This window comes from Pseudomonas sp. EA_35y_Pfl2_R111 (genome assembly GCF_963970955.1).
In the GTDB taxonomy this organism is placed as follows: domain Bacteria; phylum Pseudomonadota; class Gammaproteobacteria; order Pseudomonadales; family Pseudomonadaceae; genus Aquipseudomonas.
This window is the reverse complement of sequence record NZ_CAXAOM010000005.1, coordinates 1-55843: the sequence shown is the minus strand read 5'-3', so window position 1 is coordinate 55843 and position 55843 is coordinate 1. Positions and strand designations below refer to the sequence as shown.

General features: G+C 59.6%; 53 protein-coding genes, 4 tRNA genes and 2 riboswitches (1 of these 59 cut by a window edge). Of the genes, 36 read left to right on the top strand and 21 right to left on the bottom strand.

Going from position 1 to position 55843, the window contains the following annotated elements; genetic code table 11:
• From alaS to AACY25_RS17870, 5 genes are all read left to right on the top strand, one after another.
• Window positions 1-16 carry the end of an alanine--tRNA ligase gene (alaS, locus tag AACY25_RS17890; RefSeq protein WP_339526386.1) on the top strand. 2609 nt of this gene lie to the left of the window's left edge, so 16 of the gene's 2625 nt are visible here — the last part of the coding sequence; the start codon falls outside the window, past its left edge; it ends in the stop codon at window positions 14-16.
• Between the two features lie 113 nt (window positions 17-129).
• Window positions 130-1368, top strand: a complete 1239-nt coding sequence (locus AACY25_RS17885; RefSeq protein ID WP_304868001.1) for an aspartate kinase — start codon at window positions 130-132, stop codon at window positions 1366-1368.
• A 189-nt stretch (window positions 1369-1557) separates the two neighbouring features.
• Window positions 1558-1743 (top strand): carbon storage regulator CsrA, encoded by a 186-nt coding sequence (gene csrA, locus AACY25_RS17880; RefSeq protein WP_025165378.1) that lies wholly within the window; start codon window positions 1558-1560, stop codon window positions 1741-1743.
• 62 nt (window positions 1744-1805) lie between these two features.
• A tRNA-Ser gene (locus tag AACY25_RS17875) sits at window positions 1806-1896 on the top strand.
• 53 nt (window positions 1897-1949) lie between these two features.
• A tRNA-Arg gene (locus AACY25_RS17870) sits at window positions 1950-2026 on the top strand.
• A gap of 102 nt (window positions 2027-2128) precedes the next feature.
• On the opposite strand, the gene AACY25_RS17865 is transcribed toward AACY25_RS17870, so the two are convergent.
• The gene (locus tag AACY25_RS17865) at window positions 2129-2650 is read right to left on the bottom strand and encodes a DUF4124 domain-containing protein (RefSeq protein WP_339526382.1); all 522 of its coding nucleotides are present in this window, start codon (window positions 2648-2650) and stop codon (window positions 2129-2131) included.
• A 322-nt stretch (window positions 2651-2972) separates the two neighbouring features.
• Here AACY25_RS17865 and mgtE point away from each other — a divergent pair, with 322 nt between their 5' ends.
• The 4 genes from mgtE to AACY25_RS17845 all read left to right on the top strand — a co-directional run bounded on the left by mgtE (window position 2973) and on the right by AACY25_RS17845 (window position 7783).
• A complete protein-coding gene (gene mgtE / locus AACY25_RS17860) occupies window positions 2973-4415 on the top strand; it encodes a magnesium transporter (protein WP_339526380.1) in 1443 nt (480 codons plus the stop codon).
• A gap of 163 nt (window positions 4416-4578) precedes the next feature.
• Window positions 4579-4830, top strand: a complete 252-nt coding sequence (locus AACY25_RS17855) for an OadG family protein (RefSeq protein WP_339412303.1) — start codon at window positions 4579-4581, stop codon at window positions 4828-4830.
• Between the two features lie 25 nt (window positions 4831-4855).
• Window positions 4856-6634, top strand: coding sequence for a sodium-extruding oxaloacetate decarboxylase subunit alpha (oadA, locus tag AACY25_RS17850; protein ID WP_339526378.1), 1779 nt, complete (start codon window positions 4856-4858; stop codon window positions 6632-6634).
• Between the two features lie 12 nt (window positions 6635-6646).
• Window positions 6647-7783 carry a sodium ion-translocating decarboxylase subunit beta gene (locus AACY25_RS17845; protein ID WP_339526376.1) on the top strand — a complete coding sequence of 379 codons (1137 nt, stop codon included), beginning with the start codon at window positions 6647-6649 and terminating at the stop codon, window positions 7781-7783.
• A gap of 92 nt (window positions 7784-7875) precedes the next feature.
• Here AACY25_RS17845 and AACY25_RS17840 read toward each other — a convergent pair whose 3' ends face one another.
• Window positions 7876-8193, bottom strand: a complete 318-nt coding sequence (locus AACY25_RS17840) for an Arc family DNA-binding protein (RefSeq protein WP_090382962.1) — start codon at window positions 8191-8193, stop codon at window positions 7876-7878.
• A 391-nt stretch (window positions 8194-8584) separates the two neighbouring features.
• Between AACY25_RS17840 and phnC the strand changes: the two genes are divergently transcribed.
• The 14 genes from phnC (at window position 8585) to AACY25_RS17770 (ending at window position 20413) form a co-directional block, all read left to right on the top strand.
• Window positions 8585-9421 (top strand): phosphonate ABC transporter ATP-binding protein, encoded by an 837-nt coding sequence (gene phnC / locus AACY25_RS17835; RefSeq protein ID WP_339526370.1) that lies wholly within the window; start codon window positions 8585-8587, stop codon window positions 9419-9421.
• Window positions 9422-9477: 56 nt separating this feature from the next.
• Entirely contained in the window at window positions 9478-10482 is a 1005-nt protein-coding gene (phnD, locus tag AACY25_RS17830) for a phosphonate ABC transporter substrate-binding protein (protein WP_339526368.1), read from the top strand.
• Window positions 10483-10553: 71 nt separating this feature from the next.
• Window positions 10554-11348: a phosphonate ABC transporter, permease protein PhnE gene (gene phnE, locus AACY25_RS17825; RefSeq protein WP_269381934.1), complete on the top strand. Its 795-nt coding sequence runs from the start codon at window positions 10554-10556 to the stop codon at window positions 11346-11348.
• Window positions 11349-11384: 36 nt separating this feature from the next.
• Complete coding sequence (phnF, locus tag AACY25_RS17820; RefSeq protein WP_339526366.1) at window positions 11385-12089, top strand: phosphonate metabolism transcriptional regulator PhnF; 705 nt, start codon at window positions 11385-11387, stop codon at window positions 12087-12089.
• A gap of 40 nt (window positions 12090-12129) precedes the next feature.
• Window positions 12130-12579, top strand: a complete 450-nt coding sequence (phnG, locus tag AACY25_RS17815) for a phosphonate C-P lyase system protein PhnG (RefSeq protein ID WP_339526733.1) — start codon at window positions 12130-12132, stop codon at window positions 12577-12579.
• Window positions 12579-13190, top strand: coding sequence for a phosphonate C-P lyase system protein PhnH (phnH, locus tag AACY25_RS17810; RefSeq protein WP_339526364.1), 612 nt, complete (start codon window positions 12579-12581; stop codon window positions 13188-13190). The genes phnG and phnH overlap by 1 nt, the downstream gene beginning before the upstream one ends.
• Complete coding sequence (locus AACY25_RS17805; protein WP_339526362.1) at window positions 13190-14281, top strand: carbon-phosphorus lyase complex subunit PhnI; 1092 nt, start codon at window positions 13190-13192, stop codon at window positions 14279-14281. Before phnH ends, AACY25_RS17805 begins: the two co-directional genes overlap by 1 nt.
• On the top strand, window positions 14278-15156 hold the full coding sequence (locus tag AACY25_RS17800; protein WP_339526360.1) for an alpha-D-ribose 1-methylphosphonate 5-phosphate C-P-lyase PhnJ: 879 nt from the start codon (window positions 14278-14280) through the stop codon (window positions 15154-15156). Before AACY25_RS17805 ends, AACY25_RS17800 begins: the two co-directional genes overlap by 4 nt.
• The gene (phnK, locus tag AACY25_RS17795) at window positions 15153-15974 is read left to right on the top strand and encodes a phosphonate C-P lyase system protein PhnK (RefSeq protein WP_339526358.1); all 822 of its coding nucleotides are present in this window, start codon (window positions 15153-15155) and stop codon (window positions 15972-15974) included. The genes AACY25_RS17800 and phnK overlap by 4 nt, the downstream gene beginning before the upstream one ends.
• 52 nt (window positions 15975-16026) lie before the next feature.
• Window positions 16027-16740: a phosphonate C-P lyase system protein PhnL gene (gene phnL / locus AACY25_RS17790; RefSeq protein ID WP_339526356.1), complete on the top strand. Its 714-nt coding sequence runs from the start codon at window positions 16027-16029 to the stop codon at window positions 16738-16740.
• Window positions 16730-17875, top strand: coding sequence for an alpha-D-ribose 1-methylphosphonate 5-triphosphate diphosphatase (locus AACY25_RS17785; protein ID WP_339526355.1), 1146 nt, complete (start codon window positions 16730-16732; stop codon window positions 17873-17875). The genes phnL and AACY25_RS17785 overlap by 11 nt, the downstream gene beginning before the upstream one ends.
• Window positions 17875-18438: a phosphonate metabolism protein/1,5-bisphosphokinase (PRPP-forming) PhnN gene (gene phnN, locus AACY25_RS17780; protein ID WP_339526353.1), complete on the top strand. Its 564-nt coding sequence runs from the start codon at window positions 17875-17877 to the stop codon at window positions 18436-18438. The genes AACY25_RS17785 and phnN overlap by 1 nt, the downstream gene beginning before the upstream one ends.
• Window positions 18429-19193 carry a phosphonate metabolism protein PhnP gene (gene phnP / locus AACY25_RS17775; protein WP_339526352.1) on the top strand — a complete coding sequence of 255 codons (765 nt, stop codon included), beginning with the start codon at window positions 18429-18431 and terminating at the stop codon, window positions 19191-19193. The genes phnN and phnP overlap by 10 nt, the downstream gene beginning before the upstream one ends.
• Window positions 19190-20413 (top strand): MFS transporter, encoded by a 1224-nt coding sequence (locus AACY25_RS17770; protein ID WP_339526351.1) that lies wholly within the window; start codon window positions 19190-19192, stop codon window positions 20411-20413. The genes phnP and AACY25_RS17770 overlap by 4 nt, the downstream gene beginning before the upstream one ends.
• A 283-nt stretch (window positions 20414-20696) precedes the next feature.
• Here the strand turns inward: AACY25_RS17770 and AACY25_RS17765 are convergent, their stop codons facing one another.
• Complete coding sequence (locus AACY25_RS17765; protein ID WP_136665833.1) at window positions 20697-21164, bottom strand: Lrp/AsnC family transcriptional regulator; 468 nt, start codon at window positions 21162-21164, stop codon at window positions 20697-20699.
• 201 nt (window positions 21165-21365) lie between these two features.
• Between AACY25_RS17765 and AACY25_RS17760 the strand changes: the two genes are divergently transcribed.
• Complete coding sequence (locus tag AACY25_RS17760) at window positions 21366-24833, top strand: indolepyruvate ferredoxin oxidoreductase family protein (RefSeq protein WP_339526349.1); 3468 nt, start codon at window positions 21366-21368, stop codon at window positions 24831-24833.
• Between the two features lie 221 nt (window positions 24834-25054).
• Window positions 25055-26107 carry a Glu/Leu/Phe/Val dehydrogenase dimerization domain-containing protein gene (locus AACY25_RS17755; protein WP_339526347.1) on the top strand — a complete coding sequence of 351 codons (1053 nt, stop codon included), beginning with the start codon at window positions 25055-25057 and terminating at the stop codon, window positions 26105-26107.
• Window positions 26108-26424: 317 nt separating this feature from the next.
• Here the strand turns inward: AACY25_RS17755 and AACY25_RS17750 are convergent, their stop codons facing one another.
• On the bottom strand, window positions 26425-26904 hold the full coding sequence (locus AACY25_RS17750) for a GNAT family N-acetyltransferase (RefSeq protein ID WP_339526345.1): 480 nt from the start codon (window positions 26902-26904) through the stop codon (window positions 26425-26427).
• A gap of 134 nt (window positions 26905-27038) precedes the next feature.
• Here AACY25_RS17750 and AACY25_RS17745 point away from each other — a divergent pair.
• The 4 genes from AACY25_RS17745 to AACY25_RS17730 all read left to right on the top strand — a co-directional run bounded on the left by AACY25_RS17745 (window position 27039) and on the right by AACY25_RS17730 (window position 30434).
• Window positions 27039-27113: transfer RNA gene (locus AACY25_RS17745), tRNA-Arg, on the top strand.
• A 471-nt stretch (window positions 27114-27584) separates the two neighbouring features.
• Complete coding sequence (locus AACY25_RS17740; protein ID WP_339526344.1) at window positions 27585-28253, top strand: hypothetical protein; 669 nt, start codon at window positions 27585-27587, stop codon at window positions 28251-28253.
• A gap of 44 nt (window positions 28254-28297) precedes the next feature.
• Window positions 28298-29005 (top strand): hypothetical protein, encoded by a 708-nt coding sequence (locus tag AACY25_RS17735; protein ID WP_339526343.1) that lies wholly within the window; start codon window positions 28298-28300, stop codon window positions 29003-29005.
• Between the two features lie 424 nt (window positions 29006-29429).
• Entirely contained in the window at window positions 29430-30434 is a 1005-nt protein-coding gene (locus AACY25_RS17730) for a potassium channel family protein (protein ID WP_339526342.1), read from the top strand.
• 78 nt (window positions 30435-30512) lie between these two features.
• Here the strand turns inward: AACY25_RS17730 and AACY25_RS17725 are convergent, their stop codons facing one another.
• The 7 genes from AACY25_RS17725 to AACY25_RS17695 form a co-directional block, all read right to left on the bottom strand.
• Window positions 30513-31061 (bottom strand): hypothetical protein, encoded by a 549-nt coding sequence (locus AACY25_RS17725; protein ID WP_339526341.1) that lies wholly within the window; start codon window positions 31059-31061, stop codon window positions 30513-30515.
• An 87-nt stretch (window positions 31062-31148) separates the two neighbouring features.
• Window positions 31149-31222: transfer RNA gene (locus AACY25_RS17720), tRNA-Gly, on the bottom strand.
• 94 nt (window positions 31223-31316) lie between these two features.
• Window positions 31317-32201 (bottom strand): alpha/beta fold hydrolase, encoded by an 885-nt coding sequence (locus tag AACY25_RS17715; RefSeq protein WP_339526340.1) that lies wholly within the window; start codon window positions 32199-32201, stop codon window positions 31317-31319.
• 401 nt (window positions 32202-32602) lie between these two features.
• Window positions 32603-33295: a pseudouridine synthase gene (locus AACY25_RS17710; RefSeq protein WP_339526339.1), complete on the bottom strand. Its 693-nt coding sequence runs from the start codon at window positions 33293-33295 to the stop codon at window positions 32603-32605.
• A gap of 2 nt (window positions 33296-33297) precedes the next feature.
• The gene (locus AACY25_RS17705) at window positions 33298-33513 is read right to left on the bottom strand and encodes a cysteine-rich CWC family protein (RefSeq protein ID WP_339526338.1); all 216 of its coding nucleotides are present in this window, start codon (window positions 33511-33513) and stop codon (window positions 33298-33300) included.
• Window positions 33510-34982, bottom strand: a complete 1473-nt coding sequence (locus AACY25_RS17700; RefSeq protein ID WP_339526336.1) for a sensor domain-containing diguanylate cyclase — start codon at window positions 34980-34982, stop codon at window positions 33510-33512. Before AACY25_RS17700 ends, AACY25_RS17705 begins: the two co-directional genes overlap by 4 nt.
• Before the next feature lie 124 nt (window positions 34983-35106).
• A complete protein-coding gene (locus tag AACY25_RS17695) occupies window positions 35107-35265 on the bottom strand; it encodes a hypothetical protein (protein WP_339526334.1) in 159 nt (52 codons plus the stop codon).
• An 86-nt stretch (window positions 35266-35351) separates the two neighbouring features.
• Here AACY25_RS17695 and AACY25_RS17690 point away from each other — a divergent pair, with 86 nt between their 5' ends.
• Window positions 35352-36014 (top strand): class I SAM-dependent methyltransferase, encoded by a 663-nt coding sequence (locus tag AACY25_RS17690; protein WP_339526332.1) that lies wholly within the window; start codon window positions 35352-35354, stop codon window positions 36012-36014.
• Window positions 36015-36018: 4 nt separating this feature from the next.
• Here the strand turns inward: AACY25_RS17690 and uca are convergent, their stop codons facing one another.
• From uca to AACY25_RS17655, 7 genes are all read right to left on the bottom strand, one after another.
• Window positions 36019-39696, bottom strand: coding sequence for an urea carboxylase (gene uca / locus AACY25_RS17685; protein WP_339526330.1), 3678 nt, complete (start codon window positions 39694-39696; stop codon window positions 36019-36021).
• A gap of 183 nt (window positions 39697-39879) precedes the next feature.
• Window positions 39880-40515, bottom strand: a complete 636-nt coding sequence (locus tag AACY25_RS17680; RefSeq protein ID WP_170048079.1) for an urea amidolyase associated protein UAAP2 — start codon at window positions 40513-40515, stop codon at window positions 39880-39882.
• Window positions 40516-40526: 11 nt separating this feature from the next.
• A complete protein-coding gene (locus AACY25_RS17675) occupies window positions 40527-41255 on the bottom strand; it encodes an urea amidolyase associated protein UAAP1 (protein WP_339526328.1) in 729 nt (242 codons plus the stop codon).
• A gap of 9 nt (window positions 41256-41264) precedes the next feature.
• The gene (locus AACY25_RS17670; protein WP_339526326.1) at window positions 41265-42059 is read right to left on the bottom strand and encodes an ABC transporter ATP-binding protein; all 795 of its coding nucleotides are present in this window, start codon (window positions 42057-42059) and stop codon (window positions 41265-41267) included.
• Window positions 42056-42871: an ABC transporter permease gene (locus AACY25_RS17665; RefSeq protein WP_339526325.1), complete on the bottom strand. Its 816-nt coding sequence runs from the start codon at window positions 42869-42871 to the stop codon at window positions 42056-42058. Before AACY25_RS17665 ends, AACY25_RS17670 begins: the two co-directional genes overlap by 4 nt.
• A 99-nt stretch (window positions 42872-42970) precedes the next feature.
• A complete protein-coding gene (locus AACY25_RS17660) occupies window positions 42971-44038 on the bottom strand; it encodes a putative urea ABC transporter substrate-binding protein (RefSeq protein WP_339526324.1) in 1068 nt (355 codons plus the stop codon).
• 66 nt (window positions 44039-44104) lie between these two features.
• A riboswitch (guanidine-I (ykkC/yxkD leader) is annotated at window positions 44105-44213 on the bottom strand.
• Between the two features lie 178 nt (window positions 44214-44391).
• Window positions 44392-45468, bottom strand: coding sequence for a putative urea ABC transporter substrate-binding protein (locus tag AACY25_RS17655; RefSeq protein WP_339526323.1), 1077 nt, complete (start codon window positions 45466-45468; stop codon window positions 44392-44394).
• Window positions 45469-45523: 55 nt separating this feature from the next.
• Window positions 45524-45644: riboswitch (guanidine-I (ykkC/yxkD leader) on the bottom strand.
• 327 nt (window positions 45645-45971) lie between these two features.
• Between AACY25_RS17655 and AACY25_RS17650 the strand changes: the two genes are divergently transcribed.
• The 3 genes from AACY25_RS17650 (at window position 45972) to AACY25_RS17640 (ending at window position 46839) form a co-directional block, all read left to right on the top strand.
• Window positions 45972-46142 carry a hypothetical protein gene (locus AACY25_RS17650; protein WP_339526321.1) on the top strand — a complete coding sequence of 57 codons (171 nt, stop codon included), beginning with the start codon at window positions 45972-45974 and terminating at the stop codon, window positions 46140-46142.
• Window positions 46142-46297 (top strand): hypothetical protein, encoded by a 156-nt coding sequence (locus AACY25_RS17645; protein WP_339526319.1) that lies wholly within the window; start codon window positions 46142-46144, stop codon window positions 46295-46297. Before AACY25_RS17650 ends, AACY25_RS17645 begins: the two co-directional genes overlap by 1 nt.
• 77 nt (window positions 46298-46374) lie before the next feature.
• Window positions 46375-46839 (top strand): hypothetical protein, encoded by a 465-nt coding sequence (locus AACY25_RS17640; RefSeq protein ID WP_339526317.1) that lies wholly within the window; start codon window positions 46375-46377, stop codon window positions 46837-46839.
• 18 nt (window positions 46840-46857) lie between these two features.
• On the opposite strand, the gene AACY25_RS17635 is transcribed toward AACY25_RS17640, so the two are convergent.
• Window positions 46858-47784: a LysR family transcriptional regulator gene (locus tag AACY25_RS17635; RefSeq protein ID WP_339526315.1), complete on the bottom strand. Its 927-nt coding sequence runs from the start codon at window positions 47782-47784 to the stop codon at window positions 46858-46860.
• Window positions 47785-47881: 97 nt separating this feature from the next.
• Here AACY25_RS17635 and AACY25_RS17630 point away from each other — a divergent pair, with 97 nt between their 5' ends.
• The 3 genes from AACY25_RS17630 (at window position 47882) to lapD (ending at window position 52259) form a co-directional block, all read left to right on the top strand.
• Window positions 47882-49669, top strand: coding sequence for an alkyl/aryl-sulfatase (locus AACY25_RS17630; protein WP_339526313.1), 1788 nt, complete (start codon window positions 47882-47884; stop codon window positions 49667-49669).
• Between the two features lie 101 nt (window positions 49670-49770).
• Window positions 49771-50022 carry a DUF1145 domain-containing protein gene (locus tag AACY25_RS17625; protein ID WP_339526311.1) on the top strand — a complete coding sequence of 84 codons (252 nt, stop codon included), beginning with the start codon at window positions 49771-49773 and terminating at the stop codon, window positions 50020-50022.
• Window positions 50023-50324: 302 nt separating this feature from the next.
• The gene (gene lapD, locus AACY25_RS17620) at window positions 50325-52259 is read left to right on the top strand and encodes a cyclic di-GMP receptor LapD (RefSeq protein ID WP_339526310.1); all 1935 of its coding nucleotides are present in this window, start codon (window positions 50325-50327) and stop codon (window positions 52257-52259) included.
• 63 nt (window positions 52260-52322) lie between these two features.
• On the opposite strand, the gene AACY25_RS17615 is transcribed toward lapD, so the two are convergent.
• Window positions 52323-52661, bottom strand: a complete 339-nt coding sequence (locus tag AACY25_RS17615) for a tryptophan synthase subunit beta (protein WP_136665860.1) — start codon at window positions 52659-52661, stop codon at window positions 52323-52325.
• A gap of 87 nt (window positions 52662-52748) precedes the next feature.
• The coding region (locus tag AACY25_RS17610; RefSeq protein ID WP_339526307.1) for a tandem-95 repeat protein at window positions 52749-55843 on the bottom strand (3095 nt) is incomplete at its 5' end.

Genomic DNA, 55843 nt, shown 5'->3' with positions numbered 1-55843 from the left:
TGAGCAAGGTCTGTAAGCACCTGGTTGCTTGAGTGCCAAGACCAAGGCCCGTATACGCCCGGCGGGCCTTGGCAGGGTATTGAGTTATCTGTTTAATGGGCGCCCTTCACGGGCTGAGGCGGCTTTGAAATGGCTTTGATCGTACAGAAATTTGGCGGCACCTCCGTAGGCACTGTTGAGCGTATTCAGCAGGTGGCCGCGAAGGTGAAGAAATTCCGCGAAAACGGCGATGACATTGTGGTTGTGGTTTCCGCCATGAGCGGTGAAACCAATCGCCTGATCGATCTGGCCAAACAGGTCAGTGATGGTCAGCCGGTACCGCGTGAACTCGACGTGATGGTCTCTACCGGCGAGCAGGTGACGATTGCCCTGCTGGCCATGGCGCTGATTAAGATTGGCGTGCCGGCGGTGTCCTATACCGGCAACCAGGTGCGCATCCTGACTGACAGCGCGCACAACAAAGCGCGCATCCTGCAGATCGATGACCAGAAACTGCGTGCCGACCTCAAGGCCGGTCGCGTGGTTGTGGTTGCGGGTTTCCAGGGTGTCGATGAGCACGGCAACATCACCACGCTCGGTCGCGGCGGCTCCGACACCACGGGTGTGGCGCTGGCTGCTGCGCTGAAGGCTGATGAGTGCCAGATCTACACCGACGTTGATGGTGTCTACACCACCGACCCGCGTGTGGTGCCACAGGCTCAGCGTCTGGAAAAAATCACCTTCGAAGAGATGCTGGAAATGGCCAGTCTCGGTTCCAAGGTGCTGCAGATTCGTTCGGTGGAATTCGCCGGCAAGTACAACGTCCCGCTGCGCGTGCTGCACAGCTTCCAAGAGGGGCCGGGCACCCTCATTACCCTTGATGAAGAGGAATCCATGGAACAGCCGATCATCTCCGGCATCGCTTTCAACCGCGACGAAGCCAAGCTGACCATCCGTGGCGTACCGGACATCCCGGGCGTGGCGTTCAAAATTCTCGGCCCTATTAGCGCTGCGAACATCGAAGTGGACATGATCGTGCAGAACGTTGCGCACGATAACACCACCGACTTCACCTTCACTGTGCACCGCAATGACTACACCGCAGCGCAGCAGGTGCTGGAAAATACCGCCCGCGAGCTGGGTGCGCGTGAAGTGATCGGCGACACCAAGATTGCCAAGGTGTCCATCGTTGGCGTTGGCATGCGTTCCCATGCCGGTGTGGCTAGCCGCATGTTTGAAGCGCTCGCCAAGGAAAACATCAATATCCAGATGATCTCCACCTCGGAGATCAAAGTCTCCGTGGTAATTGAGGAGAAATATCTGGAGTTGGCAGTGCGCGCCCTGCACACTGCTTTCGAACTGGATGCCCCGGCCCGTCAGGGCGACTGAGGCATTATCCGAAAGGCGCGGTTTATCCCGCGCCTTTTGTCTTTTTGGTTGGCATGAGCAGGAACTTTCTTTCTGCTCACACTGGTCAATACTTGGGTGAAGGCTCTGTTTGAGATGTTCGGGGCTGCCACCATTTTCTTTTTTTGCAGACTGCTGTTGTCCTGAACTGATATCCGTAAGGAGAAAGGAATGCTGATTCTGACTCGCCGGGTCGGAGAGACCCTGATGGTGGGTGACGAAGTCACTGTCACCGTGTTGGGCGTTAAAGGTAATCAGGTGCGCATTGGCGTTAACGCGCCGAAAGAGGTTGCGGTGCACCGCGAGGAAATTTACCAGCGCATCCAGAAAGAGAAAGGCGAAGAACCAAGCCACTAATTTTTATCGAAATTTTGGCTTTGCAAACGGGGAAAACATGGTTATCATGCGCCCCGTGTTGCGGAGAGGTGGCCGAGTGGCCGAAGGCGCTCCCCTGCTAAGGGAGTACATCTCAAAAGGGTGTCGGGGGTTCGAATCCCCCCTTCTCCGCCATTATTTAGTGCTGTAGATGTTGCTGTTGGATGTCTACAGTGCAAGCGTTACATGCACTCATAGCTCAGCTGGATAGAGTACTCGGCTACGAACCGAGCGGTCGGAGGTTCGAATCCTCCTGAGTGCACCAAACAAGAAGGGCCTGCAGCGATGCGGGCCCTTTTTTATGGCTGGTCATCCGGTGGTGGTTGCCTGTGGTTCATAACTGAATGGTGCTGAAAATGACGCCGGGTCATTTTTTATTCGCCGATTTTCGTTTGGCTTTAGCCTTGCCTTTGACGCAGCCAGCTTCATCGAAGCTGACGTTGCGCTTGTTGCCTTTCTTACCTTGGTAGACGTAACGCGTCTGGCCGTTCTGTTCGGTGATCTTGTCGGGCTTGCCAAGGCTGCTCTCGACATCACTGCGGCTCATGCCTAAGCGAATCTGTTGCTTGATGATGGCGGCGCGCCGTTCACTGCTGCTCAGATGGTTGCCGCAGCTATGCTGCTTTATGCCAACCACCGTCAGCTCCTGTTGGTCATTCTTCTTGCTCTCGCGGCTGGCCTTGCGCGGTTTGGCCAATGGCACCGGTTTACCGCTGCCCGGTGTAGGGTTGTAGGCCTGTTGCAGGCTTTGGTTGTGCGTGTCGGGGCAGCCCTGACGGGTGAAAGTAACGTGGCCTTTGGCGTCTTCGCAGCGAAATACCGTTGAGCCGATTGTGGGCAGTGGGCAAAGCAGAATGGCGCAGAAAGCTGCGCAGTGCAGTCCATGCATGGTGCGTCCTCCGTGACGGTCCATGTGTAAGGGTAGTCGATGGCTTTGTCTGCGCCAGGCGTGCCTTTGCCTGTGTCTGGCACGTCGCAGTTACAGATGTGCAGGCGCGCTTAAGTTTGTCGTGCAAGCGCTTGTTCTAGGATTGTTTTTGTCACATGCAAAGCGCCTGGGCGGTGGTATCATTCGCCGCGTCAGCCCCGCCGGGGCTTGTGGAAAACCACCATGGACTTACCCAGTAGTTACTCTGAATCTCGATTGTGCAATCACGTATTGACTGATTGACCCTCTGTGGCGTGCGCTGCCGCTGGGGGTGGAGCGCGCCATGACTGAAGTAGAAGCAAAAAAGCCGCAAGAAAGCCTGCAGAATCGCCTGGCCCAGGTGGTCGAGCTGTTGCATCGGCACAAGCTGGTCGAAGACCTGACCCATCGTCAGGAAGGCCAGCATCACGACCGGGTGGAAAGCCTGGTACACCGGCAGAACCTCGCCGAATTACAACGCAAGCTCGACGAGCTGCACTCCGCCGACGTTGCCCATATCCTCGAAGCATTGCCGCTCGAAGACCGCCTGACCATTTGGCAGTTGGTCAAGGTCGAGCGTGATGGCGACATTCTTCTCGAAGTGTCCGATGCGGTGCGGGAAACCCTGCTCGCGGACATGGATGATCACGAGATTCTCGCCGCTGCCAGGGATATGGACGCCGACGAGCTGGCCGATCTGGCCTCCGAACTGCCGCGCGATGTTGTGCACGAGCTCATGGAAACCCTCGATGCGCAGCAGCGTGAGCGCGTGCGTTCAGCGTTGTCTTATGAGGAAGATCAGGTCGGCGCGCTGATGGACTTCGAGATGGTCACCATCCGCGAAGATGTCAGCCTGGAAGTGGTGCTGCGCTACCTGCGCCGCCTCAAAGAGCTGCCGGGGCATACCGACAAACTATTCGTGGTTGATTACGACGGCGTCCTCAAGGGCGTGTTGCCGGTCAAGCGTCTGCTGGTTAATGACCCGGAGAAGCTGGTCAGCGAGGTCATGGCCACCGATCCAGTGAGCTTCCACCCCGATGAAGATGCCTATGACGCTGCCCAGGCCTTTGAGCGTTACGACCTGATCTCCACGCCGGTGGTGGACAAGAATGGCAAGCTGATCGGGCGTTTGACCATCGATGAGATGGTCGACCTGATCCGTGAGGAGAGCGAAAGCGAAGTCCTCAATATGGCCGGTTTGCGCGAGGAGGAAGACATCTTCGCCTCGGTGTGGAAGTCCCTGCGCAACCGCTGGGCTTGGCTGGCGGTCAACCTGGTTACCGCCTTTATGGCCTCTCGGGTGATCGGTTTGTTCGAAGGGTCGATCGAGAAACTGGTGGCATTGGCGGCGCTAATGCCGATTGTTGCGGGTATTGGTGGCAACTCCGGTAACCAGACCATCACCATGATCGTGCGCGCCATGGCGCTGGATCAGGTCAGTACCGGTAATACTTCGCGCTTGATTCGCAAAGAACTGGGCGTTGGCCTGGTCAACGGTATCGTGTGGGGTGGGGTAATCGGTGTGGTGGCTTACCTGCTTTACGACAGCTGGTCGTTGGGCGTGGTGATGACTGCGGCGATGACTCTGAACCTCTTGCTGGCGGCATTGATGGGGGTACTGATTCCCATGACGCTGGTACGCATGGGGCGTGATCCGGCAATGGGCGCCAGCGTGATGATCACAGCGGTGACTGACAGTGGTGGATTCTTTATTTTCCTGGGCTTGGCCAGTTTGTTCTTGCTCTAGGCTGATGACGCTTTTTCTACCGAAAATGTCCCATCGAGTGGGGTTGGGTTTGCTTCAAACGCTCGTTTCACGCTAAGGTTCGCCAGCTTTGCCCAGGATCGGCTCCTGGGCGCTCCTATCTAATAATTAACGCAGCTCAAACGTAGCTGGTAATGGAGCCAAGATGACCCCTAGTGAACTCCTGCTCGAGGGTGTCGAGCTCATGCTGTTCGGCCTGGGCTTCGTATTTCTCTTTCTAATTCTATTGGTGCTGATGATCCGCGTGATGTCGTGGGTTATCGAGCGCTTTGCCACAAAAGCGCCAATTCCCGTATCTGTGCCATCTGCAGTAAAAACGGCTTCCGACGAGCCGAGTGCTGATGTGCTAGCCGCCATCCAATCCGCTATTCACCAGCACCGCGCCCGCCGCGGGTGAGCCAGGTTCGACAGGGAGCATCTGTATGACTGCCGTAAAGAAAGCACTCGGAATTACTGATGTGGTGCTGCGTGACGCCCACCAGTCGATCTTGGCCACCCGTGTGCGCCTGGAAGACATGTTGCCAATCGCACCGAAACTTGATCAGGTCGGTTTCTGGTCTGTTGAGTCCTGGGGTGGCGCGACCTTTGATGCGTGCATTCGCTACCTGGGCGAAGACCCATGGCACCGCATCCGCGAGCTGAAAAAGGCTATGCCCAATACTCGTCAGCAGATGCTGCTGCGTGGACAAAACCTGCTGGGCTATCGCCATTACGCCGATGATGTGGTGGAAAAGTTCGTCGAGCGCGCCGCCTTCAATGGCGTTGATGTGTTCCGCGTATTCGACGCAATGAACGATCCGCGCAACCTGCAAACTGCATTGAAAGCTGTCAAGCAGCTGGGCAAGCATGCCCAGGGCACCATTTCCTACACCACCAGCCCGGTGCATACCCTGGAAATGTGGGTGGATTTGGCCAAGGAAATCGAGGATATGGGCGCCGACTCCATTGCCATCAAGGACATGGCTGGCATTCTCACCCCGTATACCGCTTTTGAGTTGGTCTCGCGACTCAAGGCCAGTCTGTCCATCCCGATTCATATGCAGTGCCATGCCACGGCAGGGCTGTCGTCTGTCGCCATTCTCAAGGCGGTCGAGGCCGGTATCGATAATGTCGACACGGCTATTTCTTCGCTGTCGATGACCTATGGGCATTCGCCAACCGAATCGGTGGTGGCCATGTTCCAAGGCACCGAGCGTGATACGGGGCTGAACCTCGAGTTGCTCGAAGAAATCGCCGCTTACTTCCGCGAAGTACGGAAGAAGTACGCGAAATTCGAGGGCAACCTCAAGGGTGTCGACTCGCGCATTCTAGTTGCTCAGGTGCCGGGCGGCATGCTGACCAATATGGAAGGCCAGTTGAAAGAGCAGGGCGCCCAGGACAAATTTGACGAAGTGTTGGCCGAAATCCCGCGTGTACGCGAAGACCTCGGCTTTATCCCGCTGGTAACCCCAACCTCGCAGATCGTTGGTACCCAGGCGGTGATCAACGTACTGACCGGTGAGCGCTACAAATCCATCACCAAGGAAACCGCCGGCATCTTGAAAGGTGAATACGGTTCGGCACCGGCACCTTTTAATAAAGAGCTGCAGGCGCGGGTGCTGGATGGCGCGGAAGCCGTTACCTGCCGTCCGGCCGACCTGCTTGACGCTGAGATGGACAAGCTGACTGCTGAGCTCAAGGGCATTGCCAATGAGAAAGGCATCAAGCTCGCCGCCGATGAAATCGACGACGTGCTGACCTACGCCCTGTTCCCGCAGATCGGTCTGAAGTTTCTGGAAAACCGCGGCAATCCAGCAGCCTTCGAGCCGGTGCCGACTGGTAAGGAAGCCCTTGTTCGCGAGGCTGGCAAGCCCGAGGTCTACACCGTTGAGGTAAACGGCAAGTCCTATGTGGTGCAAGTCAATGAAGGCGGTGATATCGAGGGACTCAAGGCTGTCGGTGGTGGTGCGGGTTCCACCGCGGCTGCGGTAGCAGCCCCGGTTGGCGCGGGCGAGCCGCAGAATGCCCCGCTGGCCGGCAATATCTTCAAGGTGTTGGTGCAGCCAGGCCAGGCCGTGGAAGAAGGACAGCTGGTGATCATCCTCGAAGCCATGAAGATGGAAACCGAAATTCGTGCGTTCAAGGCCGGCACCGTCGGTGCGGTCAACGTCAAGGTCGGTGATGCGGTGGCGGTGGGCGACAGCCTGCTGACCATCGGTTAAGGGAGCGCGGTAATGGAAAAGCTCCTCAAGCTTTGGCAAAGCACCGGCCTGTACCATGTCGAGGTTGGCCAGCTGTTTATGATCGCGGTGTGCATGCTGCTGATCTATCTGGCGATCAAGAAGGGCTTCGAGCCTTTGCTGCTGATTCCTATTGGTTTTGGCGGTCTGCTGGCCAATATTCCGGTGGCCAATATGGCGGAAGGCGCAGGCTTTCTGCATATGATCTACGAGGTTGGCCTGCCCACCAGTATCTTCCCGCTGCTGATCTTCCTCGGTGTGGGGGCCATGACTGACTTTGGGCCGATGCTGGCCAACCCCAAGACCTTGCTTCTGGGCGCGGCGGCTCAGTTCGGCATCTTCGGCACTCTGCTCGGCGCCCTGGCCATTACCGCGCTGGGTATTCCGGGGCTTGAGTTCACCCTCAAGGAGGCTGCATCCATTGCCATTATTGGCGGTGCAGATGGCCCTACCTCAATCTTTGTGACCTCCAAACTGGCGCCGCATCTGCTCGGCCCAATTGCGGTGGCGGCCTATGCCTATATGGCGCTGGTGCCGTTGATTCAGCCGCCGATCATGCGTGCGCTGACCACCAAGGAAGAGCGCGCCATCGTTATGCAGCAGCTGCGCCCTGTAGGCCAGACCGAGAAGATCATCTTTCCGATCGTGCTGTGTCTGCTTATCGGCATGCTGCTGCCTGATGCGGCTCCGCTGATTGGTATGTTTGCCCTTGGTAATTTGCTGCGTGAGGCCGGTGTGGTCGAGCGTCTGGCTGATACCTCGCGTAATGCCCTGATCAATATCGTCACCATCTTCCTTGGTCTGACCGTAGGTTCGAAGCTCTCGGCTGATTCCTTCCTGCAGCTGAAAACATTGGGCATTCTCAGTCTGGGCATGGTGGCGTTCTGTGCGGGTACCGCGGCAGGGGTGCTGATGGCCAAGCTGATGAACCTGTTCAGTAAGAATAAGGTCAATCCGCTGATCGGCTCGGCCGGCGTATCTGCGGTGCCGATGGCGGCGCGGGTATCGAACAAGGTCGGCCTGGAAGCCAACCCGCAGAACTTCCTGCTAATGCATGCCATGGGCCCGAACGTGGCCGGGGTGATTGGCTCGGCAGTAGCGGCTGGGGTGCTGCTTAACTTTGTCGGTTAATTAGCAACAGCCATAAAAAAGCCGCCGAGATGGCGGTTTTTTATGGTCAGCAAAAAAACCGGCCTAGGCCGGTTTTTTGATTGTGCGTGCCATCAAGCTTCTTCGGCGGCCATCTCAGCGTCGTGAGCAATCAGCGCCACCAGGGCGTTTTGCTGACGGCGCGACAGCTGGCGGAAGCGTTGTAACAGCTCACGCTCGTGCAAGGACAGGTCTGGACTGTCCAAGCGCATATTGAGGTCATCACCCAGAGCACTTTCTTGGAGCATGCTTTGCTCAAGACGAGCAATGATCTCCGAGTTCATGCTGCGGTGGTGGTTACGTGCGACATCCGCAATACGTTCGCGCATGCCATCGGGCAGACGAACTACGAATTTGTCAGCGGTGCGGCTGGAATAGAGTGCTGGTTTCATAGGGCGCGTACATTAAACCGGTTAGTTTAGGAAAGCGATACTGGCAATGGGCTATAGGATTGTCACCGGTTTGACCACCTATAGCACTAACCGTTCAGCCAGAAAGCCCCTTAAATGTAATGTGACTCTACAGTCGATTGGTCGGCAAATTGACGTCAATCGAGTGTCGAATTTTGCGTTGGATAAAGGCGTTATGCCAGCACCAGTTATCAGAAATGCGCCGTGCTGTGCAAAAACCTAGGAAATCTCCCTCTCCCATAGCAATAACTTCAAGCAATGGTCACGTAAGTGTCACGGCCCATTAATCGGTCTGACACAGGATTTGCCTACCTTGGTCTACACCAGCACGCGGCTTCGCGCTGCGGTGTAACCCTGAGAAAGGAGGCATTCCATGAGCGCAGTGATCCGGGTTGAGAGCCTGAACAAAACGTTCGGCCGCAAGCAGGCGCTGTTTGATCTGGCGCTGTCCGTCGAGCCCGGTGAAATGGTGGCATTGATCGGAGCCTCGGGTTCCGGCAAGTCGACCTTGCTGCGTCATGTTGCGGGCCTCGCCTGCTGCGATCGCAGTGATGGTGGCAGCATTCATGTGCTGGGTCGTGAGGTGCAGGCCGCCGGCCGGCTAAATGGCGAAGTGCGTCGTCTGCGCGCCGACATCGGCTACATCTTCCAGCAGTTCAATCTGGTCGGTCGTCTCAGCGTGCTGCAGAACGTGCTGCTCGGTTGCCTGGGGCGCATGCCGCGCTGGCGTGGCAGCTTCGGCCTATTCAATTCCGAAGAAAAGCAGCGTGCACTGCAGGCGCTGGCCCGCGTCGGTCTGGCGGATCTGGCGCAGCAGCGCGCCTCGACCCTGTCCGGTGGCCAGCAGCAGCGCGTGGCGATTGCCCGTGCCCTGTGCCAGCGCGCCAAGGTGATTCTGGCTGACGAGCCGATTGCCTCGCTCGACCCCGAATCAGCGCGCAAGGTCATGCAGATTCTTGCCGACATCAACCGCGAAGACGGCACCACTGTGGTGGTCACTTTGCATCAGGTCGACTACGCCATGCGCTATTGCCAGCGCGCCGTGGCGTTGAAAGCGGGGCGTATTCATTTCGATGGTGCCGCTGCCGAACTGCATCCCAACTTCCTTAACGATCTTTACGGGGCCGAGCTGCTAGCTGAGCCGCAAGCCGCCGAGAAACCGCGCCGTGCGCGCAAACCCAAGGTTCCGTTGGCTTTGGCCAAGGCCTGAGCTGCACCCCAGTTATGCCAACCCCTGTATGTCCATCTGCACTAGGAGTGCTTTGCATGTTCAAACGTATCAGTCGCGTTCTCGCCGCGTCCACGCTGCTGGCCGGTTCGGTTCTGGGCGCCGCCCAGGCCGCTGAGCAGGAAATCAATTTCGGCATCATCTCCACCGAGTCCTCGCAGAACCTCAAAACTATGTGGGATCCCTTCCTGGCGGATATGAGCCAGCAGACCGGGTTGAAGATCAAAGCCTTCTTCGCCCCTGACTACGCCGGGATCATCCAGGGCATGCGTTTCGACAAGGTCGACATGGCCTGGTATGGCAATAAGGCCGCGATGGAAGCGGTGGATCGTGCTGGTGGGCAGATTTTCGCCCAGACCGTCGCGGCCAACGGCACTCAGGGCTATTACAGCCTGATGGTGGCGCACAAGGACAGCCCGATCAATTCGATCGAAGACATGCTGAAAAGCGCTTCGAGCCTGACTTTCGCCAACGGCGATCCGAACTCCACCTCGGGTTATCTGGTACCGGGTTACTACGTGTTCGCGCAGAACAACGCCGACGCCAACAAGGTCTTCAAGCGCGCGCTCAACGGCAGCCACGAGGTCAACGCACTGTCGGTGGCCAACAAGCAGGTCGATGTCGGCACCTTCAATAGCGAGGGCATGGAGCGTCTGCAAGTGACCGCGCCGGACAAGGCCGCCCAGCTGAAAGTGATCTGGACCTCGCCGCTGATCCCGTCCGACCCGATGGTATGGCGCAAGAACCTGGATGACGCCACCAAGAACAAGCTGCGTGAGTTCTTTATGACTTACGGCGACCAGCCGGCTGAGCTGAAAGTGCTTGAAGGGCTGCAGTGGGCAAAGTTCAAAGCGTCGGATGACGATCAACTGTTGCCGATCCGCCAGCTGGAACTGTTCAAGAAACGCACTGAAGTGGCCAACAACGAAAAGCTCAATGCTGCTGACAAGCAGGCTCAGCTCAAGGAGTTGGATGCCGAGCTGGCCAAACTGGAAAAGCGTCTGGCTGAAATCGCCCAGAAGAGCCCGGCAAGCGCGGGTTAATTGCACGTGCCGCCAGCGACTCGCCCAGTGGGCGGGTCGCTCTGTTCTGCCGCTTGATTCGAGATGTTGTTATGACCACTTTGACCACCGCACCCACGCCCGACCTGATTGCCAAGCGTTCCTGGCTGCAGCTGATCGGCTGGGGACTGTTTTTCGTTGTGTTGGCCTGGTCCTGGCAGGGCGCGGAGATGAATCCGCTGGCGCTGATCCGCGACTCCAGCAACATGGCGACCTTTGCCGCGGACTTCTTTCCGCCTGATTTCAGCAACTGGGAGCTGTACCTCAAGGAGATGATCGTCACCGTGCAGATCGCCCTCTGGGGTACGGTGCTGGCGATTGTTCTGGCTATTCCGCTGGGCATTCTCTGCTCGGAAAACATCGTTCCATGGTGGGTCTACCAGCCGATCCGCCGGGTGATGGACGCCTGTCGTTCGATCAACGAAATGGTCTTCGCCATGCTCTTCGTGGTGGCGGTTGGCCTGGGTCCATTCGCTGGGGTGCTGGCGCTGTTTATCGGCACCACCGGGGTGCTCGCCAAACTCTTCGCCGAAGCGGTCGAGGCCATCGATCCAGGCCCGGTTGAAGGTGTGCGCGCCACCGGCGCCAGCGCGCTGCAGGAAGTCATCTACGGGGTGATTCCGCAGGTTCTGCCGCTGTGGATTTCCTACTCGCTGTACCGCTTCGAATCCAATGTGCGCTCGGCAACGGTGGTCGGCATGGTCGGTGCCGGCGGTATCGGGGTGATTCTCTGGGAAGCGATTCGCGGCTTCCAGTTCGCCCAGACCTGCGCCCTGCTGATCGTGATCATCCTGGTGGTCAGCCTGCTGGACATCATTTCGCAGCGCCTGCGCAAACAATTTATCTGACGGAGAACGGGCATCTGCGGATGCCCTTTATTAGCCATGCACTTGTCTAGACAACCCGAGCCGCTGTACCGCGAACTGGCCGCCGTGCTGCGCGATGAGCTGCAGCGCATGAGCCCCGGCGATTACCTGCCGGCCGAGGTGCAGTTGGCCGCGCGTTTTGCAGTCAATCGCCACACCCTGCGCCGCGCAGTGGATGAGCTGGTGCTCGAAGGCCGTCTGCTGCGCCAGCAGGGCAAGGGCACGCGGGTGTTGGCCAAGCCGCTGATCTACCCGATGCAGGCCGGCAGCGCTTACAGCGCCTCGCTCTCGGCGCTCGGTCACAAGGTCGAGGCGCAACTGCTGGAAAGCCGTCTGCGCCCGGCCGGTTGTGAAGAACGTGAGTACCTGCAACTGGCCAGCGGTGCGCAACTGCTGGAACTGAGCACCTTGCGCCTGATTGAAGGCCAGCCCGTCAGCCTGATTCGTCACGCCTTCAGCATCGAATATGCCGAGTTGCTCGCCGACTACCAGGGCGGCTCACTGCGCCAGTACCTCAGCCTGCGCGGACTGCCATTGACCCGCACCTTCAGCCTGATCGGTGCGCGCCTGCCCAGCCGTGATGAGGCCGCCCGCCTGTTGATGCCCCGGCATGCGCCGCTGCTGAGCGTGCAAACCCTTTCCCGCGATCTGGCCGGACGGCCGGTGGAGCTGTCGTTATCGACCAGCCGTGCCGACCGCTTCCAGTACCAGCTCGCCCTTTGATGGAGGCTTGTTGATGAACCGCGATAGACCGCACAGCGACATGCAGCACAGCGACCCGCACATCGCCACCCGCCAGCGCTGGATGGGCGTGCTCGCCCGCGCCGGCGGCCAACTGGCGGCCTACGAGTCGGCGTTGAAGGAAGCCGAGTACCGCCTGATTCGCGCCCCGGAAATCGGCATGACCCTGGTGCGTGGGCGCATGGGCGGCACCGGCAGCCCGTTCAACCTCGGCGAGATGAGCGTGACCCGTTGCGTGGTGCGCCTGGCCGATGGCCGCACCGGTTACAGCTATGTGGCCGGGCGCGACAAGCAGCATGCCGAACTGGCGGCTCTGGCCGACGCGCATTTGCAGGGCAGCGAACAGCCGCATTGGCTAAGCCGACTGATCGAACCCCTGGCCGCTGCGCAGCACGCCCAACAGGTGGCCAAGGCCGCCGAAACCGCCACCACTCAGGTGGAATTTTTTACCTTGGTCAGAGGAGAAGACTGATGAACGCGGCGAATAGCTCGCAATGGCTGCAACCGGCCTTCAATGACCCGGTGCTGGACGCCCAGACCAGCTTTCGCAGTGCCCTCAAGGCGCTGGCTGAGCCAGGCCTGATACAACCGCTTAACCGCGCCCTGGCCCTGGAAAACCTGCAACCGGCTACTTACGCCCTGTGCCTGGCGTTTCTCGATGGTGATACGCCGCTGTGGCTGGCGCCGCGTTTCGACACCCCGGCGATCCGCGCCAACCTGGCGTTCCACTGCGGCTGCCCGATTGTCGCCGAACGCGAACTGGCGCTGTTTGCCCTGCTCGATGAAAGCGAGCTAACGGACCTGTCAGCCTTCGACAATGGCAGCGAGCGTTACCCGGACCAGTCCTGCACCCTGCTGATCCAGCTCGATGCCCTCAGCAATGGCGCAGTCCTGCGCTGGCGTGGCCCAGGCATCAAGGACGTGCGCAGCGTCGAGTTGCCGCTCCCGGCAGCGTTCTGGCAGCAGCGCCAGGCGCGCAGTGCCTTTCCCCGTGGTCTGGATGCCTTCTTCGCTGCCGGTGAGCAGGTCATCGGCCTGCCGCGCAGCACCCGCGTGCTGCTCAATGCCGAGGAGGCTGCCTGATGTACGTCGCCGTCAAAGGTGGCGAACACGCCATCGATAATGCCCATTTGCTACTGGCCAAAAAACGCCGTGGCGATACCAGCATTCCCGAACTCAGCGTCGATCAGGTGCGCGAGCAGATGCCTCTTGCCGTGGCCCGAGTGATGAGCGAAGGCTCGCTGTACGACCCACAACTGGCAGCACTGGCGATCAAGCAGGCGGCCGGTGACCTGATGGAAGCGATCTTCCTGCTGCGCGCCTACCGCACCACGTTGCCGCGCTTCGGCGCCAGCGCCGCGCTGGACACCACACAGATGCAGCTGACTCGGCGTATCTCGGCAACCTTCAAGGACCTGCCCGGCGGCCAGCTGCTCGGCCCGACCTTCGACTACAGCCACCGTCTGCTGGATTTCGCGCTGTTGGCCGAGGGTGAACAGCCGGGGCCGCAGGTCGACCCACAGGCTGAATTGTCGCCGTGCCCACGGGTGCTGGACTTTCTCGCCGACGAAGGCCTGATGGCCCGCGAGGCGGATGAGGGCGCAGCGGTGGCGGATATCACCCGCGAGCCGCTGGATTTTCCCGCCAGTCGCGCCCAGCGCCTGCAGGCCCTGGCCCGTGGTGATGAAGGCTTCCTATTGGCCCTGGGCTATTCCACCCAGCGTGGCTACGGGCGCAATCACCCCTTTGCCGGGGAGATTCGTATCGGCGACGTTGAGGTCTGGCTGGAGCCGGAAGAACTCGGCTTCGCCGTGCCGTTGGGTGACATCGAGGTAACCGAGTGCGAAATGGTCAACCAGTTCGTCGGCGGTAAGGGCATCGATGCGCAGTTCACCCGTGGCTATGGTCTGGCCTTCGGCTATGCCGAGCGCAAGGCCATGGGCATGGCCCTGGTCGACCGCTCGCTGCGCGCTGCGGAGTACGCCGAGGAAGTGGAAGGCCCGGCGCAGCAGGAAGAGTTCGTGCTGATGCACTGCGACAACGTCGAGGCCGCGGGCTTCGTCTCGCACCTGAAATTGCCGCACTACGTCGACTTCCAATCCGAGCTGGAGCTGATCCGCAAACTGCGCAAGCAGGCCAGCGAGCAGCCCGCCGCCGAGGAGCAACGCGCATGAATGCCCAGGCACAAACACAGTATGCAACTGAGGTCGGCTACAACTTTGCCTACCTCGATGAGCAAACCAAACGCATGATCCGCCGTGGCCTGCTCAAGGCTGTGGCGATTCCCGGTTACCAGGTGCCGTTCGGTGGCCGCGAGATGCCGCTGCCCTATGGCTGGGGCACCGGCGGCATGCAACTGACGGCGGCAATTCTCGGCGCTGATGACGTGCTTAAGGTGATCGACCAGGGCGCGGATGACACCACCAATGCGGTGTCGATCCGCCGCTTCTTCGCCCGCACCGCCGGGGTCAAAACCACCACCCGCACCCCCGAGGCGACGGTGATCCAGACTCGTCACCGCATCCCGGAAACGCCGCTCAATGGCGATCAGATCATGGTCTACCAGGTGCCGATCCCCGAGCCGCTGCGCTTTATCGAACCCTCGGAAACCGAGACCCGCACCATGCATGCGCTGGAAGATTACGGCGTGATGCACGTGAAGCTGTACGAGGACATCGCCACCTTCGGCCATATCGCCACCAGCTACGCCTACCCGGTGACGGTGGATGAGCGCTACGTGATGGACCCCTCGCCGATCCCCAAATTCGACAACCCCAAGTTGCATATGAGTCCGGCGCTGATGCTATTTGGCGCCGGCCGCGAGAAGCGCCTGTACGCCGTGCCGCCGTTCACCCGGGTGGTCAGTCTGGACTTTGCGGATCACCCCTTCGAGATTCAGCGCTGGGACGAGTGCTGCGCCTTCTGCGGCAGCCAGGATTCCTACCTGGACGAACTGATCGTCGACGACGCCGGCAGCAAGCGTTTCGTCTGCTCCGACACCGACTACTGCATGCAACGCCGTGACCTTGAAGAGGAGGGCGCCCAATGAGTGCTGCCGAGAGTGCTGCCGAAAAGTTGCACCTGCACAGCGAAACCGCGCAGCCGCTGTTTAGCGTGCGTGACCTGACCCGCCTATACGGTCTGGAGAAGGGCTGCCAGGGCGTGTCGTTTGATCTGTATCCGGGCGAGGTGCTCGGCATCGTCGGCGAGTCCGGCTCGGGCAAGTCGACCCTGCTCAGCCTGCTCTCCGGGCGCTGCCCGCCGGATCGCGGTTCAGTCAGTTATCGCGATACGGCCGGCAACTGGGTCGACCTGTACAGCGCCAGCGAGGCGCAGCGGCGCACGCTGCTGCGTACCGAGTGGGGCTTTGTCGAGCAGAATCCACGTGACGGGCTGCGTATGGGCGTATCGGCCGGAGCCAACATCGGCGAGCGGCTGATGGCCCAGGGCGTGCGCCATTACGGCGAACTGCGCGCGGCCGGCATCGACTGGCTGAAACAGGTGGAAATCGACCCGCTGCGTATCGACGACCTGCCGCGCACCTTCTCCGGCGGCATGCAGCAGCGCTTGCAGATCGCCCGCAATCTGGTGTCCAGCCCACGGCTGATTTTTATGGATGAGCCCACCGGCGGCCTCGATGTGTCGGTGCAGGCGCGCCTGCTCGACCTGTTGCGCGGCCTGGTGCGCGAACTGGACCTGGCGGTGGTGATCGTCACCCACGACCTGGCCGTGGCGCGCTTGCTGGCGGACCGGCTGATGGTGATGCGCCGCTCCCATGTGGTCGAGGCCGGTCTCACCGACCAGATTCTCGATGACCCGCAGCATCCCTATTCGCAGTTGCTGGTGTCGTCTGTCCTGCAGCCATGACGTGTGTGCAGCCCAGATTGCATGCGGGCTGCCGGTCAATATGAGGTCAATCATGAATACGCTTATCGAGGTCTCCGGCCTCAGCAAGACCTTCACCCTGCATCAGCAGCACGGCGTGGTGCTGAATGTGTTGAGCGGGCTGCATTTCAGCGTGCGCGCCGGCGAGTGCCTGGTGCTGCACGGCCAATCCGGCGCCGGCAAGTCGACCTTGCTGCGCACCTTGTACGGCAATTACCTGGCCGCCGGCGGCAGCATTCGCGTGCTGCACAACGGCGAATGGGTTGAGTTGGTTGGCGCAGAACCCCGCCAGGTACTGGCGGTACGCCGGCAGACCCTGGGCTATGTCAGCCAGTTTCTGCGGGTGATTCCCCGGGTCGCCACTCTGGATGTGGTGATGGAACCGGCCCTGGCCCGTGGTTGGAGCAAGGCCGATGCCGAAGCGCGGGCGAAAAGCCTGTTAAGCCGCCTGAATATCCCCCAGCCCCTGTGGCAGCTGGCCCCCGGCACCTTCTCCGGCGGCGAGCAGCAGCGGGTGAATATTGCCCGCGGCTTTATGGTCGCCTGGCCGCTGATGCTGCTGGATGAACCCACCGCGTCCCTGGACGACGCCAACCGCCAGGTGGTGCTGGAACTGATCGCTGAAGCCAAGGCCGCCGGTAGCGCGCTGATCGGCATCTTCCATGATCGTGCCGCCCGTGAGGCGGTGGCCGATCGCTACCTTGATATGAGCGCTGCGGCGCAGCAGGAGTATGTATATGCCGGTTGAACAGATTCTTACCAACGCGCGGATCGTCACCGCCGAGCAGGAGTTTGTCGGCACCCTGGTGCTGCGTGACGGCCTGATTGCCCAGGTGGAAGAGGGTGTCAGCGGTTTGCCCCAGGCGCAGAACCTCGGCGGTGATTACCTGCTGCCTGGCCTGGTCGAGCTGCACACCGACAACCTAGAAAAATATATGAGCCCACGGCCGGGGGTGGATTGGCCGTCGGCCTCGGCGGTGCTGACCCATGATGCGCAGATCGCCTCGGCGGGCATTACCACGGTGTTCGATGCCCTGGCGATTGGCGACGTCAATCCGCGTGGCAAACGCATGCAGCAACTGCCGGCGATGCTCGAAGCGATTGCTTCAGCGGCAGCAGCCGGGCATATGCGCGCCGATCATCGCCTGCACTTGCGCTGCGAGGTCTGCCACCCGGATACCCTTGCGGTGTTTCGCGATCTGGTCGAACACCCGCTGGTGCAACTGGTCTCGGTGATGGATCACGCGCCGGGCCAGCGCCAGTTCGCCAAGGAAGACAAATACCGCGAGTACTACATGGGCAAGTACCACCTCAGCGAAGCGGAGATGGATGCCTTTATCGTCGAGCAGGTGGGCAACTCGCGACAGTACAGCGACCGCCAGCGCCGCAGCATCGTTGCCGACTGCCAGGCCCGTGATATTTCCGTGGCCAGCCACGACGACGCGACCCTGGCCCATGTGCAGGAGTCGGCGAGTTTTGGCATGTCCATCGCCGAGTTTCCCACCACCCTGGAGGCGGCCAAGGCCAGCCACGAGCTGGGTCTGAAGGTGCTGATGGGCGCGCCGAATATCGTTCGCGGTGGTTCGCACTCGGGCAATATCGCCGCCGCCGAGCTGGCTCAGCAGGGTGTACTGGATATCCTCTCCAGTGACTATTATCCGGCCAGCCTGCTGCAGGCCGCTTTGCTGCTGGCCGGGCAGGATAACGGCTATGATCTGCCGCGAGCAATTGCCACCGTCAGCCACGTGCCGGCACAGGCGGCGGGGTTGCATGATCGCGGCGAAATCCGCGTCGGCCTGCGTGCCGACCTGGTGCAGGCGCAGGTGCACGGGGGCCAGGCGGTGATCCAGCAAGTCTGGCGACAAGCGAAAAGGGTGTTCTGATGAGCGGCCGGTTGATCTATCTGATGGGGCCTTCGGGCTCGGGCAAGGACAGCTTGTTACAGGCTGCGCGTGAGCGTTTGGCCGAGCGTGATTGCGTGATCGTGAGGCGGGTCATTACCCGCTCAGCGGAGTCGTTGGGGGAGGACGCCATTGGCGTTTCCCCAACCGAGTTTGATGCCCAGGAAGCGGCCGGCGCCTTTGCCCTGAGCTGGCGCGCCAATGGTCTGGCTTACGGCATTCCCAAGCAGATCGATGATTGGTTGGCAGCGGGGCAGGATGTGTTGGTCAATGGATCACGGGCTTATTTGGCCGAAGCGCGGCAGCGCTATCCGCAGCTGATCGGCGTGTTGCTTACGGTTGATGCCCTGGTACTGCGTGAACGTTTACTTCGCCGCGGTCGTGAAAGCCTTGAGCAGATTGAGCAACGCCTGGCGCGCAACGCTCAGTTTGATGCCGCCGCTGTCGAGCGTGATGGTCTGCATTTACTGGACAACTCCACCTCGATTGAGCGCGCACGAGACAATCTATTGATGCTGGTCGGAGCCAGCCAAACATGCGCTTGACCCTGCTGGGTACAGGTGATGCGCGGCAGGTGCCGGTGTACAACTGCAGTTGCCCAGCCTGCGACAGTGCGCGGGTTTACCCGGCGCGCCGCCGTGGGCCTTGCAGCGCGCTGATTGAGTGCGGCGCGCAGCGTTGGCTAATCGACTCAGGATTGCCTGATCTGACTGAGCGCTTTCCGCCCCATAGCCTGAGCGGCATTCTGCAAACCCATTACCACGCCGATCATGCCCAGGGCTTGCTGCACCTGCGCTGGGGCCAGGGGCTGATTATTCCGGTGCATGGCCCGGATGATCCGGAAGGCCTGGCCGACCTGTACAAACACCCCGGCATTCTCGATTTCAGCCAACCGTTTGCCGCCTTTGAGCGGCGACAACTGGGTGAGTTAAGCGTGACGGCGCTGCCGCTTAATCACTCGAAACCGACCTTTGGCTATCTGCTGGAAGGCTTAACGGCGAGTGGCGAACAGCGGCGTATCGCCTACCTGACCGACACCCTCGGCGTACCGGAGGCCAGCGCTGAGGTGCTGCGTCAACGACCGCTGGATCTGCTGGTGCTGGACTGCTCCACCGCGCCGCAGCCCATCGCCCCGCGCAATCACAACGACCTGACCCGCGCGCTGGAAGTGGCCCTGCAGTTGCAACCCAGAGAAACCGTACTGACCCATATCGGCCATAGCTTCGACGCCTGGCTGCTGGAACACCCCGATGCCTTGCCGGCGGGCGTCAGCCTGGCCTTTGATGGGCGGGTGCTATGAATAGCGCCCGTCGCATCACCTTGCTGCTGTGCAGCGCGGAAACCCTGGGCATGGCTGGCTTTGCCCTGTTCGCCGCCTTGCTGCCGGATTTTCAGGCGCTGTGGGGGCTGACTAATACCCAGGCGGGGTGGATCGGTGGCGGGTTCTTTCTCGGTTATATGGTCGCGGTGCCGATCCTGACTGGGCTGACCGACAAATACGATGCGCGGCTGATCTACCTGGCGGCGATGCTGCTGACGGCGGTGGCCAATGCCGGCTTTGTCTTCGCCGATGGCTTCTGGTCGGCGCTGGCCTGGCGAGTGTTAGCGGGCGTTGGCCTGGCGGGCACCTATATGCCGGGGCTTAAGGCCTTGTCCGAGCGCATAGAAGGGCCGGCGCAATCGCGCGCGGTGGCCTTCTATACGGCGAGCTTCGGTTTGGGCACGGCGCTATCGTTTATTCTCGCCGGCGAGCTGGCCAAGTTCGGCGGCTGGCAGTTGCCGACTCTGCTCAGTGGTGTTTGCGCCTTGCTGGCCTGGGCCATGGTCTATTGGGGTTTGCAGCCCCAGGCGGTAGTTCAGCATGCGCCGCGCAAATTGTTGGACCTGGCCCCGCTGAAAAATCGCGCGGTGGCAGCCTATTGCCTGGCCTATGCGGTGCATAACCTTGAGCTGTTTGCCCTGCGTGCCTGGGTGGTGGCCTTTGTGGTGTTCTCCGGGCAGCTGCAGGGCAGCGATCCCTGGCTGTCCGGCACCTGGGTGGCGATGCTGGTAACCCTGATCGGCATGCCCGCGAGCATCTTCGGCAACGAGCTGGCGCTGCGTTTTGGCCGGCAGCGCTGGCTGATCGCGGTGATGCTCAGCTCGGCCGTGCTGGCGCTGTTTATCGGCCTGAGTGCGGCCTTGCCGTTCTGGCTGATGCTGGTGCTGGTGTTGATCTATAGCATCACCGTCACCGCCGATTCATCATCCCTGACCGCCGGCCTGATCGCCGTGGCCCCGGCCAGCCACCGTGGTGCGGCCATGGCGCTGTATTCCTGCACCGGCTTTAGCGGCGCCTTTCTCGGCCCGCTGCTGTTTGGCATCAGCCTGGATCTATTGGGCGACAAGAGCCTGCTTGGCTGGTGGGCGGCGTTTGCCCTGATGGGCCTGCTACTGCTGCTCGGCCCGCTGGCGTTGTGGTGGGCGGGAAGGGCGCAGGGCGAGGGGAATAAGGTGGCGTTGCAACTCGAGTCTGCTTAGGGCGATTAGGCAAAACGGTGGACAAGCTGCGCGTTGTCCACCCTACGAATGGCTTGTGGGGCTTTAGCCGCGATGTGCCGTTCGTAGGTTGGGTTAGCCGCCTGCCGCGTTTGTCAGGCGTCATGGGGCTTAGAGTGCGGCGTAGCCCACCGTCGGCGCAATGCGTTCGATTGCCTGGTGGGTTACGCGCCGCGCGGCTATTGGAATTGGCTTATCGAGCGGTGTTCGGCGTCGCTAACCCACCCTACGAGGCATCGCCCCTCCCACGCTATTCGGGCCCTTCTTAATCCAGCGGCAACTCAGTGGTGCGTTTGACCTCGCTCATGGCGATATGCGAGTGCGCTTCGTGCACATGCGGGCGTTGCAGCAGGTGGTCGCGCAGAAAGCGTTCGTAGCTGGCGATGTCTTTGGCCACCACCTTGAGCAGGTAATCCGAGCCGCCGGCCATGGTGAAGCACTCCAGCACTTCGGGGTAACCGACCACCGCCTGCTCGAATTCTTCCAAGTTGCTGCGCCCGTGCGCCGACAGTTTGATATCGACAAATACGGTGATGCTGAAGCCCAGTTGCTTGTGGCTGAGCAGGGCAACCTTGCGCTCGATAATGCCTTCTTCCTGCATGCGGTGAATCCGCCGCCAGCAAGGCGATTGTGACAATTCCACCTTCTCGGCTATCTCGGCGGCGGAGAGGTCGGCGTTGTGTTGCAGCAGGCGGAGAATCTTGCGGTCGATGGGGCTGAGTTTTTCTTGCATGACTGTTCCGAATTTTTTGTTCTTGTTGGATTAATCATGCGCAGTATCTGCAAAACGGCCAGCAAAAAGAAATAAAAAAGCCGCGCGCTCCGTTCATATTCTTGGCCATACGCCTTGTGGGGTGATCCCGCACTAGGCTTAACAAGGGTGGCATTAACCGTTGCCAACCCAGCTCTCGATAAAAATAACAGGAGCACCATCATGTCTCTGGCCGAGATCCGCCTGGATGACAAGTACCGCCTTGCTACCGGTCACCTCTATCTGACCGGCACCCAGGCGCTGACCCGCCTGCCCATGCTGCAGAAGCAACGCGACGCAGCTCATGGCCTGAATACCGCGTGCTTTATTTCCGGCTACCGTGGCTCACCCTTGGGCAACCTCGACAAGAGCCTGTGGGACGCCAAGCAGTACCTCAAAGAGAATCACATCCACTTTCAGCCGGGCGTCAACGAAGAGTTGGCCGCCACCGCCGTGTGGGGCAGCCAGCAAACCAGCCTGTTTCCTGGTGCACGCTACGACGGCGTGTTTGCCATGTGGTACGGCAAGGGTCCGGGCGTGGACCGTTGCGGTGATGTGTTCAAGCACGGCAACTCGGCCGGCGTCTCCGAGCATGGCGGCGTGTTGTTGCTGGCCGGCGATGACCATGGCTGCAAATCTTCCAGCATTGCCAACCAGAGCGAGCATGCGTTTATCGCCGCCTCGATCCCGGTGCTCAACCCGGCCAACGTTCAGGAAATTCTCGATTACGGCATCATCGGCTGGGAGCTGTCGCGCTACAGCGGTTGCTGGGTGGCGCTGAAAACCATCGCCGAGAACGTCGATTCCTCCGCCGTGGTGGATGTTGATCCGCTGCGCATGCAGGTGAAGATTCCCGAGGATTTCCAGCTGCCGGAAGACGGCGTATATATCCGCTGGCCGGACCCGCCCCTGGCTCAGGAGGCACGCCTCAATACCTACAAGATCTACGCCGCCCGCGCCTTCGCCCGGGCCAACAACCTCAACCAGATCAAGCTCGACTCGCCCAACCCGCGCCTGGGCATTATCACCACCGGCAAGTCCTACCTCGACGTGCGTCAGGCTCTGGATGACCTCGGTCTGGATGAAGCGCTGTGCGCCCAGGTGGGCCTGCGCGTGCTCAAGGTCGGCATGAGCTGGCCGCTGGAACCGGTGTCGGTGCATGAGTTCGCCGAAGGCCTGGACGAAATTCTGGTGATCGAGGAAAAACGCAGCATTATCGAAGACCAGCTCACCGGTCAGCTCTACAACTGGCCCGTGGGCAAGCGCCCGGTGGTAGTGGGCGAGTTCGACGAAGCCGGCCATTCGCTGCTGCCGAACCTCTCCGAACTGACCCCAGCGATGATCGCCCGCGCCATCGCCAAGCGCCTCGCACCGATCTACAGCAGCCCGCAAATCGAGGAGCGCCTGGCCTTCCTCGCGGCCAAGGAAGCCTCCCTGGCTGCGCCCAAGCACACCACTGTGCGCACCCCGCATTTCTGCTCCGGCTGCCCGCACAACACCTCGACCAAACTGCCGGAAGGCAGCCGCGCCCAGGGCGGTATCGGTTGCCACTACATGACCCAGTGGATGGACCGTAACACCGACACCTTTACCCAGATGGGCGGCGAGGGCGCGACCTGGATCGGTCAGGCGCCGTTTACCGACACCCCGCATATCTTCCAGAACCTCGGTGACGGCACCTACTTCCACTCCGGCCAGCTGGCCCTGCGCGCGTCCGTGGCTGCCGGGGTAAATATCACCTACAAGATCCTCTACAACGACGCGGTGGCCATGACTGGCGGCCAGCCAATCGACGGCGAACTGCGCGTCGATCAACTGAGCCAGCAGGTGTATGCCGAAGGGGTGAAACGTATCGCCCTGGTTACCGACGAGCCGGACAAGTACCCAACCCGCAACACCTTCGCGCCCATCGTCACCTTCCACCATCGCCGTGATCTGGATGCCGTGCAGCGCGAGCTGCGCGAGTTCCAGGGCTGTTCGGTGCTTATCTATGACCAGACCTGCGCCACCGAGAAACGCCGTCGGCGCAAGCGCGGCAAGCTGGTCGACCCGCAGAAGCGTGCCTTTATCAACCCGGCCGTGTGTGAGGGTTGCGGCGATTGCAGCGTGAAATCCAACTGCTTGTCGGTGTTGCCGCTGGAAACCGAGCTGGGGCGCAAGCGCGAGATCGACCAGAACTCCTGCAACAAGGATTTCAGCTGCGTTGAAGGCTTCTGCCCAAGCTTTGTCACCGTGCACGGCGGCAGCCTGCGTAAGCCGGAAGCCGTGGGCCTGAGCGCGCTGTTTATTGCCCTGCCAGAGCCCAAGCAGCCGACGCTGGACCGCCCCTGGAATATCCTCCTACCGGGTGTTGGCGGCAGCGGCGTAACCACCGTCGGCGCCTTGCTCGGCATGGCTGCGCATATCGAAGGCAAGGGCTGCAGCGTGCTTGATCAGGCTGGCCTGGCGCAGAAGTTCGGCCCGGTGATCACCCATATCCGCGTCGCCGCCAAGCAGGACGATATCTTTGCCGTGCGCATCGCCGCCGGTGAAACTGACCTGCTGCTGGGTTGCGATCTAGTGGTATCGGCCAGTGAAGAGGCCCTGGCCAAGCTGAATGACAAGATCGCCCATGCGGTGGTCAACAGCCATGAAGCGGCCACCGCCGAATTCACCCGCAACCCCGATGCTCAGGTGCCCGGCGCGGCCATGCGCGAGGCGCTGATCGAAGCGGTGGGCGCGAGCAAAACCCACTTTGTCGATGCCAGCCGCCTGGCCACCCGCCTGCTCGGCGACAGCATTGCCACCAATATGTTTACGCTCGGTTTCGCTTACCAGAAGGGCCTGGTGCCGGTGTCAGCCGAAGCCATCAACAAGGCCATCGAGCTTAACGGCGTGGCCGTGCAGCTCAATCAACAGGCATTCCTCTGGGGCCGTCGTGCGGCCCATGATGCGGTCGCCGTGGAACGTCTGGCCAAGCCAGAAGTGATCGAAGCGCCGCATTGCCAGACCCTGGAAGACATCATCGCCGACCGCGTTGTGCGCCTGACTGCCTACCAGAACGCCGCCTACGCCGAGCGCTACCGCGAGCAGGTGGCGCGGGTTCAGCAGGTCGACAAGAGCGCTGACCAAGCCTTGAGCAAGGCCGTGGCGCGTTACTACTTCAAGCTCTTGGCCTACAAGGACGAGTACGAAGTGGCGCGGCTGTATAGCGACGGCAGCTTTATCCGTCAGCTGGAAGCGCAGTTCAGCGGCGATTACCGCCTGGAATTCCACCTGGCCCCCAGCTGGCTGAGCAAGCCGGATGCCAGCACCGGCGAGCCGCGCAAGCGTCAGTTCGGCGCATGGATGCTCAAGGCTTTCGGCGTGCTGGCCAAGTTCAAGTTCCTCCGCGGTACGCCGCTGGACCTGTTTGGCTACAGCGCCGAACGCAAGCTGGAGCTGCAGCTGATCGACGACTACGAGCAGGATCTGGACTACCTGCTTAAGGAACTCAACGCCGACAACTACCGCACCGCGCTTGCCCTGGCTGAGTTGCCGGAGCAGATCCGCGGCTATGGCCACGTCAAGGAACGCAGCCTGGCCAAGGTGCGCGAGCAGAGTAACCAGCTCAAAGCGCGCATGCTGGTCAGCGAGATCCAGGCGGTGCAGTTGTTCGAACCGGCCGCTTGAGAGCCTGCCCACGATCTGCTGCGCGTCGGCGATACGGCGTTAAAAACAGCCTCGGAATGCTCATTTACAGCTCCGTAAACTCCGCTTCCTCGGCTGTTTTTGCCTTGTCTCGCTCTAGCTCGCGAGATCGTGAACAGGCTCTCCCACCTGATGCTTATAACCTTCACCCTCTCCCTTAACCGGGAGAGGGCGACCTCTTACAACAAAAAAACGAGGCACCTATGTCCGTGTTTTCCCATATCGATTTCGACCACCACGAACAGGTGGTCTACGGCCACGACAAGGCCAGCGGCCTGCGGGCGATTATTGCCATTCACAACAGCAACCTCGGCCCGGCCCTCGGCGGTTGCCGCATGTGGCCCTACGCCAATGACGATGAAGCGCTGCGCGATGTGCTGCGCCTGTCGCGCGGCATGACCTACAAATCGGCCCTGGCCAACCTGCCGCTGGGTGGCGGCAAAGCAGTGATCATCGGCGACCCGCATACCGGCAAGAGCGCGGCGCTGTTCCAGGCCATGGGTGATTTTGTCGACAGCCTCGGCGGCCGCTATATCACCGCCGCCGACTCCGGCACCGGTGTTGCGGAAATGCAGATCATGGCCGAGCGCACGCGCCACGTATCCGGCGCCGAGCTGCGTGAAGCCTTCGCCGGCGGTACACGCAATGGCGACCCGTCACCGTCTACCGCTTACGGCGTGTTTATTGGCATTCAGACCGCAGTCAAACACCGCCTGGGCCGTGATGATCTGCACGGTCTGAAAGTCGCGATCCAAGGGGTAGGGCAGGTGGGCTTCGACCTGGCGCGTCAGCTGAAAACCGCTGGTGCCGAGCTGTGGGTAACCGATATCGTCGAAGCCAATGTGCGCCGTGCGGTCGAGCAGTTGGGTGCAACCGCTGTGCCGCAGCAGGCGATTTTCGGCCTGGATGTCGATGTATTCGCGCCATGCGCCATGGGCGGCATTATCAACCAGCAAACCCTGGAAGCCCTGCGTGCGCCGATTATCGCTGGGGCCGCCAACAACCAACTGGCCGATGCCAGCCTGGCGGAAACCCTGCGCCGCAACGAATGCCTGTACGCGCCGGATTACGCGATCAATGCCGGCGGCATTATCGATGTCTGCTACGAACGCACCGGCGGCAGCGCCGCACAGCTCAAAGCGCACATCGAAGGCATCGGCGCGACCCTGGAGCAGATCTTCCAGCGCGCCGATGCAGCGAGCAAAACCACCGTAGAAATCGCCGATCAATTAGCCGAAGAGCGCTTCGGCCGCTAAAAACAGCGCACTACCGGCAGTTTTTGCAAACCCCGTAGGAGTGGCGGGAACGCCTAGTTCATGCCCGCGATGCTTCTCCGGTGGCCTCGGTTCGCGCTCAGCCTCCTACGGGTTGTCGTTGTAGGGTGGATGACGTTGTTTTCATCCACCACCGTGGCGCAATTGGTGGATGGGTGAAGCGTCATCCACCCTACGGTTCTGGCAGTTTTTGCAAACCCGTAGGAGCGGGCCATGCCCGCGATGTTTTTCCGGGTACCTCGGTTCGCGGGCAAGAACTAGGCGTCTCCCCCGTTCCTACAAAGGCCTTTGACATCTTCTTAATCCAGCATCAGCGCCAGACTAATCCCATGCGGCTTAAACCCCAGATTGGCATAAAACGCATGGGCGGCCTCACGGCTCTGGCTGCTGGACAGCGCAACCTTGTAACAGCCCCAGGCGCGGGCGCGTTCGATGGCTTTGCCCATCAGCGCCTGGCCAATCCCCAGGCCGCGTGCCTCAGTATCTACTACCACATCTTCAAGAATCGCCGAGCGGGCAAAGTTGTGCGCCAGGTGCTCAATCAGATTGATCGTGCAGGTGCCAAGTAACTTGCCGTCCCGCTCGGCCACCAGCACCACACGGCTTACCGGCAGCTCGCTCAAGCGCAAAGCCAAGAGCTTGGCATCGGCACGCGGCTCATCGGGCGCTAGCTGCTGCAGCAAGGCCGCCAGGGCAGCAGCATCGTTAACGCTGACCGCACGCAGATGAAAATCGGCAAAAGGCGAATCCGGCAGATGATGCGAAGCAGCGGGGCGCATGGCGATCTCCTCTCCTTATGACAGCCGGTTGGCAGTCAGTTGGCAGTATGGCGCCGAGATGATGGCAGCGGCATGACAAAACCGCCCAGGCTCGCTAAGATGCGGCCCGCTGGTGGCCCGTCTATCCAGCCTCGGTTCCCATAGTTCAATGGATAGAATAAGCCCCTCCTAAGGGCTAGATACTGGTTCGAATCCAGTTGGGAACGCCATCTACTGCAGCACATCAGGTTTTTTATCAAATACCTGGCGGTGTCTCGCGCTACTTAGCGCTTACGTCGTTTATCACTGGATTGTCTCGTTCAGCCAAATGCTGCTTTTGCTTTGGCCTAGGTGCGGCGCTTTAACCCAGAAAGCAAAAAGCCCCGAAACTGTTTGGTTCCGAGGCTTTTTGCGTTCTGCGATTTGGAGCGGGCGATGGGAATCGAACCCTCTGTTTCTGCCTGCGTTATCCCGCTAAGCCTTGCTATTCCTGGGGTCTAGCTAACTCATACCCGCATAAATCCGCTTTTCTTCGCTGTGATTTCGACACTCTTTCGACACCTCCTCTAGACAGCCTTGAGCCTTAACAGTAGCGTCTAGCCATCACTGCACTTTGGCTGATCTAGTGCGTGGGCACGCCATGTCGCTTTTCGCCTGCCTGAGCCGCGGCGTTAGCGGAACTTCATTTAGAGGGTTCAGTCGTGAACAAGAAAGGGATTTTTGAGTCATTGATATATCTGGACAAAGATTACATTTCTGCAAAATATGAAGAGATATCTGACTTTAGCCCTATTACATCAATAACCAAAACGGAAGGAATCAATGCAGGGATAAGAATCCCAATTCTAAGCGCTGGCGCAAGCTCAATAGAAAGCAAAACCTACACAATATCTACGAACACCATGCTTTCTGAATTAATAGACGAGCTTAATTTGATTCGTGACTTTTCAACCTACAAGCATGAAGTTGGACAGAAATCAAAGATAGCATGGGTGTCAGGTAGTCTTTCTGTAGCAAAAGTAAAGCTAAGTCAAACAAAACACACTAGCACGATTCTTGGCACTCCTAAGAAAAGCGACAAGCCGGTAACAGAAAACATAGCTGAAGAACGATTCTTCAAAATTGCCACTTCAGACAATACAAAATTCGCATTAATTACATCCCCCGATTACTTCTTTTCAGGGATAGACTCATTTCAATCATTACTTGGTACGGTTGTGCACCAAGTGGATATTCCCGTCCGAGCACTAGTTCGAGTGTTTTCATCTAAAAGCGCATTCGATGAGTGGATTGCAGCGCCACTTATAATAGTTGAGGAAGACCCTAGCAGTGCGCTCAAATTGTTCGCTGCGCCCACTGGGGCCAGCTAAAGCCAGCTCCCTAACCAAACGTTATGAGAAACCCAGGAGGGGCAATGAACAAAACAGGAGTTGTTAGGAATCCGCTTTCAGTGATCGCAATATTTGCTGGGATTGCAGAAATAAGTGGGACTGGAGTTTTGCCCTTTATAGCAGCAGAAAATCAAGCTTTATACATCTGGTTCTTAATGACATTTCCATTTGCTTTAGTTGTGTTTTTCTTCGCAACCCTGAACTGGAATCATAAAGCTCTATATGCTCCATCAGACTATAACAGCGACGAATCTTTTCTGGAAGGAATACGCGCATCCAGAGCAGGGCGACCCGAGGTGTCAAGTTTAGAAGAAACTATAGAGCACGATATTGAGACGGCGCTTGACTCCGTACTCCCAGAAAACAAAAATGATCCAGGTGTGAAAGTTAGAGTTGCAAACGCAATTAAAAGCTCAATAAAGAAAAGCTCATTTATAACCATTGACGCTAGTCCATTAACCGGAAACAAGCTACACATTTTTGAGTTACCGTTCGTGGCATTCCCTTCTCTAAATAGCTTAACAGATGAGATTTACTTTCTTATTAACAGCCACGTACCTCCTTTTGAATACGGCCACTCCTGGGTTCTAAGGAAATCTGAAAATCGTGAAATAATAAAAAACGCAAGAATGATTACAAGAACTGAGAAAGGTGTTCCTTGCCCTGATACTAGAAGCTTGAAAGAGGTAGGCATTGAGCCTGGCATGGCTCTATTGGTAACGCGTCCTTAATCTTTACAAGTGGATCAAGTCACTCGTTTCGCTCACTGGGACAGGCTAAAGCCCGCCCTAACCAAACGTTGTACAAAATCAAGGAAGTGAATAATGTCTACTGAATATGATGGAAAGAAGATATACAAATATATGAGTGCGAGTCAGGCGGAGTTTGAAATTCGTGGCGACAAAATACATAAGTATATGAGTGCAGCCCGTATATCAGATAAAAGGAAACAAAATCCATAAATACATGAGCGCATCACAAGCGGAGTTCGAAATCAAAGGTAATAAAATTTATAAGTTTATGAGTGCCTCGCAAGCAGTTTACGAAATTAGGTAGTTTTTCGTATAACAAGGCGCTTAAATTACTCATTTGGTTTGTTGGGGCTTGCTAAGGCAAGTTTTTTGGATTAATCGTTAAGCTTCAAGAAAAATTAATATGAAACATATAGTTAGAACCAAAATGGATAGATTTAATTTCTTTCGAGCAAGGCATAAATATATATTTCAGTACGGGCAGATAATAGTTGTCGCTGCACTGATTTTCTATATTCCAAAACTTTTGAGTTTGCTCGGGATCTACGAGATAAAGCCCGGGGAGTTTTTTGATCCAGGTATTAATACACCTATAGATGCTATCTATTTCAGTATCGTATCCATAACAACCCTTGGGTTTGGCGATATTAATCCAACATCTCAAATTATGAGAGCTGTAGTGGCAATTGAAGTGCTTCTCGGGATTATTACGATTGGCCAAGCTCTTCATTCAATTACGGTTAAAGCAGAAGAAGATAAACGATTGCCTCATAGGCTTGCAGCATATGAGGATGTCCGGTTGTTAACTTGTAGGTTGATTTCTTACTGGAAGGATATTTATCTGCAGTCTGTGCCAGATAAATATCCCGACACACTAAAAGGTCTCTTGTCTCAAGAGAGTATTAATAAGATGGCGATGTGCTTGGATCTTGATGCGAAGCCTAGCGTCACTCCACCAAGAACTTGGTGGCAGTGGCTGCCTGAACAATTGAAAAATATGTCTGCTATGGCAGATAAGATCATCGAGCGTCATGTGCAGGTGCTAGATCCGATGGCATACAGCTATATTCATAGTTTGTTATCTGATGGAGTACTTTCTCCAATGAAAGTAAGCATCATATTAACCATTAGGCAGTCAGATCAAGCTAATGGATTTCCACGCCCTACTAATTATGGAAACTATCTTGCGGATAATGAAGAGTCTTTGCGGCCGATAATAAGTTTGGATGAATGGTGCAGGCAAGAATATGAAGCTCTAGGTATAATTAGTAAGCATCCAATAAAAAAGCCTTTTGTGGTGCCAGAAGTAAAGGGAGTAAATAAAAGCCCTGCAAGCCTTATTTCACAAGAAAAATTTCAGTCTCAATTGCAAAAACTAGCGGAGTTTAGAGCGCGTGATAAAGCTTAACAAGTCAATCAACTTCGCGCTTGCGGCGCCGGACGTAGCAAAGCTGCGCCGGTTATTGATGCGTTATAGGCTGCACCACTAGTTTCTATACTGCAGCCCAACGCGAGACTTACAGTTTCTTTGCTCAACGCTTCCATTAGGGCGGCTTCCGCATACCCAGTCTTTTAGTTTTTGCTCTTCTTTGATCACTGTTACTCGCATTTTTGCGGCGGGTTTTTCTGATTCGATTGGTTTATAGGTTTCTTCGAAGGCCAACACGTTATCTGCGCCTCGCGGTTTGTAGTTCAGATCATTGAACACTGTTTGTTTGGTGGCGGTGTTTTCGCTTGTAGGCAGTTCCGCTTGCGGTTGAGACGTTGCGTCTCGCCTTGCCTGCTCTTCGACCACTTTTCTCCAATCCGTCTCGGGCTCTGCTCGACGGATCTCGGCAACTGGTACGGGTTTCGACTGTTGTTTGCTTTCGGCCAGGTTCTTTACGGTGCCCTGCAGGAAGGCTTGGCTTGCTACGTAAAGTGCGCCGATGGTGATAACGGTGCCGATCAAGCCCGGTATCACCACTCCCAGGTTGCCGCGCTTGCGGCTGTTGCTTCTGATCCATTCGGGGGCGTCATGCCTGTCAGCCTTCATCCTTTTCTCTCCCTGTCCGTCGGGCGTACCCCAGAAGCAAAAAGCCCCGAAATCTTGTTAGAAATCAGGGCTTTAAAAACTACGATTTGGAGCGGGCGATGGGAATCGAACCCACAGCTCTAGCTTGGGAAGCTAGGGTATTACCACTATACGACGCCCGCAGCGGGTGCCTTTATACCGGAAGTTTTGGTTGAAATGAAGTCCGCGCCCCGGTTATCTGCAATAACGCGGTGCGGGCGCGGGTGTGTATAGGCTTCATACGGCCAGCGCGTGCAGTACGTCCATCTGTGGGCGGTAGTGGGTCTGGCGCAGTGGCTTGCTCTGCAGGAAGCCCAGCAGTGCGGCCTGGCTCTGCAGCCATGCGGCTTTGTGTTCCATGTCGAGGAAGTGCCCGGCGTTGTCGATGGTGACGAACTGGCAGTCGTTCAGGTGCTTGGCAAACAGGCGCACGTCGGCTGGCGAGGTGTAGGCGTCGTGTTCGCCGTTGACGAATAGCAGCGGGATCTCGATGCCTGCCAGGCACTGCATCTGGCAATGGGCGTCGAGGTGCAGTACCTGGTGCACATGGGCATGCATTTGCTGGTATTCGTGGCTGTCGAGGCTGCTGATATGGCGATGGTTATAGCGCTTGAACAGCGACGGCAGGTAGCGCCCGATGGTGCTGTTGACCAGGTGACCGAGTTGGTCGCCGTCGAGGGCGTGCAGATGGGTCAGGCCTTGTTCCAGGTAGTCGACCATCGGCTCGTTGAGCAACGGCGAGAAGGAGGTGATGACCGCCTTTTCAATACGCGCCGGGCGCTGGGCCAGGGCGAGCATGGCGGCGACGCCTCCCCAAGAGAACGACATCAGGTGGTGGGCGCGGAACTGTTCGATCAGTTCGAGCAGGATGCTGGCCTCGTCTTCCTTGGTGATCGGCTGGTGGTGATGGTTGTGCGGCTTCGACTGGCCGGCATAGGGCTGGTCGTAGAGCACCACATTGAACTGGGTACGCAGGTATTTGACCGTTTGCGCGAAGGCTGCGGTGGTGGAGAGTGAGCCGTTAACCAGGATGATGGTCTTGCGCGCGCTCGGATTGGCGTAGAACTCCGTGTAGATCTTGTAGATCCCGTGAACATCGACGACAGCGGTGGCTGGCTTCATGTCGTTTCCTCCTGGCGCAAAAGTGGGCATGGCAAAACGGCGGTGCCGTTAAACCGGGCTAAGCAGGACAATCAGGAAAGCGCCTGGACGTGACAACAAGATGTCAGGCTGGAGGATTTTATAAGTTATTTATTTTCAATCAGTTAGGGCTGAAATAGAGCATCCGTCCACGACCTTTTGGCAGGTGTGGAGTGGCGTCTTTGACCAGGCAGGAACCCATTTCGCGCAGTGCGCAAGTAACCGATGGAACGCTTAGATGGCTTGCGTGACTGTTCAGTCACGATAAGACCTTATGGTTTGATTTAAGCAGCCGTGTTCCTGCTGGCGCAAGTGAATATTGGGATATCGAACAACCGTTTGTCGGTTAGCTAGCTAAGTATGTGACTTGTGCAGGGGTGGCCTTAGACGCAGGCGATTTCCGCTGTCGTCAGGGCGCGGTACTGGCCGGGGGCTAAGTGCGGATCGAGTTGGATGGCGCCCATGCTTAGGCGATGCAGGCCGATGACCTTGTTCTGGAAGTGGCCAAACATGCGCTTGACCTGATGGTAGCGGCCTTCGTGCAGGGTCAGCAGGGCGCTGTGGCTACCGAGAATGACCAATTCGGCGGGCAGGGTGGTGAGGTCTTCATAGGCGAGGTACAAGCCGCGGGCGAACACCTCGATGTACTCAGGAGTAATCGGCTGTTCGGTTTTAACCCGGTAGACCTTACCCAGGCGGCTGCGCGGTTCGGTTAGGCGGCGCGACCACTGGCCGTCGTTGGTGATCAGCAGCAGGCCGCTGGTATTCAGGTCCAGGCGGCCGGCCAGGTGCAGGTCGGCTTTGTCCGGTTCATCAAGTAAATCCAGCACGGTGCGGTGCTGCTCATGCGCGGTGGCGCTGACCACGCCGATGGGTTTGTGCAGCATAAAGTAGCGTGCGGCTTTGCCGGCCTGCAGCAGCTCGCTATCAACCTCGATACGGCTGAACTGGCTGACTTCGTATAGGCCATCGCAAATCACCGCGCCGTCCACTCGCACGCGGCCGCTGGCCAGCAGTTGGCGGGCGGCCTGGCGATTGAACTGGGGCAGGTTGCTGAGAAAGCGGTCGAGACGCATGGTTAATCAGCTGCTGGCTGCGTCTCAGGCGGCAGGCCCTGGGCGCAGCGTGGGCACAGGCAGCTGCGGTTGCGCTGCTCGGGCGGCAGCTTGGCCAGCTGCGCGGCATCGACAGGCACGCTAAAACACCAGCACTCGCTCACCGGTGCGGCGGCGCCAGCCTGGGCGCACTGGTTGAGCTGCCCACAGCAGGGGCAGCGGCTGGTGTCATCACTCACGCGGTTTCTTCACACAGGCGGTTGCGGCCGCCCTGTTTGGCCCGGTACAGGGCACGGTCGGCGCGGGTGATCAGCTGCTCCAGGGATTCATCGGCATGCAATTGCGCCAGGCCGATGCTGGTGGTGATGCGCAGCTGCGCGCCGTTGAAGCTGATGCTGCTTTGCTCGGTTTGCTGGCGGATTTTCTCGCCCAGCTCGCGGGCCTGCTCGGGTGTGGTGTCCTTGAGCAGCAGAATAAATTCCTCGCCACCCCAGCGGCAGATGATGTCGGACTGGCGCAGGGTGCTGCGCAGGTCGCTGGCAAAGCGGCGCAGCACTTCATCACCGGCCATATGGCCATGGTTGTCGTTGAGCTGCTTGAAGTTGTCCAGATCGAGCATCAGGGCGCACAGCGCGCTCGGGCTGCGCCTGGCTTCCTGCACGGCCTGGTTGGCCAGCAGATCGAAGCCACGGCGGTTGGGCAGCTCGGTGAGCAGGTCGGTGGTGGCCAGGGCGCTGATGCGCCGTTGATAGCGGCGTAGCACCAGGCTGACCAGGCTGATGACGATAACGGTGACCACCAGGCAGATCAGCAGATTGAGGTACAGCGACTTGCGGATGCCGGCGACCGCGCCGTCTTCGTGCTTGTCGACAAACAGGTACCAGTTCAGCTCGGGGATAAAACGCACATTGAGGAAGTGATCGCGGCCGTGTTCCTGATACTCGAAGTCGCCGCTTTGCGGATGCGGCAACTTGGCCTGTAGTTCTTCCAGGCCGGGGATTTCGCTGAGCGACTGGCCAACCCGCGCGCCCATCGGCCCGCCGCTGGCGCCGGTGAGGACCAGCAGGCCATTGGTGTCGACAAAGAACACACTGCGCTCATAGCGTTGCTGGTAGGTGTCGATCAGGTTGACCACCGCATCCACGGTCAGGCCGACGCCGGTCGCGCCGATAAAGCGCTGCTGGTAGTCGAACACCTTGTAATTGATAAACACGGTCATGCGGTCGTTGTTGGCCATGTCGACATCGACATTGATTTCGTAAGGCGTCTGCATGTCGCGCACGCGGAAATACCAGTCATCACGCGGCTCATCTTCCTGCACCTGCTTGAGCACGCCTTTGGCCTGGTAGTAGGTGTGGGTTTTCTCCGAGACGAAGAAGCTGGTGACCGTGGCGTAATGCTCCTGCACCTCGCGCAGGTAGCGGGTGATCTGCTCCGCGTCCTTCTCGCCGCCCAGCACCCAGTCGCGCACGTAGGTGTCGCGGGACATCATCGAGGAAATCAGGATGGGCCGAACCAGGTCCTTCTGGATTTCCGAGTAGACGTTGTCCGAGGTCAGCGGCAATTCGGTGTTGATGATCCCGGCGCGGATCGAATCTAGAGCGGTGTAGTAACTGGCCAGGGAGGTGGCGAGGAAGCCACAACCGAGCAGAACCAGCAGCAGCGCAATCAAGGACCATTGGCGGGCCAGGGGAGATTTGTGAGACATGCAAGGCTCTGCTGGTTAAATAATCGCCGCATTGTAGCGCCCGGCACCGGCCGGCGCTGCTGAAACATGGGGCCTTGGCCGATTTACGGGCGCGCATGGCGCTTGCTGCGCCAGGCCCTGAGGACTAAGGTGCGGCGACCAGACCGTTGAAAAAACGTTGGCGAGGCAGCCAGCGCAAGGCAAAAACAGGCGAGAAGCGGAGTTTACGAGCTGTAAATGAGCATTTGAGCCTGTTTTTAACGCCGCGATGGCAGCGTAGGTAGTTTTTCAACATCTGGTACACGAAGAGTCTCCTTGGTGACCCGTACGCTGCTCGTACGCCTTGCTGATCTGCCCCTGACCGCAGTCCTTTCAGCACACCGAGCCCCCATGCCCAGCGCGCCCGCCAGCTATCGCATCAAATATTCCACCCTGAGCATCGGGCTGGAGGATTTTCACCTGTGCTCGCTACGTGACAAACAGCAGTTTTCCGACCTCGACGGCCTGGCGGAAAAAGCCGGAATCTCTTCAGCTACCTGGTCGCTGTTCGGTCAGCTGTGGCCGGCTGGTGAAGTGCTGGCGCAAACCCTCAGCGGCATGTCAGTGGATGGGCTGCGGATTCTCGAACTGGGCTGCGGCCTGGGGCTGACCAGCCTGGTGCTGCAGCGCCTGGGAGCGGATATCACCGCCAGCGACTACCACCCGCTGGCGGGCGAGTTTCTGCTGCGCAATGCCGCGCTTAATCAACTGGAACCGGTGCCCTATCAGAGTTGCGATTGGGCTGAGGACTATCAGCAGCTGGGTCTGTTTGATCTGGTGATCGGCAGCGATCTGCTTTACGAGCGCGACCACCCGAGCCTGCTGGCCGGGTTTATCGACCGCCATTGCAATCGCCATGCGGCGGTGCTGATTGTTGACCCTGGCCGCGGCAACAGCGCGCGGTTTTCCCGGCATATGCTGGAGCACGGCTACCTGCAGCTGGCCGATAGCCTGAATCTGCTGGATAACCCGGATGCGCCGTTTAAAGGGCGCATCCTGAGCTATCGGCGCTAGCTCCTTACACTTCCTCTAGCACCACCACACGCTGTCCGGCACGCACCGGCGAGCCGGGTTGCACGCGCACCTCACGCACCACGCCATCGCGCGGGGCGAGCAGGGGGATTTCCATCTTCATCGACTCCAGTATCACCAGCACATCGCCGGCTTTGACCTGGTCGCCTTCACTCACCTGCACCTGCCAAAGGTTGCCGGCGATATGGCTGTCGATGCTGTGCAGTCCGGCGCCGAGCGGGGCGTCTTCGCCGAGATCGGCGGCGACTTCCTCGCTCTCGTAGTGCGCCTGGCCAGAGGCGATCCAGCGCTGACGTTCGGCGTCGAAGGCGGCGCGTTGTTGGTTACGGAAGGCGTCGATGCCCTCAGCCTCGCGGTCGAGAAAGGTCTGGTAATCGGCCAGGGCCAATTCACTGTGCTCGATACGCAAGCCATAGCGGCCCAGGGGGAAGTCACGGCGGATACGCAGCAATTCGTCTGCCGAGACCGGGTAGAAGCGGATCTGATCGAAGAAGCGCAGCAGCCAGGGCTTGCCGTCGAAGGCGGCGACTTCGCGGTAGCGGTTCCACATCTGCAGGGTGCGGCCAACGAACTGATAACCGCCGGGGCCTTCCATGCCGTACACGCACATATAGGCGCCGCCGATGCCCACCGAGTTCTCGGCGGTCCAGGTGCGCGCCGGGTTGTACTTGGTGGTAACCAGCCGATGGCGCGGGTCCAGCGGGGTGGCCACCGGCGCGCCGAGGTAGACGTCGCCCAGGCCCATCACCAGATAGCTGGCTTCAAAGACCGTTCTGTACACCTCATCGAGATTGGGCAGGTCGTTGATCCGGCGGATAAATTCCAGGTTGCTCGGGCACCAGGGCGCGTCCTTGCGCACCGTGGTCATGTATTTCTCGATGGCCAACTGGCAGGCAGGGTCATCCCAGGACAGCGGCAGATGAACGATCCGTGACGGTACGCGCAGGTCCTGCGCGGCGCACACGGCGTCCCATTCGCCGGCGACTATGCCGAGCAGATCGCTAAGGGCGAGGGTTTCTGGCTGGTAATGCACTTGCAGCGAGCGAATGCCGGGCGTTAGGTCGATCACCCCAATCAGCTGCTTGGCTTCCAGCGCCTGCATCAGCGCATGGCCACGGAAGCGCAGCACCAGATCCAGCTCCGCCGCGCCGATTTCCAGCAGCAGATGGGTGTCGCCAGACAGGCGCGCGACCAGGCGCTTATCGGCTTCGCCGATATCCAGGACGATGGGGGAAGTGAGGGCTGAACTGCTCCCTCTCCCATTTATGGGAGAGGGTTGGGGAGAGGGGCTTTGGGCGTTGGTTGAAACAGCCCTCTCCCCCGGCCCCTCTCCCGCAGGCGGGAGAGGGGAGACAAGCGCGCACTCAAGGTTGCCGGTCTTGGCCAGTTCCCGCGCTGTAGCGATATCCACCGGCGCAAAGCGCACCTTGTCGCCGGCCTTAAGCTGCCCCAGCTGCCAAAGGTCCGCCTCGATAATCGTCACCGGGCAAACAAAGCCGCCAAGACTCGGGCCGTCCGGGCCGAGGATCACCGGCATATCACCGGTAAAGTCCACCGCGCCGATAGCATAGGGGTTGTCGTGAATGTTCGACGGGTGCAGGCCGGCTTCGCCGCCGCTATCGCGTACCCACTCAGGTTTTGGCCCGATCAGGCGCACGCCGGTGCGGCTGGAGTTGAAGTGCACTTCCCAGTCGGTGGCGAAGAATGTCTCGATATAGGCCGGAGTAAAGTATTCCGGCGCGCCGTGCGGGCCATAGATCACGCGAATTTCGCGCACAGCGGGGAGGGCGCTGCACAGTTCGGCAGGCAGTTGCGCGCCGGCTTGACGGTCGGTCAGAGCCGGGATATGCAGCACGTCACCGGCCCTCAGGGCGCGGCCGCCGTGGCCGCCGAACTGGCCGAGGGTAAAGGTGCTTTTGCTGCCGAGATAATCCGGCACCTGCACACCGCCGCGCAGACTTAGATAGCTACGTGCCCCCGCGCCGGCAATGGTGCCAAGGCTCAAGGTGCTGCCGGCTTTGATCAGCAACGCGGTATTCAGTGGCTGCTCGCTACCATCGACGCTTAGCGGAATAGGCGCGCCAGTGACCGCCACCACTGCATCGGTGTTAAAGCGCAGGGTTGGGCCGCTCATGGTGATTTCCAGGCTGGCGGCATCTGCTTCGTTGCCCAGCAGACGATTGCCCAGGCGCAGGGCGCGGCTATCCATTGGTCCGGAGGGCGGTACGCCGACGGCCCAATAGCCGAGGCGGCCGGGGAAGTCCTGCACGGTGGTCTGGGTGCCGGCGCTTAGCACTTCGAAGGTGTTGGCCTGATAAATCAGGCCTTCCAGGCAGCGGGTCCAGGGGTTGCCGCTGGCGAACGGCGCGTCGGTGAGGATTTGCCGCAGGTACTGGCTATTGGTTTCCACGCCATACAGCAGGGTATCGGCCAGGGCCTGGCCAAGCGCGCTGCTTGCAGCTTCGCGGCTATCGGCCCAGGTGATGACTTTGGCGATCATCGGGTCGAAGTAGGGCGGGATCTCGCAGCCGGCTTCGACCCAGGTATCGATACGCAGTGCTTTGCCATCGGCCTTGGGAAAGCTGACTGCGGTAAGCAGGCCGGGGCTCGGCTGGAAGTCGCGACCCGGGTCTTCGGCATACAGGCGCGCTTGAATGGCGTGGCCGTTGGGTTTCAGATCTTTCGCCAGTTCACTTAACGGGGCCAGATCGCCCGCTGCCAGTTCGATCATCCAGCGCACCAGGTCGACGCCCCATACCTGTTCGGTGACGCCATGCTCGACTTGCAGGCGGGTGTTTACTTCGAGGAAATAAAAGCGCGCTGCCTCGCTGTCGTAGACGAATTCCACGGTGCCGGCGCTGCGGTAACTGACCGCCTTGGCCAGCTTGATCGCCGCCGCGCAGAGTTCCTCGGCCATGCCGGCCGGCAGATTCGGCGCCGGAGTTTCTTCCAGCACCTTCTGGTTGCGCCGCTGCACCGAGCAGTCGCGTACACCGAGGGCCAGCACTTCGCCGCGACCGTCGCCAAACACCTGCACTTCCAGATGACGGGCGCGCTGGATGTATTTCTCGATAAACACGCCGCTGTCGCTGAAGTTGTTCTGCCCCAGGCGTTTGACCGCGTCGAAGGCATCGCTCAGCTCGGCGGCGCTGTTGCATACGCGCATGCCGATACCGCCACCGCCGGCGGTGCTTTTCAGCATCACTGGGTAACCGACTTCTTCGCCTGCGACCAACGCGGCGTCGAGGTTTTCCAGCAGTTCGGTGCCTTCGAGCATCGGCACGCCATGCTGTTTGCCCAGGGCGCGGGCGGTGTGCTTAAGGCCGAATACCCGCAGCTGCTCGGGCGTTGGGCCGACAAAGGCGATACCGGCAGCCTCGCATGCTTCGGCAAAGGCGGCGTTTTCCGAGAGAAAACCGTAACCGGGGTGGATGGCCGTGGCGCCGCTCTGTTTGGCCACGGCGAGAATCTTCTCGACCACCAGGTAGGTATTGGCTGCGGGGCCTTCGCCCAAGCTGTGGGCTTCGTTCGCCTGCTGGATATGCAGGCTGGCGGCGTCGGCTTCGGAGTAGACGGCCACGCCCTGTACATCAAGGGCGCGTAGCGTACGCAGGATGCGGCAGGCGATGGCGCCACGGTTGGCGATCAGCAGTTTGTTGAACATTCGAGGTGTCCTCGAAGGGGCGGGCCGTCCCGCAGTATTCGGTCTGCACCACGGTCGTCCGTGGTTGAAAGGCTTTTGCCCCCTCTCCCCTCGGGGAGAGGGTTGGGGAGAGGGCTTGGGTTTGTGCTGGTCAGCTCGCCCTCTCCCCCGGCCCCTCTCCCGCAAGCGGGAGAGGGGAGAAAATCAATCCCACACCAGCACTTCAGCCGGCGTTGGGTTGTAGCCATTGCATGGGTTGTTCAGTTGCGGGCAGTTGGAGATCAGCACGATCACGTCCATATGCGCCTTGAGCTCGACGTATTTGCCGGCGGCGGAGATGCCGTCTTCAAAGGTCAGGCCGCCTTCGGGCGTTACCGGCACGTTCATAAAGAAATTGATATTGGCGCTGATGTCGGCCTTGTTCAGGCGGCCGTCGTGCAGGCTCGCGCGCAGGAAGTTGTCGCGGCAGCTGTGCATATAGCGCTTGTCCAGGGCGTAGCGAACGGTGTTGCTTTCCTGGGCGCAGGCGCCGCCGAGGGTGTCGTGACGGCCGCAGGTGTCGGCGCTGATGGTCAGCATCGGCTGGCCCAGGTTGGAATACAGCACGCTGCCGGTGGTCAGGTACACGCGGTTCTGTTTGCGCAGGGTGCGTTGCACGTCATAGCGCTCGCGCGGGTTGCGCGCCGAATAGAACAGCGTATCGACCGCCTGATTGCCTTCCAGGTCGAGCAGGCGCAGGGTCTGGCCGGCTTTTACTTCGCAGAGAAAGGGCTCGCCAGCGGCGATGGTGGCGCGGTACACCGCAGCTTCCGGGTGCTTGTCGCTTGAGATAAGAGTCATGCTGGCCGGCCTCAGATATACAGACGTTCGGTGTTATGGAAGCCCCGCTGGTTTTCCGGGCGCGAGGTGCGGCACAGCACGCTGATGCCGTCGCTTTCGACCTTGTGCCAGCTCAGTTGCAGCGGCTTGGGTGCGTATGCGGGGTTGCGGTCCATGGGGTGCTGCAGGGCGGTGAGCACTACCAGCGTGTCCATCGGCGCGTACAGCTCGATGTAGTCGCCGGCCTTGGAGTTGCCCGGCTGGAAGTGGAAGCAGCCGTCGCTGTCGACCGTGACCTTGCTGAACAGATTCAGGCACATCAGCAGGTCTTGCAGATTGAGGTTCCACTTGCCCATTTCCACCAGCAGGTTGTCCACGCCGTTGCGGAAGAAGCCGTTGCGCAGTTGCTGATAGTTGCCGTTGCCGTACTTCTCCTGCACCTCGGTGGCGTTCAGTACGCCGCCGAAGCTGTCATGCCAGCCGCAGGTATCGGCGGTGATGGCGGCCAGCACGCGGCCCATGTCCGAGTACAGGCAGTGGCCGGCGGTGAGCTTGGCGGTGTGCTGACACTTGAGGCTGTCCGGCAGGTTTAGCCGTTCGCTTTTTTCGGCAGCGTTGAGCAGCAGCAGGCTGGCATTGGCGCCGCCTTGCAGGTCGGTGATGCGCAGCAACTGGCCGCGTTTGAGGACAAAGGAGGTATGGCCGCCACCGGGAACGAGTTCCTCGTAGAGCGTGGGGCGCAGGTTTAATGAGGCAGTCATCTGATGCTCCTACAGGGCCGGTTGCAGGTTGCCGCTGATATGCGCGGGCAACGCTTCGACGGCGGCGCGGGTGGCGCGGCGGTCGCTGTTGAGGGGGATGTCGTAGGTGATGCGCGCGCCGAAGGCGTTCGGCGCGTGCGGGTCAATGCGGGTCTTGTCGAACACCAGCAGGCGGGTGCCAAGGCTGAAGCCCTCGCTCAGGTCATGGGTGACCATAAATACGGTGAGCTTGGTTTCGTGCCACAGCTCCAGCAGCAGGCCGTGCATGTCCTTGCGGATGCCGGGATCGAGGGCGCCGAAGGGTTCGTCGAGCAGCAGCACGCGCGGTTGCATGATCAGCGCCTGGGCAATCGCCAAACGTTGCTGCATTCCGCCGGAGAGCTGGCTGGGGTATTTGTCCAAGGCGTGGCCGAGGCCGACCTTGTGCAGAATCACCGCCGCCTGCTCGCGGGCTTCGCGCTTGGCGCCGCCAAACAGCCGGCCGAGCAGTTTCGAGCGCGGCAACTCCAGACCGATGGCGACGTTGTCCAGCACAGTCAGGTGCGGGAACACCGAGTAGCGCTGAAATACCACGCCACGGCTGCTATCGGGTTCGGCAGCCAACGGCTCACCACCGAGTAGAATCTCGCCACGGCTGGCGCGTTCCTGACCGAGCAGCAGGCGCAGAAAAGTCGATTTGCCGCAGCCGGATGCACCGACCAGGGTGCAGAACTCGCCTTCGTTGATCGACAGGTTGAGTCTTTCCAGTACGACCTGATCGCCGTACTCCTGCCAGACGTTTTTCACTTCGATAAAGGCGCTCATGACTTGGCCCCTTCATACCAGGGGAAGCACACGCGGATGGTCTGGCGCAGGCCGAGATCCATCAGCCAGGCGAGCAGGGTGATCCACACCACGTAGGGCAGGATCACGTCCATGGCCATATAGCGGCGCACCAGGAATATCCGGTAGCCCAGGCCATCGGTGCTGGCGATGGCCTCGGCGGCAATCAGAAACAGCCAGGCCGAGCCGAGCATCAGGCGCAGGGAGATCAGCAGGCGCGGCAGCAATTGCGGCAGCACCACTCGCAGAATCAGGGTCCAGGTGCTGGCGCCGAGGGTCTGCGCCTTGATCAGGATTTCCTGGGGAATCTCGCGGGCACGTTGTTCCAGGTCGCGGGCGATGCAGGGGGTGATGCCGATGACGATCAACATCACCTTGGACAGCTCGCCGAGGCCGAAAACGATAAACAGGATGGGCAGAATCGCCAGTGGCGGCACCATCGACAGCACTGTGAGCAGGGGCGACAACGGCGCGCCGAATAGCGGAATGATTCCGGCAGCTATCCCTAAGCACAGCCCGGCGATGGCGGCGATGCCGATGCCCATGGTCAGGCGTGACAGGCTGGCGGCGCTGTCCTGCCAGAACAGGTAGTTGCCGCTGCGCTTGTCCTCGGTAAAGGCCAGGCGATCAACCGCCGCCACCATCTGGCTGGCGCTGGGCAGCAGTTTGTCGTTGGGGTTTTCCGTCAGCCGCTGCGCCGAGCCTGCGAAATAGGCGAACAGCAGCAGGGCGAAGGGCAGCAGGATCAGCAGCAGGCGACCGCTGCGATCCGGGTGGCGGTTGATCAGGCGCATAGGTATCTCGTTATTCGTAGGGTGGATGGCGTTTTATCCATCCACCACCACACCGAATTCACGGTGGATGAACAGAGCGTCATCCACCCTACGCAGCGGTCAGAGGGTGCCGTCAGCCGCCATTTGCATATAGCTGGGGTCGAAGCGCAGCTTGAGGTTGCCGGTGTCGCCGGTGGTCACGTCCTTGGCGAAGCCCATACCGATGGCATCGGCACTTTGCGCACCTTCACCGAGCAGGCCGTGGCCGAAGGAGAACTCCGCAACCTTGGTCATGGTGGCCGGCAGTTTCGGGCTGGTGACGAAGGCCACGGCGTCCTTGGCCGAATAGAACATCTTGGTCGCGGCAAGCTGTGCTTCGTAGCCGGCCAGGTCAGTGCCGGAGGCCTTGGCCATATGCTCGCGAGCCGCCTTGCCGGCCGGGGTGTCGGCACTCATGGTGGCCATGATTTCGTACCAGGCGCCGGTCAGCGCTTTGCCGAAGGCCGGGTTGGCCTTGAGGGTGTCGCTGTTGACTACCATCAGGTCGATGATTTCACCGGGGATCTGGCTGGAATCGAACACCTTGGTCACGTTGGGCGTGGCTTCGATCTCAGCCAGCAGCGGGTTCCAGGTGGTCACGGCGGTGACGTCGCTGGTGGAGAAGGCGGCGACCATGTCGGCGTCGGAGGTGTTGACCACTTTCAGGTCTTTCTCGCTGAGACCGGCTTTTTCCAGGCCGCGGGCCAGCAGGTAGTGGGAAACGGACAGCTCGACCAGGTTGACGTTCTGGCCCTTGAGATCACCTAGGGTTTTCTTCTCGCCCTTGAGCACGACGCCGTCGTTGCCGTTGGAGAAGTCGCCGATGATCAGCGCGGTGCTGTCCACGCCGCCAGCTGCCGGAATGGTCAGGGCATCCATATTGGTCATGGTGCAGCCATCGAACTGGCCGGCGCTGTACTGGTTGATCGACTCGACGTAATCGTTGATCTGCACCACATCGATATTGATGTCGTACTTTTTCGCCCACTTGTCGACGATGCCTTCGGCGGCGCCGTATTCCCACGGCATCCAGCCGGCGTAGATGGTCCAGCAGACGCTGAAGTCGGATTTCGGCGCGGCGTGGCTATTGACGCTGATGGCAGCGGCCAGGCCGGCGGCGAGTACTGAACACAGACGGGTCTTACGCATGGTGGAGCCTCCAGTTCGAGAAAGTACGGGCAGGAGTGCGCGGCGGTTCCCCACGAGTGGGGCGCGTTCTCCCGGGCTTTTATCCCGCCGTGTAACCTCGAAGGAGGTCGCCAACTCTCGGACCAGTCACCCGCAGGTCGTGTGATTGCGGATCGGAACCCTAGTCAGCTATTGCAAATTGTGGTGCCGCGATCCCGCCGCAGCGGGTTGTTCCTGCACGAGGTAGGTATTGCGAACATCGTGCCAGCTTGATCTAGCCTACTGGCACGCGGTTTCTGCTCGTGCCAGGCCAGGGTTGTGCGCCCTGGCGGTGCGTGGTGGCGCAGGCGTGCTGCATTGCAGGGCGCGCTGGGCTACAGGCTTTTCTCGGCGGCCATTTGCATATAACTGCCATCGAAGCGCAGCAGGATGTTGTCGGCATTGCCCAGGCTGCGTTCCCCGCTAAAGGCGATGCCGAGCTTGTCCAGGCCTTTGCCGTCGTGGCCGAGCAGCTTCTGTTGGTCAGCGAACTGGGCGACCCGCTGCATCAGCTCGGGCATCTTGTTGGCACGGGCAAACGCCAAGGCGTAACGCGGCGAGTAGAACGAGCGCAGGGTGTCCAGCTGCTGGCTGAAGTCCTCCGGCGTGGTGCCGGCGGCGCTGGCCATCTTCGCTCGTGCCGCGCGCCCAGCATCGGTGGGCATGCCCATCAGGCGCTGGGTTTCGAACCAGGCACCGGTCAGCGCTTTGCCCAGCTCCGGGTGGGCAGCGAGGACCTTGCTGTTGACCACGGTGAGGTCGACGATCTCGCCAGGAATCAGGTTGGAGCTGAACACCTGGCTGACCTGGGTCTGCTGCTTGATCTTGGCCAGGATCGGGTTCCAGGTAATCACTGCGTCGCCTTGCCCCGCGAGAAAGGCCTCGGCAATCTGCGTGTCGGAGACGTGCTGGATGGTCACATCCTCAGGTTTGAGCAGGGCCCATTCCAGGGCGCGGCTGAGCAAGTAGTGCGATACCGAGTTCTCCACCAGCAGCACGGTCTTGCCCTTGAGGTCTTTCAGGGTCAGGCCCGGGCCGCGCAGCAGAATGGCATCCGCACCGTTGGAGAAGTCGCCGATGATCAGTGCAGTGGAGTCCACGCCTGCGGCGGCGGGGATGGTCAGCGCATCCATATTGGTCATCGAGCAGGCATCGAACTCCCCGGCGCTGTAGCGCTCGATGGAACCGACGTAATCCGGCACTTCGCTGACTTCGATGCGGATGCCGTACTGCTCGGCCCACTTGTTGACGATGCCTTCGGTGGCGGCATAGCCCCAGGGCATCCAGCCGGCAAAGATCGACCAGCACAGCTTGAAGGTTTTCGGCTCAGTGGCGGCGTGCGCCGGTTGCAGCAGCAGGCTGGCCAGCAGGCAGCTGCAGGTGAGACGGGCGAGCAGAGTACGTAGTGGCATAGATAACCTCGGGTCAGGCAAGCGGGAACAGGAAAGCGAACAACAGTGCTGTGCGTTCTCCCGGGCTTTTATCCCGCCGTGTAACCCCGGCCGTGGCCATTGTGAGGTCGTCAACTCTCGGACCAGTCATCCGCCGAAGCAGTGCTCAGCGAATCGGAACCCTAGTCGACTATTGCAAGTTGTGGTGCCGCAACTCCGCCGTAGCGGGGTTGTTCCTGAATTTATCGAACGCAGATCGTCAAGCGAGCATCGTGCCAATTATCGACATGTGCATAGGAGGTGGATGATATGCGCAGATTCTCAAGCGGCTTTTACGTTGGCCGGCGGGCTGGGTATCGCGCAGTAGAGCAGCGCGTAGCATTCGCTTGCTCAGTCTGGAACTGTATTTCTCTGCGCATTGAACAGAGCGTATTTGGTCAGGTCAAAGTTAGTGTCCATGTAATTGATGGATGCTGAGTCACCGCAGGCACCTGATGCCTATGGGACATTCGAGGAGTATCGCAATGCGTGTTTTAAGTCTGATGGCATTATTAGTGTTGTTACTGGGCGGCTGTACCTTCAGCGCGCCGGGTGTACATGCGCGCATCGGTGAGCCTGTTCGTGTGGATGTGGGTTATGGCGGTGGCAATGGTGGTCACTGTCCACCGGGTCTACGTATGCAGGGGCGTTGCTGATGAAAACCTATTTGAGCGTATTGCTGGTGGCCATTCTGGCCTTCAGCGCACAGGGCTGTAGCCTGCGTCTTCCCGGAATCGGGGTGGATATCGGCGATGGTGGTGGCGGTCCGCCCCATTGTCCGCCGGGACAGGCTAAAAAAGGTCGCTGTTGAGGCACTGGATTGTTCTCAGCGGGTTCAGAAGGCCAGTATTCACTGGCCTTTTATCCACTGGTAGTACGGAGGGCAGCATGGTGTTCAAACCCATTTTTGTTATTGCGTTGTTGGGGTGGGTCCTGACCGGCTGTGCGGTATATGGCGGCAGTGGCTACGGCCATCATGGCTATGATCAGCATTATTCGAGCACGTATTACCGGGCGCAGCGTTACCCGGTTTATGTGGTGCCGCAGCAGCGCTACAAGGCTTACCACCATGACGGGCGTCGTTACGATGATCACCGTCACCCATCGCGCTATTACGTGCCGGCCCCAAAGCCGCGCCATTACCAGACGCACAAATACCAGAATCGCCACGACTACCGCGTAACCCAACCGCGCGCGGGTTGGGATGGCCGCCGTGATCGCGATCACTCGCGCAATCATCTACAGCAGCGCCCGCAGCGCCATGATGTGCTGCGCAATGCTGATCGTCGTGGTGATGATCGACGCGAAGGCCGGCGCGATGAGCGGAAGGGTTGGGAGCGGCAGCGCAACTGACCACCATTTCTAGGCTCGCTACGAATCCGGCGCGCCTTCAAGCTGACGGCCGAAGAGTTGATCTTCGGCCAGTATCTCTTCCCGCATGGCCTGCGCCGCTGGTGACAGGCTATGCCCTGCGCGGCTGATCAGGGCGTAGGCGGATTGCTCGGTCAACACACCTGCTTCCAGCGGCAGCCGTGCCAGGCGGCCGGTCTGGATATCCTCGGCCACCACATCCCAAGGCGCCATGCTCAACACGTCGCTATCGGCCACCAGGGCTTTGAGCACCATAAAGTTGTCGCATTGAATACTCAGCGGCTGTTCACGGCCGCTGAGTGCGCGCAGGTTTTGCTCGACCGCCTGTGGCAGTTGGGTGCCGGCAATGGGGTAGTCGAGCAGGTCGTGCATACGTAGCGCCGGTTGTTCCAGCAATGGATGCCCCGGGCGGCAGAACAGCACGCCGCTGTGGCGTTGCAACGGCTCGATGCACAGCAAGGGATCGTCGATCAGCTCGCGGCTGTCGGCGACAAACAACTCCAGAGCGTCATCCAGCAGGCTGCTGCGCAGTTCCAGCCAGTTGCCAATCTGCAGATTGACCCGCACCCGTGGATAACGCTGCGCCATGCGCCCGAGCGCCCGTGGCACCAAGCGCGCGGCGGGATAGGGGCCGGCACCCAGGCGCAGTTCACCGGTTTGCAGATTGCCCAGCTGACTGACCGCATTTTTCAGCGCGCGGCTGCCGGCCAGCAGACGCTGAGCGTGCTCCAGTACCAGCTGGCCGTGGGTGGTCAGGCTGATACCGCGGCTGTGCCGGTCGACCAGGTTGCAGCCGAGGCTGGCTTCCAGCGCCTGGATGCTGCGGCTTAGGGCTGGTTGGCTTAGGTGCACGGCTTCGGCGGCGCGGGCGAAATGGCCGTGTTCGGCGAGGGCGACAAAGTGGCGGAGCTGGCGTAAATCATTCATGCGCGTTGTGCATCGCTATTGGTTTTGGAATGCATTGGAATTATTGACTTCGTTTGGCCAATCTTCCAGCACTGCCACTAACAATGAGCGCCTTCGCATGTTTTCACTCAACCGAACTGCCGCCGTGCTGCTGAGCCTGGCGTTACCCATGACCGGCCACGCGACCTTGCCGGAAGAGCAGATCAAAGCCTCGATCCACCCGGAACTGGCCGAGCACAGCAAGCACTTCGCGCAGAAGGTCTACCAGGTGGCCGGCAACGTCTATTCCGCCGTCGGCTGGCAGCTGGGCAACGTGGCGATGATCGAGGCGCCGGAAGGGATGATCATCATCGACACCGGTGAGGCGGTCAGCGAGTCGCGCAAGATCATGGCCGAGTTTCGCAAGATCAGCGACAAACCGGTCAAGGCGGTGGTCTATACCCACTTCCACCCGGACCATATCAACGGCGTAAAGGCATTCGTCACTGAAGAACAGGTGCGCAGCGGCGAGGTGCAGATCATTGCCCATGAAACCCTGTTGGCCAATGTGGTGGCCCAGGGCGCGCTGGTCGGGCCGATTCTCTCGGTGCGCTCCGGCTACAGCTTCGGTGCTGGCCTGCCGGCCAGTGACCATGAGCAGATGAACGCCGGTATTGGCCCGTTGGCCAAGGTCGAGGCCTCGACTTTTATCGCGCCGACCCTGACCTTCAAGGACAAACTCGACACCCGCATCGCCGGTTTGGATCTGCAGTTTCTCCACGTACCCAGTGAGGCCCCGGACGAGATCACCGTCTACCTGCCGGATAACCGCGTGCTGATCAGCGCCGAGGTGGAGCAGGGGCCGACCCTGCCGAATATTCACACCCTGCGCGGCACCAAGTTCCGCGACCCGGTGGTGTGGGTCGAGAGCCTTGACAAGCTGCGCGCTTATAAGGCGGAGCATATGGTGCCGCTGCACGGCCGTCCGGTGAGCGGCCAGGCCCAGGTCGAGGAAGTGCTGCGCATGACCCGCGACGGCATCGCCTATATCCACGACCAGAGCGTGCGCTGGATGAACAAGGGCCTGACCCCGGACGAGCTGGTCGAGAAGGTCAAACTGCCGCCGCACCTGGCCGGCTATACGCCTTATCTGCGCGAGTACTACGGCACGGTGAAACACAGCGTACGGCAGATCTACAACGGCTACCTGGGCTGGTTCCAGGGTGACCCGGTGGCCCTCGACCCGCTGCCGCCGAAAGACAAGGCCGAGCGGCTGATCAGCCTGATGGGTGGTCGTGAGAAGCTGCTGCTGGCCGCCGGTGATGCCTACCTCAAAGGCGATTACCAATGGGCCGCCGAGCTTTCCAGCTACGCGATTCAGGTGGATAACGAAGACAAGCTGGCACGCGATATCAAGGCGCGTAGTTTCCGCAAGCTGGGCTACGCCAGCATGAACATCAACTGGCGCAACTGGTACCTGATGAGCGCCATGGAACTGGAGGGCAAGCTGGCCGGTGATGAGGTGCAGCAGATGGCGCTGAGCATGCGCAGCGCGTTTCTTTCGGCGGATATGCTGCAGAACTTCCCTGCGCGAATCTTCCTGCAGAACTGGATTACCCGGGTCGATCCGGACAAGGCTAATGATGTCCAGCTGACCCTGGGCTTCAGCTTCCCGGATATCGGTGAGGAGTGGGCCCTGGAGGTACGCCGCGGTGTGGTGCAGTTGCATCAGGGCATTCCCGAGGGCACCACGCTCAAGCTGACCCTCGACAAGACGTATCTGGACACCGTGATGAGCGGCGAGAACGGCCTGCTTAAAGGCGCGCTGCTGGGCGATGTAAAGGTCGATGGCAGCTTGCTGGAGATCAAGACCTTCCTCGGCTGCTTCGATTTCAGCGAAGCACCGATTGCTCTGACGCTGCGTTGAGTGTTGCTGCGTCACTCGACCCGACCAAAGTGCGGACGCACCGAGGGAGGGTTCAGGGCAGACTGGTCAGCGGTTTTTACTACCAGACTAAGGAGTGACGTATGCAAGTTCTAATATTCGCCAAAGGCGCGCTGGCCGCGTTCTGGTTGCTGGCGCTGCTCAACCTGCTCTTCCCCATGGGCGAGGGCTGGTACCTGGCGGTCAATTTGATTGCTGGCGGCATGCTGCTGGCGCATCTTGGCGAGTTGTTGCTATTCAAGGCGCGTCTGGTTGGCCAGCCACAGCCCTGGCTTCAGCGGGTGCAGGTGCTGTTGTTTGGCTTTGTGCATCTGCAGGGATTGACCCGCGCTTAAGCCATTCCTGTCTCTCGAACAGCGGTCGTGTATCCATGCGACCGTTATCGCAAATAATCATCTCCCCCCTCGCCAGATTGCCCCCGCTGCCGCTATGGACATTGTGTTTTGTGCCCATGCCCCGCACCATGACGGCCGTCGTGCCGCCGCCACTTTTTCAGTGCCGCGCCTAATTCTGCCGGGCACCTGATGCTGCCCGGTATCGCCCTGTCCCTGCGAAGTGCGTGCGCCGGCACTGACCTGAATTATTAGAAGCGAAATTGAGCCCGGACATTTCTCGCTGGGCTCGACAGGAGTGGTTGATGTCGTTGTTCAAGCAGCTGTTTATCGCCATCTGCGTGCTGATGCTGGTGAATTTCACCGGCAGTTTTCTGGTCAGCGTCGAGAGTTCGCGCGAGCAACAGGTCAACCAGCTCCGCGCCCATGCCCAGGATGCCGCCACGGCCCTGGGTTTGTCGCTCAGCCCGCATGTCAACGACACCGCGATGATCGAGTTGATGGTCAGCTCGATCTTCGACAGTGGCTATTTTGAAAGCATCCGTGTGACCGATCCTGCGACCGGCGAGCTGCTGGTCGAACGCAGCGGCGTGCCGGTAAGCGGTGAGGCGCCGCAGTGGTTCGCGCAACTGGTCGATCTGGAAGCCGCCCAGGGCGATGCGATTGTCAGCGACGGCTGGCGGCAAGCCGCGCAGGTGCAAGTGATCAGCCATCCGCTGTTTGCCGTCGGCAAGCTCTGGCAGAGCACCTTGGGCAATCTGCTGTGGCTGACCCTCAGCGGCGTGCTGTGTATTGCGCTGGGTGTGTTGCTGCTCAAGCGTCAGCTGCGCCCGTTGGACTATATGGTCGAACAGTCCAATGCCATCGCCCGCCGTGAATTCCTCAGCTTGCCGGAGTTGCCAAAAACCCCCGAGTTTCGCCGGGTGGTCAACGCCATGAACCAGATGGTCGGCAAGCTCAAAGCGCTGTTTGCCGAGGAGGCCGCGCGCAGTGAAGTGCTGCGTGCCGAAGCCTATCAAGACAGCCTGACCGGGCTGGCCAACCGACGTTATTTCGATTTGCAGCTGCACGCACGGCTCAACGTTGAGGAGCAGGCCTGCAGCGGTTATCTGCTGTTGCTGCGGGTCAATGACCTGAGTGGCCTCAATCAGCGCTTGGGCGGCCAACGTACCGATCAACTGCTGATCAGCATCGCCGAACAGCTGCAACAGCTCAGCCAGGGTCGCTTTGTACTGGCGCGCAATCGAGGCGGTGAGTTCGCTTTGCTGGCGCCTGGGCTTGAGCGCGGCGAAGCACTGCAACTGGCCGAGCAGCTTGAGCAGACGCTGCACAGTCTGCAGCAGACCGGTGCCAGTGACTGTTTGCCGGTAGCGCATATCGGCTTGACCAGCTTTGCTCCTGGTGCGGCGGAAGACGAATTGTACCGCGCCCTGGATGCCGCGTTGGCGCTGGCTGCCAGCCAGGCGCAGCCGAGTTGGGCGTTCAATGAATTGGCCGAGCAATCTCTGGCCGTGGACGAGGGGCAAAGCTGGTATCGCCTGCTCGATCAGGCGCTGGAGCAGGGCCGTATTCAGTTGTTCTTCCAGCCGGTGGTAGCTGCCGACGAACCCGCACGCGTGCTGCACCACAAGGTGCTGGCGCGGGTGATCGATGAGCAGGGCGCGGTGATTCCCGCCGGGCGCTTCCTGCCCTGGGTCGAGCGTTTCGGCTGGGCGGCGCGCCTGGATCGGGTGATGCTCGGTCTGGTGCTGACGCAGCTATACAGTCATCAGGCAGCCGTGGCGCTGAGCCTTTCCGGTAGTAGCATTCGCGACCCACAGGCGCTGGCAGCGTTGTATGCCCAGTTGCAGCAACACCGCCAACTGGGACCGCGCCTGACCTTGGAACTGGATGAGGATCAGTTGCCCGATCAGTCCGCGCTGGAAAACCTGACCCAACGCCTGCGCAGCCTGGGCTTTGGCCTCGGCTTACAGCACTTTGGTGGGCGCTTCAGCATGATCGGCAACCTGGCCAAGCTTGGTCTCGGTTACCTCAAGGTTGATGGCAGCTATATTCGCGATATTGATCAGGAAAACGACAAACGCCTGTTTATCGAAGCCATGCAGCGTGCAGCCAACAGCATTGACCTGCCGCTGATTGCCGAGCGCGTGGAAAGCGAAGGGGAGTGGCAAGTGCTACGCGCTATGGGTATCAATGGCGTGCAGGGACGTCTATTTGGTGAGCCGGGACCTTGGCGCTAGCAGTCTGCCGATCCAGTAGACGCGGGCTTCCCGCGAGCTTTGTTAGTTTGATGCAGCGTAGCGTCAGATCAGCTCAGATTCGTCGTCATTAATCAGTCGATGCAAGCCACCCAGCGCATCCCGCGCCTTGCTACGACCGACCAGCTTGCCTTGCGCTGCTTCCGGTAGATCAGTGATACGTACTACACCCTTGCGGATCAGCACGGTAATCAAGTCTTCCAGTACCCGGATCATATCCAGGTCACTCTGCTTGAGTTGCAGCAGGCTGCTTTCTACGGTCTGGTTGGCATACCAGGCTTGTGCTTCCTGGCTGTCCGCCAGTAGTTCGCCATCCATTCCTTCGAAGGGCGCTGCTTCTACCTGCTGCAAATTGCCCCAGGCATCTCGCTTTACATACAACATCGACCGCTCCTTGCCTTAGTGGCCATCTGACTAAACAACCCCGCCACCTTATGGTAGCGGGGTTGTGGTCATTAGGCGTGGTCGACTTTAGGTGTGATCGACTTTGATCATGGGGTCGGCACCGGCAATCAGCGAGTTAACCAGATCAGCCTGGCTGAGGTTGCCAGGGTTGATATTGAAATTACCGCCGCTGCCATTCTCCAGCTTGATGGTCACATCGGCACTACCACCGGCACCGAACTGGCCTGTGGTACTAATCTGCAGTGTTGCAGTGGCAGTATCGACGCGCAGGTAATTGAGAATATTGCCGTCATTCTCGCCTTGCAGCAGATCATGCAGGTCAATGCGGTCGCCTTCGCCCACGTTGAAGTCCCGGACAATATCCCGGCCGCCTGAGGTGTTTAGATCACCGCGCTGCCAGAGGAATAGATCCTTGCCTGCACCGCCAGTCAGCGTGTCGTTACCGAGACCACCACGCAGAATGTCGTCTCCGGCACCGCCATTGAGAATATCGTTGCCGGCTTCACCATTGAGGAAGTCGTTCCCGGCATCGCCATTCAATGTGTCGTTGCCAATCCCGCCGTAAAGATGATCGTTGCCGGAGCCACCGTTGAGGGCGTCATTACCGGCGCCGCCATAGATCAGGTCATTACCACTACCGCCGTTGAGCGTGTCATCGCCGTTGTAGCCACGAATCAGGTCATTACCCGACGTACCGGTAAGGTTGTCATTGCCGGCAGTGGCGGTGGTCAGTGTGTTGGTGGTCTCACCGATGGTGACGCTGAACGACTCTGAACTATTGCTCGTGTGGCCATTGGCTGCTTCTGTGGCGGTGCCGGTTAGCGTCAGGTTCAACGTTCCGGTATAGCCAGCAGGTGGCAGCAGATGCAGGTTGCTCAGGTCGCTGGCGCTTAGCGTCCAGCTGCCGTTGCCATTGTTGGTACCTGCGCTGAGGCTGGCGCCGGTCGGCAGCCCTGAAAGTACGAGGCTCAGGGATTCTGAACCGTCCTTGTCGACCAGCTGTGCTGCGAGTAATAACGCAATGGGGGCACCATATAGCGCGGCGTTGCCAGCCTGGGTGAAGTTGGTATTTGTTAACGATAGAGACGAGTCTTTAAGACCGTCGCGGCCGTTGAGTACCAGCCAGCTGAAGCTGTAATTGCCATTCTGGGTCGCGGTATAACTGAACGTACCGTTGCTGGTGAGACTCGGGAATTTAGACTCTGACGAGTCGACCAGGAAGGCATTACGGTTACCAGCAGGGTCTGTCACGATCAACACGACCAAATCGTTATAACCGTTCTGTACTTCGCTGGTGAGGTTCTCGCCATTGGTAAATGCGTAGTTCCAGCTGACTGTTGTGCCACTGACCATGCTGTAGTCGGCATGGGTCACTTTGCCGTCCAGCACATTAACATTGCCGTCGTGATTAACGTTCGGCCCGGTCGGGTTGAAACGGTCATCAAGGTAGCCTGCATTCAGGCCCAGCTCGGCCTCCAGGTTGGCTTGCGAGATACCATCGCCAGCATTGGCCGCTGCTGTGTTGATCGACGTGTCTGTGCTGCCCGTTGAGATCACTGTTGCACCAGGGTTAAGCACAAAAATGTTGGACACTGGCGAGATCAATGGGGCATCCGCTTGCGGTGTCACAGCTACCGTTACCTGAGCGCTCGAGGTGCCGCCCTTGCCATCACTGATGCTGTACTGAATCAGTGCTGTGCCACTGAAGTTGCTGGCAGGCGTAAAACTCAGGGTGTTGTCGGCGTTGACCACCACAGTGCCATTGCTGGCGGTGGCCCCGGTAACCGTCAGAATGTCGCCATCAACATCGGTGTCATTGGCCAGCACGTTGATGGTGACTTGTGTGTCTTCATTGGTAGTGGCGCTATCGGCAACGGCCACCGGTGCATCGTTAATCGCCTTGATGCCGAGCGTCACCGTTGCTGTGGAAAGACCACCCAAGCCATCGCTTACGGTGTAAGTGAAGGTTGCCGAACCGTTGTAGTTGGCGTCAGGGGTGAACACCACGTTGCCGCCAACCAGCGCGACGGTGCCATGCGTTGCCCCTTGCACACTGAGAATACTGATTGGGTTGCCATCCGGGTCTGTGTCGTTACCCAGCAGGGTCGCTGGGCTGATGGTCAAGGCCTGATCTTCATTGGTTACCAGGGCTGGGTTTTCATGCTGCAGTGAGCTGCCGCCCACGACTGCATAACTACCGCCTTGAGGACGCAACTCAACGGTCAGTTGGGCATTGCCATCTTGGTCCCAATAGACAATCTCAACCTGCTGCGCGCCGCCTTGGGGCACCGTGAATACTACGGACTCACGAGCAGTTGGCCCCTGGTTACCGTTGTATTCTGCAACCGTCTGGCCATTGATACGGATACTGAAACCATCATCCGCCGTTACGCGGAATTGGTAGTTGCCAGCGGCCAGATTAACCAGACCGCTGAGCTTGAGAATGGCATCAGAGGTATTCGCTGGATCGCTTGAAAGGCTTGATTTATCGCCACCCAAGAAGGTCTGCAGGTTCGTGTCATTGCCCAAACCGCCATTACCTATCGGGCCATAGTTCAAGTTCGTGGCAGTGAAGGTTGCTGTAGGTGCACGGCCATTGATAAAGGTTTCTACCTGGGCAAGGTTGGTTAGGTTGCCACCATTAACTCCTTCGCTGTAGCCAAAGTACTGACCGGTCAGCCCGGAAATCAGGTAGCTGTCATTAGTAGCAATTGGATCACTATTGAGATTCAAACTGCCCGCAGTGCCTGCGTTTCCGGCCAAATCGGTATAGCTGCCAGCAGGCAAGTTGACGCTCGGCGAGCCGCCGCCTGTTGAGGTGAACGTAGCCGTCCAGACCGCCGGATTGCCTGCCGATTGCACCAGATTGCTAATTGTGCCGCCCGACGGGGTGATATCGCTGGCGGTAAAGCCAGTAACCGCTTCGCTGAAGGTAAAGGTCAGCGTCGTGCCTTCTCCGACCGATAGATTGCTGTCGGTGGTGCTGATAACGACGTTCGGTCCAGTGGTGTCACCGACCACCGCGCTGTCCGTACCCGGTGCCGAGGTGTTGCCGGCGGTATCGGTGACGGTGGCCGTGGCGCTGACGGTCTGGCCATCGGCCGGACGGGCGACATCGAAGGTCACGCCATTGGTGATCTGCGCCTGGGTCAGCACGATCG

Excerpts from the sequence above, each read along its gene's own strand:
- phnG (WP_339526733.1), top strand. The coding sequence starts at position 12,130 with ATGCAGCACAGCGACCCGCACATCGCCACCCGCCAGCGCTGGATGGGC.
- AACY25_RS17625 (WP_339526311.1), top strand. The coding sequence starts at position 49,771 with ATGCAAGTTCTAATATTCGCCAAAGGCGCGCTGGCCGCGTTCTGGTTG.
- AACY25_RS17755 (WP_339526347.1), top strand. The coding sequence starts at position 25,055 with ATGTCCGTGTTTTCCCATATCGATTTCGACCACCACGAACAGGTGGTC.
- AACY25_RS17665 (WP_339526325.1), bottom strand. The coding sequence starts at position 42,871 with ATGCGCCTGATCAACCGCCACCCGGATCGCAGCGGTCGCCTGCTGCTG.
- phnD (WP_339526368.1), top strand. The coding sequence starts at position 9,478 with ATGTTCAAACGTATCAGTCGCGTTCTCGCCGCGTCCACGCTGCTGGCC.
- AACY25_RS17710 (WP_339526339.1), bottom strand. The coding sequence starts at position 33,295 with ATGCGTCTCGACCGCTTTCTCAGCAACCTGCCCCAGTTCAATCGCCAG.
- AACY25_RS17855 (WP_339412303.1), top strand. The coding sequence starts at position 4,579 with ATGACCCCTAGTGAACTCCTGCTCGAGGGTGTCGAGCTCATGCTGTTC.
- AACY25_RS17725 (WP_339526341.1), bottom strand. The coding sequence starts at position 31,061 with ATGAAGGCTGACAGGCATGACGCCCCCGAATGGATCAGAAGCAACAGC.
- AACY25_RS17840 (WP_090382962.1), bottom strand. The coding sequence starts at position 8,193 with ATGAAACCAGCACTCTATTCCAGCCGCACCGCTGACAAATTCGTAGTT.
- AACY25_RS17675 (WP_339526328.1), bottom strand. The coding sequence starts at position 41,255 with ATGACTGCCTCATTAAACCTGCGCCCCACGCTCTACGAGGAACTCGTT.
- AACY25_RS17655 (WP_339526323.1), bottom strand. The coding sequence starts at position 45,468 with ATGCCACTACGTACTCTGCTCGCCCGTCTCACCTGCAGCTGCCTGCTG.
- AACY25_RS17750 (WP_339526345.1), bottom strand. The coding sequence starts at position 26,904 with ATGCGCCCCGCTGCTTCGCATCATCTGCCGGATTCGCCTTTTGCCGAT.
- AACY25_RS17730 (WP_339526342.1), top strand. The coding sequence starts at position 29,430 with ATGAAACATATAGTTAGAACCAAAATGGATAGATTTAATTTCTTTCGA.
- phnN (WP_339526353.1), top strand. The coding sequence starts at position 17,875 with ATGAGCGGCCGGTTGATCTATCTGATGGGGCCTTCGGGCTCGGGCAAG.
- AACY25_RS17770 (WP_339526351.1), top strand. The coding sequence starts at position 19,190 with ATGAATAGCGCCCGTCGCATCACCTTGCTGCTGTGCAGCGCGGAAACC.
- AACY25_RS17660 (WP_339526324.1), bottom strand. The coding sequence starts at position 44,038 with ATGCGTAAGACCCGTCTGTGTTCAGTACTCGCCGCCGGCCTGGCCGCT.
- lapD (WP_339526310.1), top strand. The coding sequence starts at position 50,325 with ATGTCGTTGTTCAAGCAGCTGTTTATCGCCATCTGCGTGCTGATGCTG.
- AACY25_RS17885 (WP_304868001.1), top strand. The coding sequence starts at position 130 with ATGGCTTTGATCGTACAGAAATTTGGCGGCACCTCCGTAGGCACTGTT.
- mgtE (WP_339526380.1), top strand. The coding sequence starts at position 2,973 with ATGACTGAAGTAGAAGCAAAAAAGCCGCAAGAAAGCCTGCAGAATCGC.
- AACY25_RS17865 (WP_339526382.1), bottom strand. The coding sequence starts at position 2,650 with ATGCATGGACTGCACTGCGCAGCTTTCTGCGCCATTCTGCTTTGCCCA.
- AACY25_RS17645 (WP_339526319.1), top strand. The coding sequence starts at position 46,142 with ATGAAAACCTATTTGAGCGTATTGCTGGTGGCCATTCTGGCCTTCAGC.
- AACY25_RS17680 (WP_170048079.1), bottom strand. The coding sequence starts at position 40,515 with ATGACTCTTATCTCAAGCGACAAGCACCCGGAAGCTGCGGTGTACCGC.
- AACY25_RS17715 (WP_339526340.1), bottom strand. The coding sequence starts at position 32,201 with ATGAAGCCAGCCACCGCTGTCGTCGATGTTCACGGGATCTACAAGATC.
- phnE (WP_269381934.1), top strand. The coding sequence starts at position 10,554 with ATGACCACTTTGACCACCGCACCCACGCCCGACCTGATTGCCAAGCGT.
- AACY25_RS17650 (WP_339526321.1), top strand. The coding sequence starts at position 45,972 with ATGCGTGTTTTAAGTCTGATGGCATTATTAGTGTTGTTACTGGGCGGC.
- phnH (WP_339526364.1), top strand. The coding sequence starts at position 12,579 with ATGAACGCGGCGAATAGCTCGCAATGGCTGCAACCGGCCTTCAATGAC.
- AACY25_RS17735 (WP_339526343.1), top strand. The coding sequence starts at position 28,298 with ATGAACAAAACAGGAGTTGTTAGGAATCCGCTTTCAGTGATCGCAATA.
- AACY25_RS17760 (WP_339526349.1), top strand. The coding sequence starts at position 21,366 with ATGTCTCTGGCCGAGATCCGCCTGGATGACAAGTACCGCCTTGCTACC.
- AACY25_RS17635 (WP_339526315.1), bottom strand. The coding sequence starts at position 47,784 with ATGAATGATTTACGCCAGCTCCGCCACTTTGTCGCCCTCGCCGAACAC.
- AACY25_RS17845 (WP_339526376.1), top strand. The coding sequence starts at position 6,647 with ATGGAAAAGCTCCTCAAGCTTTGGCAAAGCACCGGCCTGTACCATGTC.
- phnC (WP_339526370.1), top strand. The coding sequence starts at position 8,585 with ATGAGCGCAGTGATCCGGGTTGAGAGCCTGAACAAAACGTTCGGCCGC.
- phnP (WP_339526352.1), top strand. The coding sequence starts at position 18,429 with ATGCGCTTGACCCTGCTGGGTACAGGTGATGCGCGGCAGGTGCCGGTG.
- AACY25_RS17690 (WP_339526332.1), top strand. The coding sequence starts at position 35,352 with ATGCCCAGCGCGCCCGCCAGCTATCGCATCAAATATTCCACCCTGAGC.
- phnF (WP_339526366.1), top strand. The coding sequence starts at position 11,385 with ATGCACTTGTCTAGACAACCCGAGCCGCTGTACCGCGAACTGGCCGCC.
- phnL (WP_339526356.1), top strand. The coding sequence starts at position 16,027 with ATGAATACGCTTATCGAGGTCTCCGGCCTCAGCAAGACCTTCACCCTG.
- AACY25_RS17700 (WP_339526336.1), bottom strand. The coding sequence starts at position 34,982 with ATGTCTCACAAATCTCCCCTGGCCCGCCAATGGTCCTTGATTGCGCTG.
- csrA (WP_025165378.1), top strand. The coding sequence starts at position 1,558 with ATGCTGATTCTGACTCGCCGGGTCGGAGAGACCCTGATGGTGGGTGAC.
- AACY25_RS17805 (WP_339526362.1), top strand. The coding sequence starts at position 13,190 with ATGTACGTCGCCGTCAAAGGTGGCGAACACGCCATCGATAATGCCCAT.
- uca (WP_339526330.1), bottom strand. The coding sequence starts at position 39,696 with ATGTTCAACAAACTGCTGATCGCCAACCGTGGCGCCATCGCCTGCCGC.
- AACY25_RS17630 (WP_339526313.1), top strand. The coding sequence starts at position 47,882 with ATGTTTTCACTCAACCGAACTGCCGCCGTGCTGCTGAGCCTGGCGTTA.
- AACY25_RS17670 (WP_339526326.1), bottom strand. The coding sequence starts at position 42,059 with ATGAGCGCCTTTATCGAAGTGAAAAACGTCTGGCAGGAGTACGGCGAT.
- AACY25_RS17615 (WP_136665860.1), bottom strand. The coding sequence starts at position 52,661 with ATGTTGTATGTAAAGCGAGATGCCTGGGGCAATTTGCAGCAGGTAGAA.
- AACY25_RS17765 (WP_136665833.1), bottom strand. The coding sequence starts at position 21,164 with ATGCAAGAAAAACTCAGCCCCATCGACCGCAAGATTCTCCGCCTGCTG.
- AACY25_RS17785 (WP_339526355.1), top strand. The coding sequence starts at position 16,730 with ATGCCGGTTGAACAGATTCTTACCAACGCGCGGATCGTCACCGCCGAG.
- phnK (WP_339526358.1), top strand. The coding sequence starts at position 15,153 with ATGAGTGCTGCCGAGAGTGCTGCCGAAAAGTTGCACCTGCACAGCGAA.
- AACY25_RS17800 (WP_339526360.1), top strand. The coding sequence starts at position 14,278 with ATGAATGCCCAGGCACAAACACAGTATGCAACTGAGGTCGGCTACAAC.
- oadA (WP_339526378.1), top strand. The coding sequence starts at position 4,856 with ATGACTGCCGTAAAGAAAGCACTCGGAATTACTGATGTGGTGCTGCGT.
- AACY25_RS17640 (WP_339526317.1), top strand. The coding sequence starts at position 46,375 with ATGGTGTTCAAACCCATTTTTGTTATTGCGTTGTTGGGGTGGGTCCTG.